The sequence below is a fragment of the Rheinheimera soli genome, assembly GCF_031457405.1.
In the GTDB taxonomy this organism is placed as follows: Bacteria; Pseudomonadota; Gammaproteobacteria; order Enterobacterales; family Alteromonadaceae; genus Pararheinheimera; species Pararheinheimera soli_A.
Map to the genome: position 1 here is coordinate 229,100 of NZ_JAVDWR010000004.1, position 55,013 is coordinate 284,112.

General features: G+C 46.2%; 60 protein-coding genes, 1 pseudogene and 1 riboswitch (2 of these 62 running past the window's edge). Of the genes and pseudogenes, 38 read left to right on the forward strand and 23 right to left on the reverse strand.

The window, feature by feature from the left end; all coding sequences use genetic code 11:
* On the forward strand, positions 1 to 806 hold the 3' portion of the coding sequence (locus J2W69_RS09095) for a rhomboid family intramembrane serine protease (protein ID WP_310277053.1). It extends 43 nt beyond the left edge of the window; 806 of the gene's 849 nt are visible here — the last part of the coding sequence; its start codon lies beyond the left edge, outside the window; its stop codon occupies positions 804 to 806.
* A 26-nt stretch (positions 807 to 832) separates the two neighbouring features.
* Here J2W69_RS09095 and J2W69_RS09100 read toward each other — a convergent pair whose 3' ends face one another.
* The 3 genes and pseudogenes from J2W69_RS09100 to J2W69_RS09110 all read right to left on the reverse strand — a co-directional run.
* Positions 833 to 1,243 carry a flagellar basal body-associated FliL family protein gene (locus J2W69_RS09100; protein ID WP_310277056.1) on the reverse strand — a complete coding sequence of 137 codons (411 nt, stop codon included), beginning with the start codon at positions 1,241 to 1,243 and terminating at the stop codon, positions 833 to 835.
* A 61-nt stretch (positions 1,244 to 1,304) separates the two neighbouring features.
* The gene (locus J2W69_RS09105) at positions 1,305 to 1,601 is read right to left on the reverse strand and encodes a hypothetical protein (RefSeq protein ID WP_405047880.1); all 297 of its coding nucleotides are present in this window, start codon (positions 1,599 to 1,601) and stop codon (positions 1,305 to 1,307) included.
* Positions 1,602 to 1,676: 75 nt separating this feature from the next.
* Positions 1,677 to 2,454: pseudogene (locus tag J2W69_RS09110) on the reverse strand (NAD(P)/FAD-dependent oxidoreductase); the annotation flags it as partial.
* Between the two features lie 117 nt (positions 2,455 to 2,571).
* Between J2W69_RS09110 and J2W69_RS09115 the strand changes: the two are divergent.
* Complete coding sequence (locus tag J2W69_RS09115) at positions 2,572 to 3,111, forward strand: chorismate--pyruvate lyase family protein (RefSeq protein ID WP_310277064.1); 540 nt, start codon at positions 2,572 to 2,574, stop codon at positions 3,109 to 3,111.
* The gene (gene ubiA / locus J2W69_RS09120; RefSeq protein ID WP_310277067.1) at positions 3,108 to 3,974 is read left to right on the forward strand and encodes a 4-hydroxybenzoate octaprenyltransferase; all 867 of its coding nucleotides are present in this window, start codon (positions 3,108 to 3,110) and stop codon (positions 3,972 to 3,974) included. The genes J2W69_RS09115 and ubiA overlap by 4 nt, the downstream gene beginning before the upstream one ends.
* On the opposite strand, the gene J2W69_RS09125 is transcribed toward ubiA, so the two are convergent.
* From J2W69_RS09125 to J2W69_RS09135, 3 genes are all read right to left on the reverse strand, one after another.
* On the reverse strand, positions 3,942 to 4,661 hold the full coding sequence (locus J2W69_RS09125; protein WP_310277070.1) for a PepSY domain-containing protein: 720 nt from the start codon (positions 4,659 to 4,661) through the stop codon (positions 3,942 to 3,944). The two genes, ubiA and J2W69_RS09125, sit on opposite strands and share 33 nt — an antisense overlap.
* A gap of 111 nt (positions 4,662 to 4,772) precedes the next feature.
* A complete protein-coding gene (locus tag J2W69_RS09130) occupies positions 4,773 to 5,276 on the reverse strand; it encodes a hypothetical protein (RefSeq protein WP_310277073.1) in 504 nt (167 codons plus the stop codon).
* Positions 5,277 to 5,296: 20 nt separating this feature from the next.
* Positions 5,297 to 5,968 (reverse strand): hemerythrin domain-containing protein, encoded by a 672-nt coding sequence (locus J2W69_RS09135; RefSeq protein ID WP_310277076.1) that lies wholly within the window; start codon positions 5,966 to 5,968, stop codon positions 5,297 to 5,299.
* 205 nt (positions 5,969 to 6,173) lie between these two features.
* Between J2W69_RS09135 and J2W69_RS09140 the strand changes: the two genes are divergently transcribed.
* Both J2W69_RS09140 and J2W69_RS09145 read left to right on the forward strand, forming a co-directional pair.
* Positions 6,174 to 6,662 (forward strand): hypothetical protein, encoded by a 489-nt coding sequence (locus tag J2W69_RS09140; protein ID WP_310277078.1) that lies wholly within the window; start codon positions 6,174 to 6,176, stop codon positions 6,660 to 6,662.
* Entirely contained in the window at positions 6,662 to 7,993 is a 1,332-nt protein-coding gene (locus J2W69_RS09145; RefSeq protein WP_310277081.1) for a GAF domain-containing protein, read from the forward strand. Before J2W69_RS09140 ends, J2W69_RS09145 begins: the two co-directional genes overlap by 1 nt.
* Before the next feature lie 6 nt (positions 7,994 to 7,999).
* Here the strand turns inward: J2W69_RS09145 and J2W69_RS09150 are convergent, their stop codons facing one another.
* Positions 8,000 to 8,626, reverse strand: coding sequence for a 2OG-Fe(II) oxygenase (locus J2W69_RS09150; protein WP_310277084.1), 627 nt, complete (start codon positions 8,624 to 8,626; stop codon positions 8,000 to 8,002).
* Between the two features lie 169 nt (positions 8,627 to 8,795).
* Between J2W69_RS09150 and J2W69_RS09155 the strand changes: the two genes are divergently transcribed.
* Together J2W69_RS09155 and J2W69_RS09160 are read left to right on the forward strand one after the other, a co-directional pair.
* On the forward strand, positions 8,796 to 9,740 hold the full coding sequence (locus J2W69_RS09155) for a hypothetical protein (protein WP_310277088.1): 945 nt from the start codon (positions 8,796 to 8,798) through the stop codon (positions 9,738 to 9,740).
* A gap of 100 nt (positions 9,741 to 9,840) precedes the next feature.
* On the forward strand, positions 9,841 to 10,083 hold the full coding sequence (locus tag J2W69_RS09160; RefSeq protein ID WP_310277091.1) for a hypothetical protein: 243 nt from the start codon (positions 9,841 to 9,843) through the stop codon (positions 10,081 to 10,083).
* Between the two features lie 132 nt (positions 10,084 to 10,215).
* Here the strand turns inward: J2W69_RS09160 and J2W69_RS09165 are convergent, their stop codons facing one another.
* The 4 genes from J2W69_RS09165 to J2W69_RS09180 form a co-directional block, all read right to left on the reverse strand.
* The gene (locus J2W69_RS09165) at positions 10,216 to 11,136 is read right to left on the reverse strand and encodes a hypothetical protein (RefSeq protein ID WP_310277093.1); all 921 of its coding nucleotides are present in this window, start codon (positions 11,134 to 11,136) and stop codon (positions 10,216 to 10,218) included.
* A complete protein-coding gene (locus J2W69_RS09170) occupies positions 11,133 to 11,780 on the reverse strand; it encodes a hypothetical protein (RefSeq protein ID WP_310277095.1) in 648 nt (215 codons plus the stop codon). The genes J2W69_RS09165 and J2W69_RS09170 overlap by 4 nt, the downstream gene beginning before the upstream one ends.
* Complete coding sequence (locus J2W69_RS09175) at positions 11,755 to 12,318, reverse strand: RNA polymerase sigma factor (protein WP_310277098.1); 564 nt, start codon at positions 12,316 to 12,318, stop codon at positions 11,755 to 11,757. The genes J2W69_RS09170 and J2W69_RS09175 overlap by 26 nt, the downstream gene beginning before the upstream one ends.
* A 158-nt stretch (positions 12,319 to 12,476) precedes the next feature.
* A complete protein-coding gene (locus J2W69_RS09180; RefSeq protein ID WP_310277100.1) occupies positions 12,477 to 13,220 on the reverse strand; it encodes a DUF2306 domain-containing protein in 744 nt (247 codons plus the stop codon).
* A 157-nt stretch (positions 13,221 to 13,377) separates the two neighbouring features.
* Here J2W69_RS09180 and J2W69_RS09185 point away from each other — a divergent pair, with 157 nt between their 5' ends.
* The 4 genes from J2W69_RS09185 (at position 13,378) to J2W69_RS09200 (ending at position 19,402) form a co-directional block, all read left to right on the forward strand.
* The gene (locus J2W69_RS09185; RefSeq protein WP_310277103.1) at positions 13,378 to 14,511 is read left to right on the forward strand and encodes a sensor histidine kinase; all 1,134 of its coding nucleotides are present in this window, start codon (positions 13,378 to 13,380) and stop codon (positions 14,509 to 14,511) included.
* Positions 14,508 to 15,152 carry a response regulator transcription factor gene (locus J2W69_RS09190; RefSeq protein ID WP_310277106.1) on the forward strand — a complete coding sequence of 215 codons (645 nt, stop codon included), beginning with the start codon at positions 14,508 to 14,510 and terminating at the stop codon, positions 15,150 to 15,152. Before J2W69_RS09185 ends, J2W69_RS09190 begins: the two co-directional genes overlap by 4 nt.
* A 160-nt stretch (positions 15,153 to 15,312) precedes the next feature.
* Positions 15,313 to 18,507 carry a PAS domain S-box protein gene (locus tag J2W69_RS09195; RefSeq protein ID WP_310277109.1) on the forward strand — a complete coding sequence of 1,065 codons (3,195 nt, stop codon included), beginning with the start codon at positions 15,313 to 15,315 and terminating at the stop codon, positions 18,505 to 18,507.
* A gap of 319 nt (positions 18,508 to 18,826) precedes the next feature.
* The gene (locus J2W69_RS09200) at positions 18,827 to 19,402 is read left to right on the forward strand and encodes a DUF3833 domain-containing protein (protein ID WP_310277112.1); all 576 of its coding nucleotides are present in this window, start codon (positions 18,827 to 18,829) and stop codon (positions 19,400 to 19,402) included.
* Here the strand turns inward: J2W69_RS09200 and J2W69_RS09205 are convergent.
* Positions 19,399 to 19,797, reverse strand: a complete 399-nt coding sequence (locus J2W69_RS09205) for a DUF2721 domain-containing protein (RefSeq protein WP_008899826.1) — start codon at positions 19,795 to 19,797, stop codon at positions 19,399 to 19,401. The two genes, J2W69_RS09200 and J2W69_RS09205, sit on opposite strands and share 4 nt — an antisense overlap.
* A gap of 163 nt (positions 19,798 to 19,960) precedes the next feature.
* On the opposite strand from J2W69_RS09205, the gene J2W69_RS09210 reads away from it, so the two are divergent.
* The 7 genes from J2W69_RS09210 to J2W69_RS09240 all read left to right on the forward strand — a co-directional run bounded on the left by J2W69_RS09210 (position 19,961) and on the right by J2W69_RS09240 (position 24,039).
* Positions 19,961 to 20,593 (forward strand): YjaG family protein, encoded by a 633-nt coding sequence (locus J2W69_RS09210; protein ID WP_310277115.1) that lies wholly within the window; start codon positions 19,961 to 19,963, stop codon positions 20,591 to 20,593.
* 107 nt (positions 20,594 to 20,700) lie between these two features.
* Positions 20,701 to 20,784: riboswitch (cyclic di-GMP riboswitch) on the forward strand.
* A gap of 170 nt (positions 20,785 to 20,954) precedes the next feature.
* Positions 20,955 to 21,323 (forward strand): DUF3718 domain-containing protein, encoded by a 369-nt coding sequence (locus J2W69_RS09215; RefSeq protein WP_310277117.1) that lies wholly within the window; start codon positions 20,955 to 20,957, stop codon positions 21,321 to 21,323.
* Positions 21,324 to 21,785: 462 nt separating this feature from the next.
* Positions 21,786 to 22,055, forward strand: coding sequence for a hypothetical protein (locus tag J2W69_RS09220; RefSeq protein ID WP_310277120.1), 270 nt, complete (start codon positions 21,786 to 21,788; stop codon positions 22,053 to 22,055).
* Positions 22,056 to 22,166: 111 nt separating this feature from the next.
* Complete coding sequence (locus J2W69_RS09225) at positions 22,167 to 22,628, forward strand: hypothetical protein (protein ID WP_310277123.1); 462 nt, start codon at positions 22,167 to 22,169, stop codon at positions 22,626 to 22,628.
* A 95-nt stretch (positions 22,629 to 22,723) separates the two neighbouring features.
* Entirely contained in the window at positions 22,724 to 23,074 is a 351-nt protein-coding gene (locus tag J2W69_RS09230; RefSeq protein WP_310277126.1) for a hypothetical protein, read from the forward strand.
* A gap of 112 nt (positions 23,075 to 23,186) precedes the next feature.
* Complete coding sequence (locus J2W69_RS09235; protein ID WP_310277129.1) at positions 23,187 to 23,567, forward strand: hypothetical protein; 381 nt, start codon at positions 23,187 to 23,189, stop codon at positions 23,565 to 23,567.
* Positions 23,568 to 23,658: 91 nt separating this feature from the next.
* Complete coding sequence (locus J2W69_RS09240) at positions 23,659 to 24,039, forward strand: hypothetical protein (protein ID WP_310277132.1); 381 nt, start codon at positions 23,659 to 23,661, stop codon at positions 24,037 to 24,039.
* A gap of 467 nt (positions 24,040 to 24,506) precedes the next feature.
* Here the strand turns inward: J2W69_RS09240 and J2W69_RS09245 are convergent, their stop codons facing one another.
* Complete coding sequence (locus J2W69_RS09245; RefSeq protein ID WP_189431781.1) at positions 24,507 to 24,806, reverse strand: type II toxin-antitoxin system RelE/ParE family toxin; 300 nt, start codon at positions 24,804 to 24,806, stop codon at positions 24,507 to 24,509.
* On the reverse strand, positions 24,803 to 25,045 hold the full coding sequence (locus J2W69_RS09250; protein WP_187027495.1) for a type II toxin-antitoxin system ParD family antitoxin: 243 nt from the start codon (positions 25,043 to 25,045) through the stop codon (positions 24,803 to 24,805). Before J2W69_RS09250 ends, J2W69_RS09245 begins: the two co-directional genes overlap by 4 nt.
* 171 nt (positions 25,046 to 25,216) lie before the next feature.
* Between J2W69_RS09250 and J2W69_RS09255 the strand changes: the two genes are divergently transcribed.
* The 8 genes from J2W69_RS09255 (at position 25,217) to J2W69_RS09290 (ending at position 29,736) form a co-directional block, all read left to right on the forward strand.
* The gene (locus J2W69_RS09255) at positions 25,217 to 25,648 is read left to right on the forward strand and encodes an acetyltransferase (protein ID WP_310277138.1); all 432 of its coding nucleotides are present in this window, start codon (positions 25,217 to 25,219) and stop codon (positions 25,646 to 25,648) included.
* Between the two features lie 197 nt (positions 25,649 to 25,845).
* Entirely contained in the window at positions 25,846 to 26,610 is a 765-nt protein-coding gene (locus J2W69_RS09260; RefSeq protein WP_310277141.1) for an SDR family oxidoreductase, read from the forward strand.
* An 11-nt stretch (positions 26,611 to 26,621) separates the two neighbouring features.
* Positions 26,622 to 27,464: a methylated-DNA--[protein]-cysteine S-methyltransferase gene (locus J2W69_RS09265; RefSeq protein WP_310277144.1), complete on the forward strand. Its 843-nt coding sequence runs from the start codon at positions 26,622 to 26,624 to the stop codon at positions 27,462 to 27,464.
* A gap of 83 nt (positions 27,465 to 27,547) precedes the next feature.
* A complete protein-coding gene (locus J2W69_RS09270; protein WP_310277147.1) occupies positions 27,548 to 27,721 on the forward strand; it encodes a hypothetical protein in 174 nt (57 codons plus the stop codon).
* Between the two features lie 8 nt (positions 27,722 to 27,729).
* A complete protein-coding gene (locus tag J2W69_RS09275) occupies positions 27,730 to 27,954 on the forward strand; it encodes an HTH-like domain-containing protein (protein WP_310277150.1) in 225 nt (74 codons plus the stop codon).
* Between the two features lie 115 nt (positions 27,955 to 28,069).
* Entirely contained in the window at positions 28,070 to 28,345 is a 276-nt protein-coding gene (locus J2W69_RS09280) for a hypothetical protein (protein ID WP_310277153.1), read from the forward strand.
* A gap of 265 nt (positions 28,346 to 28,610) precedes the next feature.
* A complete protein-coding gene (locus J2W69_RS09285) occupies positions 28,611 to 29,150 on the forward strand; it encodes a hypothetical protein (RefSeq protein ID WP_310277157.1) in 540 nt (179 codons plus the stop codon).
* Positions 29,151 to 29,223: 73 nt separating this feature from the next.
* Complete coding sequence (locus tag J2W69_RS09290) at positions 29,224 to 29,736, forward strand: hypothetical protein (protein ID WP_310277160.1); 513 nt, start codon at positions 29,224 to 29,226, stop codon at positions 29,734 to 29,736.
* A 193-nt stretch (positions 29,737 to 29,929) separates the two neighbouring features.
* Here J2W69_RS09290 and rsmD read toward each other — a convergent pair whose 3' ends face one another.
* Complete coding sequence (gene rsmD / locus J2W69_RS09295; protein WP_310277163.1) at positions 29,930 to 30,523, reverse strand: 16S rRNA (guanine(966)-N(2))-methyltransferase RsmD; 594 nt, start codon at positions 30,521 to 30,523, stop codon at positions 29,930 to 29,932.
* 84 nt (positions 30,524 to 30,607) lie between these two features.
* On the opposite strand from rsmD, the gene ftsY reads away from it, so the two are divergent.
* The 3 genes from ftsY to ftsX are packed head-to-tail and all read left to right on the forward strand — an operon-like array spanning position 30,608 to position 33,470.
* Positions 30,608 to 31,807, forward strand: coding sequence for a signal recognition particle-docking protein FtsY (gene ftsY / locus J2W69_RS09300; protein ID WP_310277166.1), 1,200 nt, complete (start codon positions 30,608 to 30,610; stop codon positions 31,805 to 31,807).
* A gap of 2 nt (positions 31,808 to 31,809) precedes the next feature.
* Complete coding sequence (gene ftsE / locus J2W69_RS09305; RefSeq protein WP_008899810.1) at positions 31,810 to 32,493, forward strand: cell division ATP-binding protein FtsE; 684 nt, start codon at positions 31,810 to 31,812, stop codon at positions 32,491 to 32,493.
* Entirely contained in the window at positions 32,490 to 33,470 is a 981-nt protein-coding gene (gene ftsX / locus J2W69_RS09310; protein ID WP_310277169.1) for a permease-like cell division protein FtsX, read from the forward strand. Before ftsE ends, ftsX begins: the two co-directional genes overlap by 4 nt.
* Before the next feature lie 65 nt (positions 33,471 to 33,535).
* Here ftsX and J2W69_RS09315 read toward each other — a convergent pair whose 3' ends face one another.
* Complete coding sequence (locus J2W69_RS09315) at positions 33,536 to 34,753, reverse strand: EAL and HDOD domain-containing protein (RefSeq protein ID WP_310277172.1); 1,218 nt, start codon at positions 34,751 to 34,753, stop codon at positions 33,536 to 33,538.
* A gap of 214 nt (positions 34,754 to 34,967) precedes the next feature.
* On the opposite strand from J2W69_RS09315, the gene rpoH reads away from it, so the two are divergent.
* The 4 genes from rpoH to J2W69_RS09335 all read left to right on the forward strand — a co-directional run bounded on the left by rpoH (position 34,968) and on the right by J2W69_RS09335 (position 40,949).
* Positions 34,968 to 35,822 (forward strand): RNA polymerase sigma factor RpoH, encoded by an 855-nt coding sequence (gene rpoH / locus J2W69_RS09320; RefSeq protein ID WP_008899807.1) that lies wholly within the window; start codon positions 34,968 to 34,970, stop codon positions 35,820 to 35,822.
* A 302-nt stretch (positions 35,823 to 36,124) separates the two neighbouring features.
* Positions 36,125 to 36,931 (forward strand): winged helix-turn-helix domain-containing protein, encoded by an 807-nt coding sequence (locus J2W69_RS09325; RefSeq protein WP_310277177.1) that lies wholly within the window; start codon positions 36,125 to 36,127, stop codon positions 36,929 to 36,931.
* Between the two features lie 164 nt (positions 36,932 to 37,095).
* Entirely contained in the window at positions 37,096 to 38,511 is a 1,416-nt protein-coding gene (locus tag J2W69_RS09330; protein ID WP_310277181.1) for a serine hydrolase domain-containing protein, read from the forward strand.
* 161 nt (positions 38,512 to 38,672) lie between these two features.
* On the forward strand, positions 38,673 to 40,949 hold the full coding sequence (locus J2W69_RS09335; protein ID WP_310277184.1) for a carbohydrate binding family 9 domain-containing protein: 2,277 nt from the start codon (positions 38,673 to 38,675) through the stop codon (positions 40,947 to 40,949).
* A gap of 46 nt (positions 40,950 to 40,995) precedes the next feature.
* On the opposite strand, the gene J2W69_RS09340 is transcribed toward J2W69_RS09335, so the two are convergent.
* Genes J2W69_RS09340 through gpmM form a run of 3 tightly spaced genes read right to left on the reverse strand, consistent with a single transcriptional unit; the run spans position 40,996 to position 44,737 of the window.
* On the reverse strand, positions 40,996 to 42,030 hold the full coding sequence (locus tag J2W69_RS09340) for a divergent polysaccharide deacetylase family protein (RefSeq protein WP_310277187.1): 1,035 nt from the start codon (positions 42,028 to 42,030) through the stop codon (positions 40,996 to 40,998).
* 2 nt (positions 42,031 to 42,032) lie between these two features.
* Positions 42,033 to 43,196 (reverse strand): murein hydrolase activator EnvC family protein, encoded by a 1,164-nt coding sequence (locus J2W69_RS09345; protein WP_310277190.1) that lies wholly within the window; start codon positions 43,194 to 43,196, stop codon positions 42,033 to 42,035.
* Complete coding sequence (gene gpmM, locus J2W69_RS09350; RefSeq protein ID WP_310277193.1) at positions 43,196 to 44,737, reverse strand: 2,3-bisphosphoglycerate-independent phosphoglycerate mutase; 1,542 nt, start codon at positions 44,735 to 44,737, stop codon at positions 43,196 to 43,198. Before gpmM ends, J2W69_RS09345 begins: the two co-directional genes overlap by 1 nt.
* A gap of 176 nt (positions 44,738 to 44,913) precedes the next feature.
* Between gpmM and J2W69_RS09355 the strand changes: the two genes are divergently transcribed.
* The 4 genes from J2W69_RS09355 to gpsA all read left to right on the forward strand — a co-directional run bounded on the left by J2W69_RS09355 (position 44,914) and on the right by gpsA (position 47,158).
* On the forward strand, positions 44,914 to 45,342 hold the full coding sequence (locus tag J2W69_RS09355) for a rhodanese-like domain-containing protein (RefSeq protein ID WP_310277197.1): 429 nt from the start codon (positions 44,914 to 44,916) through the stop codon (positions 45,340 to 45,342).
* A 19-nt stretch (positions 45,343 to 45,361) separates the two neighbouring features.
* Complete coding sequence (gene grxC, locus J2W69_RS09360) at positions 45,362 to 45,619, forward strand: glutaredoxin 3 (protein ID WP_008899802.1); 258 nt, start codon at positions 45,362 to 45,364, stop codon at positions 45,617 to 45,619.
* Positions 45,620 to 45,684: 65 nt separating this feature from the next.
* Entirely contained in the window at positions 45,685 to 46,158 is a 474-nt protein-coding gene (gene secB, locus J2W69_RS09365) for a protein-export chaperone SecB (RefSeq protein ID WP_008899801.1), read from the forward strand.
* A gap of 1 nt (position 46,159) precedes the next feature.
* Positions 46,160 to 47,158 carry an NAD(P)H-dependent glycerol-3-phosphate dehydrogenase gene (gpsA, locus tag J2W69_RS09370; protein ID WP_310277200.1) on the forward strand — a complete coding sequence of 333 codons (999 nt, stop codon included), beginning with the start codon at positions 46,160 to 46,162 and terminating at the stop codon, positions 47,156 to 47,158.
* Between the two features lie 284 nt (positions 47,159 to 47,442).
* Here the strand turns inward: gpsA and J2W69_RS09375 are convergent, their stop codons facing one another.
* Positions 47,443 to 51,327, reverse strand: a complete 3,885-nt coding sequence (locus J2W69_RS09375) for an EAL domain-containing protein (protein WP_310277203.1) — start codon at positions 51,325 to 51,327, stop codon at positions 47,443 to 47,445.
* Between the two features lie 94 nt (positions 51,328 to 51,421).
* Positions 51,422 to 51,889: a tRNA (uridine(34)/cytosine(34)/5-carboxymethylaminomethyluridine(34)-2'-O)-methyltransferase TrmL gene (gene trmL / locus J2W69_RS09380; RefSeq protein ID WP_008899591.1), complete on the reverse strand. Its 468-nt coding sequence runs from the start codon at positions 51,887 to 51,889 to the stop codon at positions 51,422 to 51,424.
* A gap of 84 nt (positions 51,890 to 51,973) precedes the next feature.
* Here trmL and J2W69_RS09385 point away from each other — a divergent pair, with 84 nt between their 5' ends.
* A complete protein-coding gene (locus J2W69_RS09385; protein ID WP_310277206.1) occupies positions 51,974 to 52,888 on the forward strand; it encodes a cation diffusion facilitator family transporter in 915 nt (304 codons plus the stop codon).
* A 22-nt stretch (positions 52,889 to 52,910) separates the two neighbouring features.
* Here the strand turns inward: J2W69_RS09385 and J2W69_RS09390 are convergent, their stop codons facing one another.
* Both J2W69_RS09390 and J2W69_RS09395 read right to left on the reverse strand, forming a co-directional pair.
* Positions 52,911 to 53,909 carry an alpha/beta fold hydrolase gene (locus J2W69_RS09390; protein WP_310277209.1) on the reverse strand — a complete coding sequence of 333 codons (999 nt, stop codon included), beginning with the start codon at positions 53,907 to 53,909 and terminating at the stop codon, positions 52,911 to 52,913.
* A protein-coding gene (locus J2W69_RS09395; RefSeq protein ID WP_310277212.1) for an ATP-binding protein crosses the window boundary here: on the reverse strand, positions 53,902 to 55,013 show its 3' portion. Its footprint extends 268 nt past the window's final position; 1,112 of the gene's 1,380 nt are visible here — the last part of the coding sequence; its start codon lies off the right edge, out of view — the gene reads right to left on this strand; the stop codon is at positions 53,902 to 53,904. Before J2W69_RS09395 ends, J2W69_RS09390 begins: the two co-directional genes overlap by 8 nt.

Consider the following 55,013-nt stretch of genomic DNA (forward strand, 5'->3'; position numbering starts at 1 on the left):
GTCTGGCTGATTATTGTAAAAGTCAGCAACTGGATGTCAGTGTGGTGGTGCATTCTGCTGAGCAGGCTGAGCTTTGGTGTGCACCTGAACATGCTGAACTGGTAGTTGCCGAGTTAGAACGCTTTTTGTTAAATCCTTATGCCGACCGCTATCAGGCTGCGGCATGGGACAGGGCAGAAGTCGTGGACTCAGGGACAGGTTCAGCTGGTTTATCCGGTTATTGGCAACAGTTATGGGCTAATGGTGGCTGGTTTTGCCATCTGGTCTGGTTGTCAGCCTTGCTGGTGTATGGCTGGCAACAAGTGGATCCCTGGTCCGCTTTGGCTGCCTTGCAATTAAAACCTGAATTGGGGCTTAGTCTGGAACAAGGCTGGCGTTGGTTTACGCCGGGCTGGTTGCATTTTTCCGGCTCTCATCTGGTGTTTAATCTGATCTGGGTCTGGTATCTGTTGGGGCCACTGGAGCTGAAGTCAGGCCGTGTGGTCGCTATTAGCCTGACCTTGTTGGTGTTGTTGTTTTCCAACCTTGCACAGTTTGTGATGGTTGGTGCTCACTTTGGCGGCATGTCAGGCCTGGTCTATGGCTTATTTGGTTTTTATTGGATCTGTGGCTGGTTAAAACCGAACTGGGGTTTGCAGATCAGCACTGGCTTAATAGGTTTTATGCTGATTTGGCTGGTGATTGGGTTTTTTGATCTGCTGTGGATTTCGATGGCAAACTGGGCACATTTAGCAGGCTTACTGACAGGCATGTTTTGTGCGGTTTTACTGGTAGCAGCAAACAAGGTTCTCACCGTACAGCGCTGAATGTACGGTGAGCCAGACACAAGTGCTTAGTGGTACAGATATTTAGTAAACAAAACGTCTTTTAAAATATCCTGACCTGTCTCTTTTTTCAGGGTATCGCGCAGCTGATTCAGAATTTTTAAGCGAATTTCTTCGCGCCCTGTTAATGAACGGATGGTGTCGCCATTTTCACGACCAAAAGCGAACACAATTTTATCCAGGATCAGTGGTTCGTGATGCTCTATCACATCCAGATACTTTTTATCCATAATCATCAACTCCATAGTCACCCGTACATAACCCAGATTTTCAGTAGTGGGAGTGATGTAGTTAGTGACTATATCCGGATCAAAACCAAAATAAGCATAATTGACTTTCATAGGTGCATTGGCCGCACTCTGAGCCCAGAGACTTTGACTTAACAATAAAAAAACAAAACAAGTCAGCGCTTTTTTCATCCGGTTTACTCTTTCATTTTTATCAAACATTCAAAAAAGGATCTTACCCGAAGGTCCGACGTTAAGCTATCAAAGCTGGCATTTCTTTTGCCAGCCGCAAACGTTGCGCCACCATTTTTCCGGTCAGAGCGAAACCAAGCAACTGACCTGATGGGCTCTGAAATCTTGCCAGCCAATCCATACCTTGCCCTTCATAGACCCAGTCGCCTTGTTGTTCTTTTGCAGCAGGCCAACTGACAACAGCCAAAGCTGGCGATTTAACTATCACCGGCATGACAGGAAATTGCACTGCTGTGATTGTGCCTGTCAGAGTCAGGGCTAAAGCTCTGGCAGATAAACTAATAGGCTGAATATACATCAGGTTATAGCCACAGATTTCTGCACAGTCGCCCAAAGCATAGATATCAGCGGCTGAAGTTGCCAGAGTCTGATCCACTTTTATACCTTTGCCGCAGTCTATCCCTGCGTGCATCGCAAGCTGCAGCTTTGGCTTTACCCACAGCAGATAAAATCAATTCTGTGGTCAGGTTGCGGCCATCAGTAAGCTGAAGGTGTAATTGCTGTTGGGCAAGCTGAGCATCTTTTATCGACGCTCCCCAATAAAATTCAACCCCTAATGCTGTTAACTGCTGCTGTAAAAGCTCACCCAGTGCAGGCGGCAGAAGTTGGGCTAAAGGCTGATGCTCCAGCGCTATCACTGACACCTGAAAACCTGCTGCAGCTAAATCATTAGCATATTCAATGCCAACTAAACCTGCGCCTAACACTGTAATTTTTTGTTTGTTCTGGCTTTGTTGCAAAAAATGTTGGTAGTCCGCTAAGTCATTCACTGACCAGACCAGGCCTTCAGTTGCAGCTGGCAGTAATAGTTTCACCGGGCTGGCTCCTGTGGCCAGCACCAGTTGCTGATACTGGATCAGTCCTTTGTTGGTCAGTACCTGATGCAGTTCCGGCTTAATTTGCTCTGCACTACAATAAGGCCATACCTCAATATGTAGCTCTGCTGCCATTTGGGCCGCGGTTTTCTGGACCAGGTCGCTGGCATTTTTTTGTTTGCTAAAGCCGTTGGATAACAAAGGTTTGGAGTAATAATCAGCGCTGTCGCTGCTGATCAGGCAGATGCTGCGATCCGGGTCTAGTTTACGCAGTTCTTTGGCAAGGCTATAACCAGCGTAACCTGCTCCGACAATTAAAGTGTGGTAATGAGTCATAACAAAAGATGATCAATAAAATAATAAGCTTATGGTAATCAATTCCTGCCACAAAGGCATTAAATCAGGTTAAATACCAATACGATGGCAAAATTGTTATGATGCGCGGCAACTTAGTTGCAGTTTAATTTTATGCACAGCACAGACAGTCTTTTTCAATTGAATGCAGAGTGGCAAAACGCCGGACAACTGCCATTTCCCGCCGCTTTTGAACCCTGGTTGTTATGTCAGGGTTCATTAACAGCACTACTGAAAAGTCATTGCCAGAGTTTCAGGCTGGAATTGGTGGCTGAGCATTGGCAAAGGCTGCCAGATTTTTTACAGCAACAATGGCAACAAGCTGTGGGTTTAAAACGCGATGTGATCCTTTGGTGTGATGGTAAACCCTGTGTCTATGCACAAAGCTGGTTACCTGAATCTACTCTGGAGCAGATGGAGCCTTTAGCTCGTTTGGGGGCACAGCCTTTGGGAGAGTATATTTTTCAGCATGTCAGTTTAGAACGTGGCGTGATTGAAGTGGCTTTACTTGAAAGCGGATTGGTATTGCCTGTAGTAGGTGAGCAAAAACAACTTTGGGCCAGACGTTCTGTCTTTTCAGTGCAACAGCAACCATTATTGGTGCAGGAAATCTTTTTACCCGGAGTGCTTGAGCTATGAGATGGCAGTTGCAATGGCAGCAGTGGCCTTATTACCGCCAGTTAATGCGTCTGGACAGGCCTATTGGTATTTATTTACTGCTGTGGCCGACCTGGTGGGCCTTGTGGCTGCTGTCGTCCGGTTTGCCTGATTTAACTTTGTTAGCCGTATTCAGCGCCGGTGTTGTACTGATGCGCTCTGCTGGTTGTGTGATTAATGATTACGCCGACCGCAATTTTGATGGTCATGTGGAACGCACCAAAGCCCGCCCCCTGGCTGCCGGACTGGTCAGTAGTGACGAAGCTTTACAGCTTTTTTTTGTACTGCTGCTGTGCAGCGCCAGCCTGCTGCTGTTTTTGGACTCCGCCACTGTGTTATTGGCTGTAGTGGCCGTTGCTCTGGCTATTCTTTATCCCTTTATGAAACGTTTTACCTATCTGCCCCAGTTTGTATTAGGTGCCGCTTATAGTTGGGGTATTCCTATGGCCGCTATGGCCACAACAGGATCTGTGCCTTTGTGGGTCTGGGCCTTGTATCTGGCAAATCTGCTGTGGACAGTGGCTTACGACACCTTTTACGCCATGGTGGATATAAAGGATGATCAGAGAATAGGGGTCAAATCCACAGCCTTATTATTTGGTCGTTATTGCCATCAGATTATTGCTGGCTTACAACTGCTGTTTTTAATGCTGATGGCCTGGGTAGGTCAACAAAATGGCCTTGGACTATTTTTTTATGCCGCTTTGGTTTTGGTATTGCTGAGTTTCATTCACCAGCACTGGCAAGCAAAAACTCAGGGCAGGGCAGGTTGTTTTCAGGCCTTTTTAAATAACCATTACAGTGGCTTGTTGTTATTTGCAGGTATTGGCTTGTCTTTGTTGTAAGTCGGCACGTTTTTTCCGCCGCCATGGCAATAACAAGGCACCTGACAGCGTAAAAAATAAGGCCGTGGCTGAAAAGATGATCAAAAGTGGATGATTAAAATTCTCTCTGTCCTCGTAATCCATAATGTGTAGCATCCAGACAAAATCAAACAATCGCCAGTGATTGGTCCGCACTGATAACAACTTGCCGCTGTACTCTTCCAGATAAAAACTACTGCCACTTTCATCAGCAAACTGCACCAGCCATAACGGTGTTGTCAAATGCCTGACCTCAAAAGGTGCCTGCTGTAGACGTTGGATCCGGGCTATTTCGGCGTTACCTTGATACTGTAACCTGACTAAGTCTTTGACCTGTGCTTCAGTCAGAGGCGCTACAGCTCCACCTGTTAAGGCTGAATAATACAGCTGCTCTTCATCTTTGCTGAATTGATACAAAGGGATTGCACCTTGCTGACTGAGCTTCAGTTGATGCTCCGGATGTTGTTCTGCCAGAGCCGCAGGGGAGATGGTCTGACTCCAGTCCGGTGCCACAAAGGTTTTGCGTAAATGTTCACCCCGCACTTCTGTAATGGGCAATACACTCATCACTAAACCACTGCCAAACCAACAGATCAGTTGCAGCCCTAACACCCAGCCCAGATAACGGTGAACCTTACGCCAGAAAGCTAAACGCAGCAAAAAATCCATAACAGAAAAAACCTTTTGAAATCAATTTAAAACTACTTTGCCAGAAGCAAAAAAAAACTGCGAGATAACCCGCAGTTTTTATGTGGCGAAAATGCATCCAAAGAGTTGTGGTCAGGGTTGAGGCGGAGGAGCAGGAAAGCTGATCACTGGTCCTTTGGCAGCTTGGCCTGGTGGCAAATAAGCGGGAGCAGGCTGACCTGCAGGGCCAAGGTGTTGGACAAAATGGTAAATGGCTTTTAAGTCATGCTCCTCCATATCCCGCAGTGTAAACCAGGGCATAGGGGGTCTGAATTGTGCAGTTTTAGCCATATTCAGCCATTGTTGTTCGGTCAGCTTAGCCATACTCAGGCGCAAATTACTGGGGTAGGTGGTACCCCATGGGCCTTGCCAGCCTAATTGATCACCCATCAACCACTGATCTTTAGGAATATTACCTGCGGTGAGAGCATAACCTGTGGTATGGCAGTCATTGCATCCTGCAATACGGGCTAAATATTCACCGCGTTTAATCAGTTGATTTAGCTCCGGCTCGACAGCTGAAGAAACGGCCTGAGTGTCTGAACTATTCAGACTCAACACAATAAACAAACCCAAAATAATGGGATGACTTTTCATAGGTAACTCCTGCTTTTTAACTACGAAGCACAAACAGTGCTGATAATAGTTTTGATGTATTTGTGAACTGTGCGTAGTTGAGAGGCATTAAGCTCCTGCTGCACTTCGTTGACTAAGGTACAAAAACTGGATTCCGGCATTTGTTTCTGAAGTGTCAGTAATACACTGAGTCGCTCGGTTTCTGTCAGAGCTGGCAGTATTAGCCGTAAAGTCTGGTACTGTTCTGTATCACTTTGGCTTTGTACTAATTGATTGTGAATGGCGTGCAACTGCTCATCGTTATGTTGTCGCCAAAGGTACTCCATCATCTGAGTTTCTTCTGTGTACATCTGCTGCAATTGTGTGGCACAAAACAGGGACAGCTGCAGATAAAGCTGGTGCAAAGCAGAAGCACTGATCACAGCAGGCATACTGTTGATGCGCTCAATCAGGTCGTTCAGCTCATGCAGTTTGTGTTCATACTGCAGATGCTCCTGCTGAGTGATGCTGAATACCGGAAGCAATGGCTGAATAAATTGTTTTTCATGATGATGATAACGACTAAAACACATCAGTAACTGCTGGATGGCTTCTAAACACTGCTGCATAGCGACAGGGTTAGCTTCGTCGAGTTGTCCCAGTTCTATTAATTGTTTAAATAGCGCCCGGCGCAAACCTTTGTGTATAAAAGTGTAAATGTTATATCTGTCCATAAGCTTTCATCTTCAGGGGCGCAATTTCTGCAAGCCTCTATGGTAAAGGTCTGGCGCTGTCGGACAGGCTAAATTACAACTAACATAATCTTAAATTAATCCTAAGCAATAGCGGGTTTACCTTTTGTGGGGATTTTGGCGTGTTGCCAGTTTTTGGGCTTTAACGTTATGCTGCGCCGTTCAGGCAAAAGTTGGAGTGAGGGCTATGTCCGCATCAATAATGTTTCCTCAGGACTTGCTGGATTTTATCCATCAGGGCTTGTCTATTACTGCAGCATCGCGGGATCATCGTTTTATTCCTTCAATAAGCAAAGCTCTGGCGTGTCGGGTATTGCCAGAAGCGCAGGAGGTCCGCATTTTTGTAAACGCTGTGCAGGCCAGCCACTTGCTTGCAGATGTGACCAGCTGTCAGCGTATTGCAGTCACTTATTGCTTGCCAAGTAGCCATAAAACTATTCAAATCAAAGGGTTTTCCGCGAAGCAACTGGAACCTCAAGCAGGGGATCTGGAGTTTACGCAAGGCTATGTTCAGGCTTTATCTCAGGATCTGGAAACTTTGGGTTATCACCCGGCAATTATTGCGCGTTATTTACATGTGGAACCTGAACAGCTGGCCGTGATTAGTTTCCGGCCTGACTCAATATTTGAACAAAGCCCGGGTGAAAAAGCCGGTGAGCCTATGGAGTTGTCTTGATGTTAAAGCTGGAACAGCTCAGAAACTGCTTTGAAGGCTATATTCCCTCCACCATAGCGACTTGTGACGCTGACGGCATCCCGAATGTCAGTTATGTATCGCAGGTGCATTATGTCGACAGTCAGCATATAGCCTTAACCTTTCAGTTTTTTAATAAAACCCGCCGCAATATTCTGGAAAACCCTCAGGCGACTGTGCTGATTGCCGATCCCCACACTGCAGCTAAATACCAGTTGGCCGTGTTGTATCGACGTACTGAAGAATCCGGCTCCTTGTTCGAAAGTATGAAAGCCAAGCTGGCGGGACTCGCTTCCGAATCAGGTATGCAGGACGTGTTTGTACTCAAAGGCGCGGATATTTATCAGGTGTTAAATATTGAGGCTCAGGATTGTGCTGGTCATGGCCTGATGCCAGCAGGGGATCCGCTGCTGATCCTGAAGCAATTGATGCAGCAACTGAGTCAGGCCCAGGACTTGGCTCAGTTGTTTCAACTGACAATGTCGGCTTTGCAGCAAGGTTTGAACATTGAGCATGCCATGTTACTGATTGCTGACGAGCCGGCGGCCAAACTTTATACGGTAGAAACTGTGGGCTACGCCAATTCAGGCATAGGCTCAGAAATCCCAGTCGGGTGTGGTGTGATAGGCACAGCTGCTTTATATAAAACTCCGATCCGGGTAGGGAACGCTGCGCTCGATTACAACTATCTGCAACTGTTGCATAAGTGTCCGGAGTCTTCGCTGCAGCCTTCACTGGAAACCTTGATTGCATACCCCGGCCTTGCTCAGCCTCAAAGCCAACTGGCTGTTCCGGTGTTACTCTGCCAACGTTTATTGGCTGTGTTGTATGTCGAAAGTGAACTACCACGTCGTTTTAGTTACGCAGATGAAGATGTGCTGACCTGCCTTACAATACAACTGGGTTTGCATATGGCGAGATTGCAACCGGCAGAACCTGAAACTGAGTTATGTTGCCCACAAACTCATGCTGAAGTGATACCGGAAGGAAATATGCTGGGTATCCGCTATTTTAGCCGTGACCACAGTGTATTTGTCGATCAGGATTACCTGATCAAAGGAGTGGCTGGTGCTATTTTGTGGCGTTTGCTCAGTTTGTATCAGCAGCAGGGCAGGGTATTATTTTCCAACAGAGAATTACGGCTGGATAAAACACTGAACCTGCCGGAAATTGATGACAATCTGGAAACCCGCTTATTGTTGTTACAACGTCGTTTAGCCGAACGCTGTGATTTTATTCAAATTCGTAAAACGGGTCGCGGCAGCTTTCAACTGGAAGTACACAGAGCCTTGCAGCTGATGTGTCAGGCCTGAGCTGGATTAAACTGCCGGATCGATCCTGCCCTGAATACTGCTGTTATGTCGAAACCAGCCAGCAATGCTGTAACGGGTGTCCGATGCAGGCAGTACTTCATGCGGGAAGCGGCAACTTTCAAACACCACCAGAGTGCCGGCTTTCGGCTGAACTTTGCTTAACAGTTGATCCTGTTCGTCATACAACACCAGCTCGCCGCCTTGTTCTACAGCATTCAGATAACAGACAGTGGAGAGCACTCTGTTAGAACGACCGATAAAAGCATCCAGATGTTTCTGATAAAAGTCGCCTTGCTGGTAACGGGCGTAATGCGCTTCAAAATCAATCAGGCCTAAAAAACAGCGTTGGTTCATATCCTGTTGCAGCTTTGCCATCAGCTGTAAATACTGATGCTGCACCGGATGGTCACCATCTAACCAGCAGGTTTGATCACGCCGTACCTGCTTGTCCAATTGGTGTTGGCCATGACGCCCAACTCCGGCGGCTGTTAGCTGCTGTTGTAATACGTCCTGATACAAAGCCTCGCATAAATCAGCAGGAATAGCCTGTTCCAGCACCACATAACCCTGTTGATAAAAAGGTGCGGCCAGTTGTTCCAGCCAGTCTGACAAAGTGGGCCATTGATAAGACATAAAAAAGATCCGCGGTGAAGGAGTGGCTTTGTAAGTCAAAAGCAGATCGGCTGTCAACTTCTGACCGACTGCTATTTTCACCCCAAAAAGGTTAAAGTTTAGCGCTGTTGATTTTTGGGGTAATTATGATAAATTTTTGTTTCGTATTTGATAGCGTGGAGTTTATTGAATGAGACCAGTAGTTTTAGCCGTTTTATCCGCAACGTTGATGGCAGGCGCTTTTAGTGCACATAGCAGTGATTTTGATTTCACTTTTGTACCCATAGAAATTGGTAATAGTGTTACTTTGAGCTGCGAGGGTGAGTGTGACAAATCAGCGGAGTTCAGCAGATTTGCTGCAAAATATAAGGGAAACTATAGTGATGACAAAATAGTACATTTTGTGCATTCAGCTAAAAACCGAGTTGCCTTCTCCTACTCAATGCAAGAAATATATTCCTCGTCCCAGAAATCAGCTTCTCCTGCGCCGGAGGATTTAATACACACGTTCGATGGTGGATTGGACTGTGGTCCTTCCTCCAATGAACCTTGGTGCGATCCTGGCTGGAGCACATTACCCGCCTGGGAAGGCTATTTGTTACAAGTGAATACGGCTATTTTAAATGCTGAATATCAATTTACTGTTTCTGCTGAATATTTAGCCAGTCAACAGCTTACAAATAAGATTCTTGTTGGATTACTTACTACCGTTCCTTCAGGTTTGGCTACTGGTGCTGTTGTCAACTGGGTCGCCAGGATGGGGGGAGAACTTGCAGCGGTTAAGTATGCAACTATGTCTATAGTAGGTACGACAATTTCGATTAACATTGATAGTTTCACTACTTTGGATTTAAAGGAAGGTGACATTATTAGGGTATCTCAGGGAAAAATTCAGAAAATTCGTAATGGTGTAGTTATTCATGAAAGGCACCTGATTGAACCCAATACCACCGGTAGTGCGCAAGTTGGTTTTGGCGGTGGAGGTGGAGAAGGCTATGGCACCGGGTATGGCAGTGGTGGTGGCTCATCTGGCTCATACTGTTTCTTCCGCTCTTGGGGTATGGTTATCACAGGCGGAGGCATAACTTTTTGGATCGATTACACGCCATGTCAGGCTGGTGTTTATGAACCTTGAGAATCCGTTGGTAGATTGATGGATGTTTGTACATTATTAAGTCCGAAGTTAGTGATAGTTTTGTAAACTGACTTTGGACTTCTTGATAAGGTTGTAAGAAATGAACTATGTACTTTTTGGCCTGTTTATGTTTTTTATAAGCTATCTCATTAAACCAGATGAAAAGGCTGGCTTGGAAGGTGCTAAAAATTCGGATGCGCGTGCCATTCTTTTTGCGTTTCCAACAGTCTTTACGTTAACCTCAATTTACCAAGATACAATGGATGATAAGAGTCTTTACTTTGTTTTGTCCTACCTCAGTGGCATAGTTTTGTATTACCTTTTTAAGCGAGTGAAGAAATGAATTTAGGGCGCATAAACCGCTAAGTTGTGGGGACTGAGAGTAAGCTGAATTCGTTGTATGTGTTTTTGATATAACACTTCAACCAGCAAAATCAAGCATTTTTTCTGGTTGAAGTGTCATAGGTATAGTCATTTAGTACTGGTAATAGCTGGCTTTTTTCAATAAAGCCGGTGCATCAATTTTTCCTGTTACACACTGATTGATATCGGCTTTTTTCGCCACCCAGTAGTGATCTTTGGCATTGTCACGGCCTGATAAGCTCAGCTGAAACGATACAAACTCTTGCTCCTTTAAATCACGCAAGCTGGCGCCGTAATCACATAAAGTGCTGCTGAATACCTGACCAACTTTTGCTACCAGTTCAGTCTGGCGTTGGGCTGCCAGTTTTTGTTGCTCGGCACGCTTTTTATTGTATTCCTGCTCCTGTACTGTCAGATTTTTTTGCAACACAGCCAGCTGGCTTTTCAGTTGCTCTGATTTTTTGTTAATTTCGGTCAGTTTCTTTTGCTGGTCCGAATCCAGCTTGCTGACTTTAGACGAGAATTCGATATCACGTCTTTCCCGCTCGTAATCACGTAAATCCCGTTCTATATCACGGCGCTCTTCCCGCAGATCGCGCAGTTTTTCGCTTTGATCCTGCTGCTGTTCGGCCATGGCTTCTGCGGCTTCCGCCATTTCTTCAATAGCTGCTTCATCAAAGCTAAAACTAAAGCTGCTGCCATTTCCTGATATGTTGATTGAATTCGCAACATTGGCTGCAACGGCCATCGCATGACCATGAGCTGCTGGTGCCGCAGGTGGTGCAGGAGGGGCCATAAAATGGCGCAGCCAGCCGTTGTGGCTGTCAACACGAAAAGCAACGCCATGGCCCATCAGATAGCTGTGTTGGATCCGACCTATGCTCGAATGCTCCTGACCACCCAGTGAGGTTTGCAGTATGTCCTGCATTATTTTCAGGTTTTGTCCAAGGCGGCCATTCACTTCGGCTGCTGTTAAGCCTGTACTTGCGATTATAAGGCCTGCCAACAAGGAGACTTTGCTCAATAGCTTCATGGTTTTGTTACTCCACTACGTTGTTGAATTGGGTTATAGACGGCGCTGGCATCCAGTCTGGCCTGACTTGGCTGATAGTTTTCCTGCCAGTAATGCCAATCGGACTGACGTTGCTGATTCAGGTACTCTACCAATTCCAGCATGTCGGTGCGTCTTTCTTTGGTTTGTTGTTCTGTTAAATAATCCTTCAGCAAAATCAGCTGTGACGCTTGTTGTTGCTGGGTGTTTTGTAACTGGGTCTGGATATAATCCAGCTGCTCTTTGCGGTAGCTGGCGAGTAAAGTGTCCAGTTGCTTTTGCTGTATCTGTTGCTCGCCACGCCAGCTTAATGTCAGGCCACTGTCCTGCATTTGCATCTCCAGTGGTGACAGGCTGATCACTAAAGCCAGAGCGGAAAAAGCCACACTCAACTTAGGCCACCAGCTATGGCTTGTTGTGGATCTTTGCCATTGCTGGGCATACATCGACATGCTGTCGATGTCTGGCACTGGGGCAAAAAAGGGTGCTTTGGCCTGACGCTGCAGCATCTGAGCTGTCTGGAAACGACTGTACCATTCACTGTTTTGGTCCAGTTGCTGTTCGCATTCGCTGGCCGTCATTTTTCCGGCCAGCCAGGCTTCAAAAATTTGCTGACTGTTCGACATCTGCTAACTCCAACTGCGTACGCAGTTTATCTAAGGCCGCATAAAATCTGGATTTAATGGTATTGCTCGACAGCGCCAGCTGATCGGCAATTTCATCAAAAGTAAATTGCTGATAAAACCGCAATTCCACTACTAATCGTTGCTCCGGCGGCAGGGAACGCAACTGCTGTTGTACCAGTCGCTGTGTATGCTGAGCATAAAGCTGTTGTTCAAAACCTGGTGCTTCATCGTCATAAAAATCATGATCTTCGGTAAACTCTGTGGTCGTTTTTCGCTTTCTGAGCATATCCATAGCTCTGTAGTTGGCTATACCAAACAACCAGCTTTTAAAGGAGCTTTCCCCCCGGTATTGCGCCAGATTACGGCAAAGCACTATCAATACATCCTGCAATAAATCGCGGGCGTCATCAGGCGAACCTAACAAACGCAGGCCAAAATAATACAGGGGCGCCTGATATCTCGACACCAATTGCTGCCAGGCTTTGGCATCGCCGCCTATGGCTTTTTCTATTAAGCTCTCGTCGCTGCGTTTAAACACTTTTGATCTGTGATGAAGTTGTATTGATGATAAGTCGTACAGGCATTGAAAATAGTTTGCCTGATTTGACAAAAAAGCAGGAATATTTTTGCAGTGTTTTTAAGTGATTAAATTAAAAGGGAATCTTTTAATCGATTTCCCTTTGGTTGTACTGATGATTATGCCTGGCTTCTTATTGGCTGCGATAAGCGGCGTTTAAACCAGATAGTGGCCGGGATACCTATCAGGCTGGGGATCAGCCATGGCAGCATCATCCAGTGGCCTGTTAATAACTCTTCAAATAAAGCACGGCCGCCAAAGGCAAAAAATGCGGTGTAGGCTGCAATACCAGAGCCAATCATGGCGGAGGCATGTTCTATTAACCAGCGGTTGTTTGTCACAGTTTTTGTATGCAGGTAAGTCAGTATGCTAAAGCTGGTCACTAGCGAAATACCGGCAAACACCATCACCAGCGGCATACCAAATTTAAAACCTTGCCAGCCACCATAAAAAGCTACTATGACCAATAACAAGACAGGCCCCTGATAGCTCCAATGTTTCAGTGGATCGCGGTTTTGTTTGCATAACAGAGTCCCTGTGGCATGACGTATAGTGACCCAGGTCAGCAGGCTAAGTAAAAACAAAAACAGGTTAAGCATCATAAAAAAGTTTAATTTTCGCTGCTGGATCTGGCCATCGACTATGAAACCTGCACCTTTAATTCCTATAGGATCAAACCACACCAGACAGGTCATCACCAGACCACTTAAAGCGACCACTTTCATAATATGGCCATAATAGCGGCCTGATTTACGGTGTAACTGGCTGCCTTTACGGCTCAACATAGGCAGCCAGAACAACAGCAGTGCAATGACACCTAAGGCAATATGTAGTTTTAACAACAGGCTATGGAACATCAGCATAATCATCTCCTTCAACAGATGCACTCAGATTAAAACTTCAGCTGTGCTATTACAGGTGCCATAAGTCAGGAGTTTTTACTGTGACTTTTGGCCTATTGAGCTGAAAGCAAAATCGGGCATACTGCAAAGCCAGAAGTGAAAGGTCAGTGAAGTGGTCATGAAACTAAAGTTTTCAATCGCATGGGATGTGTTGGCCGGGATGCTTACCTGGTTTTTAGTTTTTGCGCTGACTTTGTACCTGAGCTGGCCCCATGAACGGCTCTGGTCGTTATGGCCTTGGGTCATTCCATTGTTTCTGCTGAACGGTGCTTGTTTTTATTGCGTGACCCGCAGTGATGAGCGTTCTGGTGTTTTACCCCGTTTTGAATTGATCTGTTATATCCTGCAACTGCTGTTCGCTTTGGCCTTGAACTGGATCTTGCCTTTTGACTATCTGGCGATCCTGAGCATTATCTGGGTGTCGGTATTACCTTATCTGCTGCCAATGCGAACCGCTGTTTTTATTACTGTTGCTGTGCTGGGGCTTTGGTATGGCGTGGATTCCTATATAGAACAACGCTCTATGTGGATCACGGCTTTGCTATTTAGTAGCTTTCACTTTTTTGCTTTGTTGATGAAAAACCAGGCTCGCTCTGAGCAGCAGGCCAGACAAGAATTACAGCAAACCCATCAGCAATTACTGGCGACCCAGGATCTGTTGATGATGGCGTCTCAGCAGCAGGAGCGTAGCCGTATAGCCCGTGATTTGCATGATGTGTTGGGCCATCATTTAACGGCCTTAACCATTAATTTGCAGGTAGCGGGGCACTTAACTCAAGGCGAAGCCAAAACCAAAGTGGATCAATGCCATCAGATCGCCAGGTTATTGCTGTCGGATGTGCGTGAAGCAGTCAGCGCTTTGCGTGAACAGCAGCAGTTTTCTATTTATCAGGCGCTGGAGAAACTTTTGATCGCAGTGCCTGGGGTGAAAGTGCAGTGGGATTGCCCACAAAATGTTGAACTTGCCGATGTAAAAGTAGCGCAGCAGTTACTCTTGATAGTGCAGGAAGCGTTAACTAATACTCTAAGACACAGTCAGGCCACTGAGTTTTATTTAGCGGTGAAACCACAACATGGCTTTTTACAACTGACTATTTATGACAACGGCAAAGTTTCGCCTGACTGGAAAGCGGGCAATGGCTTAACAGGTATGCAGGAAAGGGTGGCCTCCTGCGCCGGAACTTTGGTCTGGCAAGTGAAAGACAACCACTTTTGTTTAGAAGTCACTTTACCTACAGGAATTCAGCCATGACCTTGCGTGTGTTGTTAGTGGACGATCAAATGCTGATCCGTCAGGGCATCAAAAGCCTGTTGCAGCTGTCAGGTCAGGTGGAAGTGGTTGCTGAAGCAGCGGATGGCTCTGTGGTGGTGGATCTGGTGCAAGTGCATCTGCCTGATGTCATTTTGCTGGACTTGTCTATGCCTAAAGTGGATGGATTAGCCACACTGGAGCAGCTGAAACAGCAGCAACTGACCACACCAGTGTTGATTTTGACCACCTTTGAAGAACATGATTTGGTGTTAAAAAGTATCCAGCTTGGCGCTAAAGGCTATTTACTGAAAGACGTGTCACTGGAAACTTTAGTGTCGGCCATTCAAACTCTGCAACAAGGTGGCACTTGTTTTCAAAGTACCATTACAGAACGTTTATTGTCAGGGTTAAGCCCTGTCAGTAATTTCCCTCGCCCTGCTGCTATTGAAGAATTATCCGAAAAAGAACTGCAAATTCTGCAACTGATGGCATCAGGTTATGCCAATAAAGAAATAGCCAGTGCGCTGTACAAATCTGAAGGCACTATTAAGAATCAGATTTCCAGCATTTTGGCTAAATTAGGGGTGCGTGACAGAACTCGTGCTGTGCTCCTGGCTTTAGAGTTAGGTTTGATCCACTAAAATGGCTAAGTAGCTGATTTAAGGTGCCGTAATCCCTATTATTACCGCTATACTGGAACTGTCGACAAAGTCAGATCCGGAGTTTTTTGTCTTTATGCGGTCAAAGCGCCCTTCACACAAAGGAATGTCCCTTCGGCTCTTTTTTACAGTGCCTGTTTTATTGCTATTTATACTGACTGCGGGTTTGGTCAGTCTGATTTCTTATCTGAACGGACAACAAGCTGCCCTGCACTATGGCCAGAAACTGGCGGACCAAATCAGCCTTCGCGTGAACTCTCATTTGCAGTATTTGCTGGCCGTGCCAAAAACCGTGTTGGACTCGACTCTGCAATCCATAGACAGCGGTATTCTGGATCTGCAGTCAGAGCAGGATCTGGCGCGTTTTCTGACAGTACAAATTCGCAGTGCGCCTTATTTAACTTATGTCTCAGCGGGTTTCGCCAATGGTCGGTATCTGGGCGTGAACAGAGATGTTGGTCATGGCCAGCTCACACTGATCAGTTCAATGAATCAGCAAGACTTAGTCCGGGTGCGTTATACCCTGCAGGAAGTGGGCTTGCCCGGAGCTGCTTTGGAGCAAGGCATCCCCTACGATGTCAGAACACGCAGCTGGTTTCAGTATGCAGTGCAACAAGGTAAACCAAGCTGGTATCCGATCTACAAATATCAGTCCTACGATGGCTTGGGTGTAGGGCTGGCTGCGCCTACTTATGATCAGAGTGGTCAGTTACAGGCTGTCATTGCCGCTGATATTAGCCTGAGTCATCTGGAACTGTATCTGCAAGCTCAGCCTGTGGAAGGAAACGGCATGATTTTTATCACGGATCTGCAAGGATACCTGATAGCCTCTTCGATTCAGGCGCCACTGGTTACCGAACGTGGGGCAATGATTACACAAGTAATGGCCAGCCAAAGCGAGCAACCTTTACTTCGGCAGGCAGCCGCAGCACTGAGCAGGCAAAAGCACAGTGCAGGGCAGCTGCAACTGGAGCTGGATGATCAACATTATTTACTGAACTTTACCGAATTCAGTGATCCACAAGGTTTAAAGTTGCGCATCGCAGTGGTTCTGCCGCAGCAGCCACTGATGAGTTTTGTCGATGAAAATTCTTTACAAGCTTTATGGTTAATCCTGTTGGCTGTGATAGTGGGGGCGCTGCTGATTTTTGTGTTAAGCCGTAAGCTGGTGCAACCTATTGAAGCTTTGCATCGGCGGGCTGACTTGCTGGCCAGTGGCGACAGAACAGATTTTGAGCTGTATCAGACCCCGGTTTTTGAACTGAATGGCCTGATCCAATCTTTTGATTTGATGGCGACCAAACTCAGCAACGCTTTTTCACAGCTTGAACATAAAGTCGAGCAGGGCACAGCCTCTTTGGATCGTTTGTCTTTGGTGGTCAGCCGAACCAGCAATGGCGTGATAGTAGCTAATGCCGAGGGGGTGATTGAATGGGTGAACCCGGCGTATGAACGTTTGTCTGGCTACAAAGCCAATTATTTACAGAACAAAGCCATCACTCAGGTATTAGCCAATCAAAAAGCCGATGCTTTGGTATTGCAACGTATTCATCAGGCTATTAGCGGCAGCTCAGGCTTTTCTGAGGAACTCTTGTGTTACAGCGCATCAGGCCAGGCCTGCTGGTTAAGCCTGGAATGTGATGCTGTGTTCAGCGAGCAAGGCCAACTGACGGGTTTTGTGTTGATTTGTCTGGATATCAGCAGCAGGAAAAAAGCGGAGTCTGCAGAAAAAGACAGTCAGGATCGTACCCTGCGTCAACGTAGTACTTTGGCTCAACTGGTGGTGGATGAAGCTGTTGCCAGCGGAGACAGCCTGGCTTTTGCTAAACATCTGGTGCGCTCAACCTCTTCGGCCATCCTCTGTAACAGAGTCAGTGTCTGGATGTTGTCGGAGCAAGGTGACGAGATGTTTTGTCTGGCCTTGCACCAAAACGAAGGTGAACAGCAATTAGGCCAGCTGTTGTTAAGGCGAGCGGATTACCCAAGGTATTTTTCTGCTGTTGCTTCACGAGGCTGGATTTGTGCCAATGATGCAATGAACGATCCTGCCACCAGTGAGTTTGCAGAACTTTATCTGAAACCTTTAGGCATCAGTTCTATGCTCGATGCCGGTATTATTATTGCTGGTAAAGTGGTTGGGATCTTATGTCTTGAGCATATAGGCCCGCAACGGCAATGGCATTCTGACGAGGAAGCTTTTGTCAGTGCTATTGCTGCCGTGATGGCGCAAACTTTGTCGGTGGCGCAGCGCAAAGACGCAGAACAAATCAGCAAAGAATACGCCCAGCATACTCAAACCATTTTAAATAACGTGGTGGATGGCATTATCACCATCGATGAAAATGGCCGTATTGCCAGTATGAACCCTGCAGCTCAGGATTTATTCCGCTGCAAGGCTGAAGACTTTTTAGGCCACTATGCCACTAATCTGTTACCCGCTGTATTGAGGCAAAATCAGGAATCCCAGCAGGCATATTTACCCACCCCAGGGGTAAAACCTTTGTTAGGCTGCAACCGCGAGCTGGATGGATTACGTGCTGATGGCAGTATTTTTGCGATGGAAATGGCCTTATCTGTGATCCGCAGACAAGGGCGACTGATTTACATCTGTACTGTGCGTGATATCACTGACCGCAAACGTATTGAGCGGCTGAAAAACGAATTTGTGTCTACTGTCAGTCATGAACTGCGTACGCCTTTAACTTCTATTACCGGAGCTTTAGGTTTGCTGCATGCAGGAGTGATGGGCGATATGCCGGAAAAAGTAAGCAGCCTGATCAGTATTGCCTATAAAAACTGCCAGCGTTTAACCTTGTTAATCAACGACTTGCTGGATATTGAAAAAATAGCAGCAGGAAAAATGCAGTTTGATTTGAAAACAGAACTGGTATTGCCACTGATTCAGCAGGCGCTGGATGCAAATAAAATGATGGCTCAGGATCGGCATATTCAGCTGAGTATCAAAGCGATAATGACAGAGGTTTGCATCAGAGTGGATGCCAAACGTTTTATTCAGGTGTTATCAAACTTTTTAAGTAACGCCATTAAGTTTTCACCTGCGGCAGCCACAGTGGTAGTGGAGTTAAGCCTGAATGAACAAATGGTGCGTATTGCCGTCATTGATCAGGGGCCAGGTGTGCCGGAAAAATTCCGCGACCGTATTTTTCAGCGTTTTTCACAGGCCGATGCTTCTGATACCAGACAAACCGGCGGCACTGGCCTGGGTTTAGCCATTTCAAAAGAGCTGGTGCATGGCATGAATGGACTTATTGGTTTTGAATCTGTGGAAGGCCAGGGGGCCACTTTTTATTGTTGTTTTGCTTTAGCCCAGGACTGAGCCAGATTGGTGTTCACCCCGTATAGCTTCTTTATATCAGGGCGTGTTGACGTTTCAGGGTTATTTTTGCAGCAGTCTGGCCGGTTTTTATGCAAGGCAGCGCGAGTGCAGTGTAGTTATTCTACATAAACGAGTGCTAACGCAGCAGAAAGGCCGGCCAGGCGCTGCCCTTCGGGTTCGTCTGGCGGCGCCTTGCTCCTTGTCACTCGTCACTCATTTAGAATAACTAAACTTCGCTCCTCGTTTCGCGATCAAAGCGTCGCCAGAACGAACAAAATTTAATCTCGAAACGTCAACACGCCCTAGTAAAGGAGTTTTTATGATGCGTTTTATTGCTTTGCTTGCCCCGCTGCTGCTTTGGGGTTGCAGCCATCAGGTGCAGGACTATCAGCAGCAAACCCCAACCTTTCATTTGCCTGACTATTTCAGTGGCTCACTGAATGCCTACGGTGTAGTAAAAAACTGGCAAGGTAAACAAAGTGTGCGTTTTTCGGCAGAGCTTTGTGGCCAGTGGCAAGGCAATGAAGGCACCTTATTTGAATTGTTTCACTTCAGCGATGGCCGGGTAGAACAACGGATTTGGCAATTAGCAGTAGATAAAGATGGAAAAGTCACAGGTTCAGCTGCTGACGTCACAGGTCAGGCGACAGGCCAACAAGCTGGCAATACCTTGTACTGGGAATATGTATTGCAAATCCCGGATGGAGACGGGGTGATTGAAGTAAAAGTGGAAGACTGGTTGTATCTGGTGACGCCACAACAACTGATGAACCAGTCGACTTTGTATAAATTTGGCCTGCCGGTTGGTGAGATTATTTTATCTATCCAGCAACAGGACATAACAGCCAGCTGCAATGCCTTAGAGCAACAACTGGCAGAACTAAGAGCAGGTTAAGCCTGCTCTTGTTCCATACTTTCCAGTTCTATTTTTATCGCGTTGCAGGAAATCTGAATTTCATACAAAGACACCAGTAAACTCAACATCAAACTGGTGAGGCTGGCACCAAAAGCAATCTGGCCAGCCAATCCCCACTGCATAAACAGAAAAAACATCGACAGAGTACAAAGTACAAAACTAATCACGCCCCAGCGCTGCATAGAACGAATTAAAAACATACGTTGCCGTAAGTTTTCTATCTGACGTTTCGCCATATCCCGTACTTGCCCGCCTTCACGGGTATTGAGTTGACGAATAAGCTGAGCCAGCACTAAAAACCTGTTGGTGTACGCCAGTAATAACAAAGAAATGGCTGGAAATAACAAAGCGGGAGTCGTCATGGTCATCAACATAAAGTCACCTGTGTTCAGAGTAGAGAAAGACTGACTAAGATTCTGATCATATTCGCATTAGTGCCATGCTGATAGTACACTGGACAAAAATAACAGAGTTTTCTGAGCGCAGTCTGTTGTGTATGATGCGCAGCCAGAACCGCCAGACCAAAATGGATTAAACATGAAACAAAAAGCAAACAACTTTCAGAACATGCGTGAGCTGGGGTTTTATCAGCAAGCCGCCATAGCTGCAACCTTGCTGGAACGTATGCTGCCCAATTATCAGCTGTTTAGTGAAGTGACGGGTTTTGGTGATGCCAAGTTGTGTCGCGACATTCTGAATCTGGTGTGGGAATGGCTTTTTGTAAAGAAGGTTAAAATTAACTTTGAGCGTTTGTGCGAAGAGTTAGAGCTGGCAACGCCGGATCAAAGCCAGTTTGATATGTTTGGTGTTTACCCTGCTATTGATACCGCCACAGCTTTGGACTCTATGCTGAACGGTATTTTGTCACAGGATCCAACTGAGTTTGTTAACGTGGCTAAAATTTCACAGGCCTCAGTGGCCCGTTTAATTGAATATCAGGCTGAAGAGATCGATATCACCACTGAAGCTGAACTGAAAAAGTGGGTGCGGGATCACGAGCTGATGGAATATGAAATGGACTGTCTGTCTGAGCTGATCGAATTAGTCACACCATTAAAGGACGGTTTCCAGCGTGAGCAGGTGCAAATGCTGAAAGCCTGGGTACGTGAACAAGGATTAAGCAATCTGGGGATGGAGCTTGTTGCTGAAACTCAAAATTCAGACGGCTAAAAGTCTTGCTGTCTGAATGAATTGTTCTTTTAGAGTCAATACTTTAACTTTATCAAAAAGCCTTAAAATTCTTCTTGCATAAAAATCAGTCACTGCTTAGAATGCGCGCGCTCGAAAGGCAAGTCTCCCGAAAGGGAGTACACGCAAAGCTGCAGATCTAAGGGGAAACCTATGATGGCTGGGCTGCCGTAGTCTGATGATTACGTAGGACGCATCTACACCAGTTTTCTGGTATCAAAGCTCCTCCTTTCGTGTTCGCTGATAAATAACAGCAAAAATGCTGTTGTTGAAGTTTCAGCCTGTTTACACAGACCAATCAGCCTGATCTTATGATCAGTGTTAGCCAACACCGGAGCTTATTATGAAATTTAAATTTGTTGCTTTAATCGCCATCGCTGCTGCTCAATTTGTTGCACCAACAGCCTCTGCTAACGATCAGATGGTTCAGTCTATCTGTGCTTATGTGGCCGATGACAACAAAAACAATCTGCGTAAAGCTTTATCAGACAATCGTTTACGTTTGAAAAACGTGTATGACGGTATTACGTGTGACGGCTTGCCTTTAGTTCGTCATGCCATCAAGCACAATGCAGCTGACACAGCTGAATTTATCATCAAGCAGTTACCAGGCAGCCAGGTTGCAGCATCAGGTGATTTAGAGTGGGCAGCAAGCAATGGTTTTGCAGCTTCTCCAATACTGGACGCCATCAAAGCCCGTAGCGCAAGCTAATCGAATTTTGTATAAAAAGAAGGCGCCTGATGGCGCCTTTTTTTTCACTTCTAAATCCGCGCGCTAAGTACTAAGGGTCATATGTACTGGCTTCTAGATGATCTGAAACTGTTAGCATTATGCCAACGGCCAACTTTCGCTGCACATCTGGACGAATATACAGTGTTATTTGCTTCCACCATAAAACAGGCACGCTTTGAGTACATCAATAGGCACATTTATCTGTTGCTGAAGAAGGAAAAACACTCTAATTTAGATACTTAGCGTGGACCACTCTAAAAATAACAGGCAAGAAAAAAGTAATAATGTGCCAGCACGCTTTTGGTCACAGCTAGCAGTAGTTGATTGTAATTAATGGCTTTTTATCAATAAGTTAACGCTGGTTGGCCATCTGGTAAAACCAGACAAAGCGTGCCGGCACAATATACAAATGTTAGCTAGAAAAAGAGGTCTTCTGCCTACATGAGTGACAATGAAATACGACCAATATTCAGATTGTTGACACTAGCCCTTTCTATTGCGGCTTGGTATGCAGTTATTATCTTTGTCCATGGTGAGGTTACGTCGTTTAATTCAGCGGTTGTTCCTTTCAACTGGTATGTATTTTTCGTCACCGTTTTGGCTACAATTTTATTTTTTATTGCAGCGGTGGCGTTCACTTTTACAACGGTATTTGGTTATATGCCTAGAATGCTTTTTAGAGTTTTAACAGGCAAAACCATTAAAAATTAGTATGTTGAAGAGCGTTGCTAACAATCGCCATCATAAACGCGCCCGTTGGGCGCTCGACTCGCAACAAGTTGCTCGCGTTTGTGGCGGGCGTTATACATTAAGTAGGTTCTAATGAAGGCTTTATTGTTCATTTTCTTTACTTTGCTGAGCTTAGTCGCAAATGCTTGTGATAAAGGCCTTTCAAAAGAACAAGCTTTTGCTATTCAGGCAGATTATGAAGGTCTAGACCGTAAGCTGAAATACTATCAGATATACATACCGACTAAACGTGAAAAAATGTTTGTAAGCTCTATAAATGCTCAACTCGCGTCAACTTTCGATATGGGATTAGACCTCCATGAATACGCTGAGTATGAAGGTGATTATTACACTGTGCACTTAGGGATTAATCCTTTATCCGAGAGTGAAGTTATTATAAATGTTAGCTATAACTCGCCTTATAAAGACCGAAGCGCGATTGCTTTTTGCGGCAATTTTAAAAAATATAAGCTCTCGGAATTACTGAATGTTGCACCTCCAGCCAAAAGGCCTGAGATGCCGCCACCACCTCCACCGGAAAGTGACGATGTATAACAAGCGCAGTCACAATCGGCCACTGCGTGGCCTGGACCTCAACCGCTGCGCGGGTTTCGGCCTGTGCTGCGGGCGTTAGCAGGTTAAGGTGCTTCGTGAAATATTTTGTCATTTTAGTATCTTGCATAATCATTTTCAGTCTTTGGCCTTCATGGAGTGATGGACCGTACGAGGTTTACTGGATTGATGGGAAAAAAAGCCTTGGCTACAGCTTGGGAGATGGCGCATACATCCGGCGGATAGAAAACCCGAGAGAAATCCAAGTCAATGAAAAGTACATATCTTTGTACGCGTGCCCTGAAGATTCTTGCGGTTTTTATTACATTGATAAGAGCAAAGATCATCAATATGCTGAGGCAGCAGAATTTGTTTTTGGGCCATACACAAAAAGTAAGTTTATGGAATTACAACAAACCATGTTACTTCCCATGTTAAAAATAGATTGAATTAAATGCTAACAATCAAATTTTATCGCCAGCAAAAAGCGCTGGCTGCGACGTCAACCCGCTGCGCGGCTTTCCGCGCTAAATTTGGGCGTTAGCATAACGAAAGGATTGTATGCATTCACCCTACGAAGATGATCAAAATAGACAACCTGATTTTGTTGTTGAATATGAAATTGATCTTTGTGATGAAATGAAAAATGCCAAACCACATCAAGGTATGCGTACAGACTTTTTGTATGATGGCGATGACCCTCAGCTAGACGGCGTTTATATGATTTGGCCTGAGTTGGTCGACGAAAACGGCCAAGTGATCGAAGATAAAACTCTAGGAAGCGCACCACATAAAGGTAGAGCGAATATGTGGATTCTGTCTGAAGAAATGCGTGAGTTTCATCGTAAACGTATAAAGGTTGGCACGAAAGGATATTGGGTTCGTGGCCCATTTAAAGTAGCAAATGTAACTGTAATCAAACTCGGTGCATTGTCATGCTAACAAGTTGCTTAATTTCGTTCCGGCAACAAACAGCGTGGCCTCAACTGGACTGCCTACGCTACGCTGCGGCAGCCCATTAGCAAGGCGTTAGGTGGGTAAGTTGATCTTCTCTCGGTTTGAACGTAACTCTGTTGATGAGATGAAAAACATTCTTATCTCAGACAGCACATTAAGTGCTGAAGATAAACGAAATCTTGAAAAAATGATTGCTCGATTGAATGCTAAAAAATCACCATACTTGAGTGACAACGAAATAATTCAGTTCCAATCACAAAAAACAGATTTAAAAAAAACACGAATTTTGGTTTCATTTATTTGGCCTATATCAATCATTGCTATTTTGTATTTCGGTGTTCTGCCTGGTCGTAATGGAGGCATTTATTTGGCTGAAGAGCCAGGTTGGTTTTTCGTCGGCATACTTGTATGGATATCTGTAGGTTTTTATTATTGGTTTAGTAGCGATGACACCTAACAAGCGCCAGCACAACGCGCCGATGGCGCTGGACTCGCAACAAGTTGCTCGCCTGTGTGGAGGTCGTTAAATGGCTCTCGTAAAGTTGGAGATGTTGAGTTTGTGGGAATTGCTAAGTAAAAATAGTTTTCTAGGTGCATTGGTGTCAGGTCTGCTTATTCTCATCGTTGGGTGGATAGTCAGCTGGTGTGTTAAGAAATACCGTGCAGAGCGAGTGTACAACATCTTGAAAAATGGTTTGTCTGAAAAGAATAAGAGTTTCCTGCCAACTGCCTTTCTATCCTCGAGGTCCGGTTATACACAGGCTCAAATAGAGGCGCTTTGCAGCTTCCATAAAAATATCACTCGGAATGAAAAGGACCTTGAATCATGGCGCATAAAATAACCAAGATGCCATTTAACAAGGTTCGGCATTCGGGGCATGTGGCCCCTGCGACGCTCACAAGTTCGCGCGCATGCGCACGGCGTTATGCGCCAAGTATCGGGTTAACATCCATACTCTTATGAAGAATACGGATGATTTTAATTTGTTGACTGCCTATCTGTTGATAAAAAATGACGTGGCTACCTTGAGGGAATTTACGATATCCGTTTCTGATTTCATCGCATGTTTTACCGATGTCGGGGTTTTCAGCTAAAAGCCAAAATGAATCATCAAATTGTTTTAAATAGATATTTCGTTGCTCTTTTCCCCAGCGACGCTGGGTAAATAATGCGATATCTCGTAAATCTGTTTTAGCAGCAACAGTGAGATTAAATGGCTTCATCGAGAGTTTTCACTATCAAGTTCATTGATAAAGCTATCGAGGTCATACTCGGCGTCACCGCTTTGTTCGCCTTCGACAAGTAGTTGACGGAGTGAATTTAGTTTGGTTTCTTGGTTTTCGAGTAAGCGTAGCGCTGAGCGAATGACTTCACTCGCTGAGCCGTAACGCCCACTTTGGATCTGGCTTGTAATAAAGCCCTCAAAGTGTTCTCCAAGAGTGATGCTTGTGTTCTTGGCCATGTGCAGTTCTCCGGATACCAAAAGATACCTAATTATGGTATCAAGTGAGATTGGGAGCAAGGCGCATAACAATCAAATTTTATCGCCAGCAAAAACGCTGGCTGCGACGTCAACCCGCTGCGCGGCTTTTCGCGGTAAAATTGGGCGTTAAATTTTCAATCGGGTTTAGTGATGAATATTGAGATCGTAGAAAAAGCAGATCACCTTAAGCTGATAGAAGTCTGGGAAGCGTCGGTCAGAGCAACGCATGATTTTCTGGCTGAGGATGATCTACAAGAGTTAAAGCCATTAATTCTTGAACAGTATTTCGACGCCGTTGACTTAAGGTGCGCTAAAAATACGCATGGTGAAATTCAAGGTTTTTGCGGAGTCCATGACGGTAATATTGAGATGTTGTTCATCTCCCCTGATGCTCGAGGAAAAGGTATTGGTGCTTTATTGTCAGCTCATGCTATCAAGGAGCAGGGCGCATCAAAGGTCGATGTAAATGAGCAAAACGAGCAGGCACTGGGCTTTTATCAGCATATTGGCTTTAAAGTGATAGGCCGCTCACCAGTTGATGGTCAGGGTAAGCCATATCCACTGTTGCATATGGCGCTATAAAAATTTAACAAGGCCAGGCATGGCGACGTCTTTTCTGTTGCGGCTTCGCCTTCACTACAAAGCCGCGCGTGCTGGCGGCGTTATAGCGCAATTGAAATACAGCAAGATTCGGGTCGGCAGTAGTCGTTCGGCCTCCTAATATAGCATCTGTTCGGGCATATGCCCTTTTACAGTAAGCAGATCCTAGAGGAATAACGATGACTATACTTGCCAACAAAGTTGCTATTATTACCGGCGCTAGCACCGGAATTGGTTACGCAACTGCGAAGCTTTTTGCGAGAGAAGGTGCTGCCGTCGTGGTGGCTGCAAGGCGACAGAAGGAACTTGATGACCTTGTGGACTTAATCAACACGGAAGGCGGGCAGGCACTGGCACTAGCCGGTGATGTTGGCGAAGAAGCGTTTGCTAAAGCTTTGGTAGATAAGGCGGTAAGCCACTTTGGTGGCCTGGATATCGCTTTTAACAATGCTGCCATTCTGGGTGCTATGGGCCCTGTCCCGGAGATGTCGCTCACGGACTGGAATCAAGTTATTGCGACCAACTTAACCAGCGCATTTTTGGGCGCAAAGTACCAACTGCCTGCTATGGCTGCCCGAAAAGGAGGTTCGTTAATTTTCACCTCTACCTTCGTTGGTTACACCGCAGGTATGCCAGGCATGGCAGCCTACGCCGCCAGTAAGGCGGGACTTATTGGGCTGACTCAAGTGCTGGCGTCAGAGCATGGGCCTCAGAATATCCGGGTTAATGCCCTTTTGCCTGGCGGTACTGATACGCCGGCAGGACGTGAGTTTGCCAATACGCCAGAAGCATTGGCATTTGTGCATAATCTGCATGCTCTTAAGCGTATGGCGACGCCAGATGAAATTGCCCGGTCTGTATTGTACCTTGCCTCCGATGCGTCCAGCTTCACCACGGGGTCTGCGATGCTGGTCGATGGCGGTGTATCTATAAATCGTGTTTGAGAGGCAGTCCGATGTCAGACTATGACCGAATCGCAAGCGCTATGGCCTATTTAGTCGATAGGGCGGCTTATCAGCCCAGCCTTGAAGAGATAGCCGCCCATGTGCATCTGAGCCCGTATCACTTTCAAAGGCTGTTTTGTCGCTGGGCAGGTACTACGCCGAAGCGCTTTTTACAGGTTCTGACATTGGAGCGGGGCAAAGGATTGCTGGATAATTCCCGCTCCTTGCTTGATGTCTCACATGAACTTGGGCTAAGCGGTAGCTCAAGGTTGCATGATCACTTTGTGCAACTGGAAGCAGTCACACCCGGCGAGTATAAAAGTCGTGGTAAGCATGTTTATATCGAGTACGGTGTACACGCTACCCCGTTCGGACCTATGTTTGTTGCGGTAACCCAGCGGGGTGTTTGCCGGGCAGAGTTCATGGACTTCAACAGCCTGGAAGAGTTGCTGGATAGTTTGCATAACGCTTGGCCGCTCAGCTCGATCAGGGAAAGCCTGGCATCTACGCGACACGCTATTGATGCCTTTTTTAGCAGTGACAAAGCTTCCGGGCAAGGTCCGCTGTCGCTCGATGTGACAGGGACAAATTTCCAGATCGCCGTGTGGCGTGCTTTGTTGAAAATACCACCGGGCTCTGTGGCCAGCTATGCCGAAGTAGCCAGATCACTCGGCGCCCCCAGGTCTGCAAGGGCTGTTGGTAACGCTATTGGAGCAAATCCAGTTGCTTTACTGATCCCCTGCCACCGGGTTATACAGCAGAGTGGTGCATTGGGGGGGTACCGCTGGGGACCAACCAAGAAGCTTATGGTGCAAACCTGGGAAAAAATGCATGATGAGCCGGTTGTGCTATAACAATGCCATGCAACAGACGCCCGTACCTTGCGCGGCTGATGGCGGGCGTTAGGCTCTCGCAATCAAAAAGTAAGGATTAACTCATGCAACTGGAAGAAGCAAAAAAGTTAAGGGAAACTTGGGGGGATAAGCCTTGCGATCACCCAAACCTTAGCAAAGAGTACCATTTAGGCGCTGCCACTGGTGATTATACGTGTACTCAATGTGGAAAGGCCGGCTGGGGTAGAGATTGGAACAATCAAACTAAAGATAGCTGAGGTTTAAGATGGACTTACTTCACTTAGGCAAAGAACTTAAGGATATGTATCTAAGTTCTAATTATGGCGAAGCTGTCGCAATGATTCATGTGTTCGGCATCAAATATGCCAAAGAAATAAAGAACTCGGGTGTTTCAATGAAAAAAATTGCCCAAACCGCTGGAATTAAAGAGTCATATGCCACAGAGATTAGTAAAGGTGTAAAACTCTCTAAATTCGTTGTCATTAAGTAGCAGCCTAACAAGCAAATTTATCGTCAGCAAAAAGCGCTGACTGCGACGTCAACCCGCTGCGCGGCTTTCCGCGCTAAATTTGGGCGTTATTGGCGATTGAAAGGAGGGTGTCAGTTTGTCTAAAGAACGTTCATCCGTGGAATTCAAAATTTTTCTGATTGGCACGATATTAGTTCTTGCTCTTGGTATCTATTCAATATGGAGCAGTATTCCAGTTTCAGGCTCTGAAAAAGTAGAATCTTTAAGTCATGTGCCAATATGGGAAATGCCTTGGTTTATGAATTTAATAAAACTAGTCGTCACTTGTTTGGTGCTGCAAGTGTATTTTCTGGCAATAGCTAGACCTGCTTTAAAAGCTATTCTTCATGGTTCTAAAGATGATGCACAATAACAAGTTACTTAATTTCGCTCCGGCCACAAACAGCGTGGCCTTCGCTGCGCTGCGGTAGCCAATTAGCAATGCGTTGAGGCTGTAGAAAAACCTCTGAGCCAGAAAACTATCGTGCGCTACGTTAAAATTTTTTGTTGTGCAATGGTCAAAACTATCCAGATTTTAGTGTAGAAGCGCGTTTTTAAAGTGAAATTTGGCTAATTTTTACATTGAATTTTAAGTTTAGGGTTTTTCTACACCCTCGTTAGCTGGCATAGGAGATTACATGCCGTACACCATCGAAGAACATAAGCATCGTTATGCTGCTTGGGCTGCAAGCAGAGCCGCTAGCACAAAAACATGTCGGTTTACCGTTCTGCAAGGCAAAAACATAATTGAGGCCATTGGTCTCAACCGCTTGATAGCGAATCCAGATTTGCTTCCACTTCCTGCCCATATAGATTCAAAGCATCGTGAATGGCGAGAAGCAGCAATTCTCGCAGCAAAAGCCAAAGATCTCACCGGTTTCAGTCATGGGGTCGCAGCCAAATTAATTAACGTTTACCTCAAAGGTGCTTTTGTTTGCGGTGGACACGAGAATCACCCAAATGTGGCGGCACTCCATCCACCAATTGATAGCCTGATCCTAGATGAACTACACGCCAGAAATGTTGGTGAACAGGGCGAGCAATGGGCAGCAGCAAGAAAACGACGGTGGTCAAAATTCACATCTGAAGAGTACGAATCTGTAATTTCTGCAATAAAAATCACAATGGGCGGCTCTGATCTTTGGAAAATCGAAGCTTATTGGCGAGGCTATCAGTGATGCCAGCTAACATTGCGCTCAAGCGGAACGGTCGCTATCGAGCCCGCCCCTTAGTTTTACGTTAAGGTGCTCAATGAGTTCGTTTATCGATAACGCACTGGTAAAACTTGATGAGGCTGCTTTTTATCTTGCCCTGATGGACAAGTTAGAACTTGAACGAGCTTCATTCACTGATACCCGTAAGCCAGAAATTGAGTTCAGTTATCTTTTGAGTGCACTTTTGAATGCTTGCTACAGCTGTACTGAGCACTTAATTAGAAATAGGGTAAATCACGATTTAATTAAGAGTTTTAAGGATAGTCACCCAAACTTTTACAAGTCAGGCCCTAATGGAGGTTGGAGAACTCAAGCTGTGCATTTCAGACCAGTAAATCCCGAACATGACGGCTATATACCTCCGCCTGGCAATAACGTAATTTTAAGGTTTAGAGAAAAAGCTAAACCTCATAAACCGGGCGAGCCTGTAACACTATCATTCGGCGCTGGTTCGTTCTACTTTACTGATACTGGGCCTCAGAATTCGATTTGCAACTTATGTTCACAACACCTTTCATATATTCGAAAGCTTATAGAGGACTGCAAATAATGTACGCCGCACTTAACAATCGCCATCAAAAACGCGCCCGTTGGGCGCTCGACTCGTAACAAGTCGCTCGCGTTTATGGCGGGCGTTAATGCCTGCTTTTCGCTCATAGCACTCTGTCACAGAAGTGATAAAGTTCTGCCACTATCTATTGTCAGATGGAATGTCGATGAATCCTGTTCAAACATGTTCCATGTCAGGCTTGCCAGAGGCGGTAAGCGAGTTGCCCTGCCACTTTTTCTTTTAGTAATACCCAGTCTGGCGGCAGTTGATCCAGCGCCAGTTCTTTTTCTGTTTCCAGATAAATCAAAGCGCCAGGCTTAAGCCAACCTTGTTCGACTAAAGACTGACAGCAGGGCACGGCCATATTCTGGCGAAAAGGTGGGTCAATAAAAACCAAATCAAATTGGCGTTGTGCTGGTTTTTGTAACCAGAGCAAGGTATCTGTTTGTAGTACCTCGGCTTGTGTGCTGCCCAGACTGATCAGATGTTGCTTCAGCAAGCTGGCCGCTTTGGCTTCTTTTTCCAGCAAGACTACAAAATCGGCATAGCGTGATAAGGCTTCTAAACCTAAACTGCCGCTGCCAGCAAAACAATCCAGCACAGTACTTCCAGCCACATCCTGCATGAGCCAGTTGAACAATGTTTCTTTTACTCTGTCTGAAGTGGGTCTTAAGCCTGCAGCATCTAACACAGGTAAACGCCGGCCTTTCCATTTGCCACTAATCAGTCTGACAAAACCCGGCCCCTGATGTGTTGCCGCTGCGCTGCGGCCCTTTGCTGTTTTCATGGAGTATTTTTGTCCTGCATCTTAAAGATGGTACTATATGGGCCAATTTTACCTTAGTTTTCGGATCTTCTGGCAGCGACCTTTATGACAAAGCAAAATAAACTCTTCTCCTGGCTTGGTTTTGGTAAAAAAACAGAGGCTGCGCCTGTTGAAAATGCAGCAGAACAGCAGATCCAGCCAACAGAACCACAGGCTGACACTGACGTTGTTCAGGTCACTGAAACAACTGAAGTCACAGAAATCATTGCGCCTGTTGAAGCGGCAGATGTGGTGGAAGTGAAAGCTGAAGTGGTTCAGGCCGATGCTTTAACCTCAGTAGCTATAGCTGCTGTGACTGAATTACAGCCCCAACCTGCTGAACGTCCTGGCTTTTTTGCCCGCTTAAAACAAGGCTTAACAAAAACCAGCCAAAATTTAGGCAATGGCTTAGCCAGCCTGTTTACAGGTAAAAAAATTGACGATGATTTATACGAAGAGCTGGAAACTCAGCTGTTAATGGCCGACGTAGGTGTGGATACCAGCCAGAAACTGATTAAACAGCTGGTGCAGCACGCCAATCGGAAACAGTTAAAAGACGCTGATGCCTTGTATGACAAACTGCAACAGGAAATGGCGCTGCTGTTAGATGAAGTGGAGCAACCATTGCAATTAAAAGGCGCTGATGGTCCTTTTGTTATTCTGATGGTGGGTGTCAATGGCGTAGGTAAAACCACCACTATTGGCAAGATGGCGCAGCAGTTTAAGCAACAAGGCAAGTCGGTGATGTTAGCTGCTGGCGATACCTTCAGAGCTGCAGCTGTGGAGCAATTGCAAGTCTGGGGTGAGCGTAATGCGATTCCTGTGATAGCCCAGCACAGCGGTGCTGATAGCGCTTCGGTGATTTTTGATGCTTATCAGGCGGCTAAAGCCCGGGGTGTGGATGTATTAATTGCAGATACTGCGGGTCGCTTACAAAACAAAGCGCATTTAATGGAAGAGCTGAAAAAAATTGTCCGTGTGATGAAAAAAATTGATGTGAATGCGCCGCATGAAGTGATGCTGACGCTGGACGCCGGCACTGGCCAGAATGCCTTAAGTCAGGCGCGATTATTTAAAGAAGCTGTAGATATTAGTGGTATCAGCTTAACTAAGCTGGATGGCACAGCCAAAGGTGGAGTTATTTTTGCCATCGCCGATCAGTTTAAATTACCTATTCGTTATATTGGTGTCGGTGAAGGCATAGATGACTTGCGGGTGTTCGACAGTAAAGATTTTATTAAGGCATTGTTTGCCAGGGATCTCTGATTATGTTGCGTTTTGAGCAAGTCACAAAAAGTTATAGCGGTGGTTTTGTCGCTTTGGACAGGGTGAGTTTTCATCTGGAAAAAGGCGAAATGGCTTTTTTAACAGGGCATTCTGGCGCAGGTAAAAGTACCTTATTAAAACTGATCAGCCTGATTGAACGCCCAACCACAGGCAAAGTCTTTATTAATGGCGTGGATTTAAGCCGGGTCAACAGAGGCCAGGTGCCTTATGTTCGCCGTGATATAGGCATGATTTTCCAGAACCATAAACTGCTGATGAACCACAGTGTGTTTGATAATGTGGCTTTGCCTTTAGTGATTGAAGGCTTTAGCGGCAAAGACATGACCAAACGAGTGCACGCGGCTTTGGATAAAGTAGGGCTACTGGATAAAGTGCGTTGTCTGCCTCACACCTTATCTGGTGGTGAACAGCAACGGGTTGGTATAGCCCGTGCTGTAGTGAATCGTCCGCCATTATTATTAGCCGATGAACCCACAGGCAACCTGGACCCTGATTTATCCAAAGATATTATGAATGTGTTTGAAGCTTTTAATCAGGTGGGTGTGTCTGTGCTGATTGCCAGCCATGATTTAAGTTTATTGGCCCGGATGCGTTACCGTACCCTGACGCTGAAAAATGGCCGTATGATCAACGATGGCTTAACGTCCTATGGAGCCGATGAATGAGTATTTTATTTCAGGGCCGTGCCACAGGTGCCACTGCAGTAAAACAAAGTCTGTGGAACAGATTTGTGATGTTTTGGGTGCATCATATTCGTCAGGCATTAACCAGCTTAGGCGAAATCTGGTTAACCCCGGCTTCTTCATTATTAACAGTGGCCGTATTGGGGGTGAGTTTAACTTTACCTGTCACTTTGCATCTGATGGTGAAAAACCTGCAGCAGGTCAGCAGCAGTATTGATCAGGCGGCTCAAATCAGTTTGTTTTTAAAAGCCGACACCAATGAAACTCAAATTGCTGAGCTGATTGCATTATTGCAGGCCAACCCAGAAGTCGCAGATGTGCAGTTTATTGATAAAGGCCAGGCTTTGGCTGAATTTACCGCTGAGTCGGGTTTTGGTGATGCCTTTAGTTATATCGAAGACAATCCTTTACCTCATGTAATGCTTGTCAGTCCAAAAAACACCTCAAGCGTCGCTGCTTCAGCCTTACTCGAGACCTTAAAACAAGAACGTTATGTGGAGCTGGCAAAACTGGATATCGGCTGGTTAGAACGGCTGGACGCTATTGTCAGTTTAGTGCGACAGGTGGCTATGGCTGTGGCTTTATTGCTGATGGTGGCTGTGCTTCTGGTGGTGGGAAATACCATCCGGCTGATGATCCTGAATAAAAAAGATGAAATTGAAGTGATGAAACTGGTCGGTGCCACCAACAGTTATATTCAGCGTCCTTTTTTGTACACAGGTATTTGGTTAGGTTTTTTTGGCGGTATTCTGACCTTTTTAATCGAAGAAGTGCTGCTCTGGTGGTTAAAGCACGCTATTGCCGGTGTGACTCAATTGTATGAAAGTAGTTTTACCATACAGCCGATGAGTCTGGCTGAACTGGGTTATTTACTGCTGGTTGCCATCAGTTTAGGTTTTTTTGGCTCTTTGCTGGCCGTGCGGCGTAATATCAGTCAAATAGAAGCCACTGGTCTTTAAAGCAGATCAAACCTGACGGCCATAAGCTATTCTGGCCGTCGGGTGAAACACTCTGCAAGGTATTATCAGTGCTGTACCTTCAGTAAGCGTTGACCCCATTCCACCGCCTCAAAGTACACCAGATTCAAGTCAACGTTCTGCGGCACCATGCGGGATGAAAGTTCAGTTTGTTGTTGCCATAAGCCCTGTTCAAAGGTGCGTTCAACTGTCAGATAATCGGCCAGTACTCCTTTGTTTTCCAACAATGCGGCTTTAATTTCCGGCAGCAAAGGTAATTGAGCCAACAAATCTTCCAGCGGTTGTTCCAGCAAGGCATCCACCAGAGAAAATAAACCTGTTAAAAATGCAGCAGGTGGGTTTTCTTTATCCCCCCTGATATTGGCCAGGCGATCACAAAAACGCGCGCGGATCAGCGACATCACTAACAATTCGTCGGATTGGCCTTCGGCCAGATTCGCCAATGCGAGCAGGGAAATAAACTTCTTCAGTTCAGCTTCACCCATATACACCATGGCGTGTTTTAAGGAGCCAATGCTTTGGCTGCGGGCAAAGTTTGCGCTGTTAATAAACCGCAGCAATTTATAGGACATATCTAAATCACGTTCAACAATAGCGGCAAGACCATCAAAATCCAGCCGTTCCTTGCTGGATTCACTGATCAGAGCCAGCAGGTTCAGTTTATTGCTGCCTAGTTGTTTATGTTTCAGCATTTCTGGCCGGGCAAAAAAGTAGCCCTGATATAAATCAAAACCCAGTGTTTTGAGCTGTTCATATTCATCTGCCGTTTCTACTTTCTCCGCCAGTAAGGTCACAGGATATTTAGCAATACGTCGCAGGTACTTACTGATCTGCAATATATTAAACATCTGTACATCCACCTTAATAATGCTGACATAAGGTAAAAATACGTCCCACTTGGTATCAAAGTCATGATCGTCTAATGCAAGGCGATAGCCCATTTTATGCAGCTCTTTACAGGCAGTCAGCAGTTCATCGCTGATAGGCACTGTTTCCAGTATTTCTATCACCATGCTGTTAGGGTCAATGGAAGTCGGGAAGTGGTGGATTAAAGTGTCGGCTGAAAAATTAATAAAAGCTTGTTTGCCGCCAGTGATTTTTTCCACCCCAAGTAACAAGTGATGCTGGGTAATAAGTTTAGAGGTGGCTTCATCGGCATTAATACCAGGAAAACAGTTGTCTACACCATCCCGAAATAACAGTTCGTAGCCTGTTACTGCTTTTTGGCGGTCGAAAATAGGCTGGCGCGCGACATAACAGTACATAGATGTGGCCTTCAGTTGTTTTTGTTTTTATCACTCAGACTGATCGCAAGTTCTAAATTTATCATATAAGAAAAAACAGCCTTTATATATGAATTGATATTATTAAAAAACAGGGCTTATACAATTCGGATCTTAAAAGATGAAAATTTCTTTTAGCACTCTCGGTTAAAGAGTGCTAAGATTTGACCCAATCAAGCAAGTAAGGGGAAATTACATGACTCAGGCTTCACAAATGATGACTCTGACAGTGGCTGGAAGTGGCAGCCTTGAAGCTTACACTCATGCGGTAAGTACCATCCCTATGCTCACAGCAGAAGAAGAACGTTCTTTAGCTGAAAAATTACAGCAAGACGGTGATTTAGAATCGGCCCGTGTGCTGATTATGTCTCACCTGCGTTTTGTAGTGCATATTGCCCGCAGCTATTCAGGTTACGGTTTGCCTATCAGCGACCTGATCCAGGAAGGCAATATAGGCCTGATGAAAGCAGTGAAACGTTTTGACCCTTCAGTGGGTGTACGTTTAGTCTCTTTTGCTGTGCACTGGATCAAAGCGGAAATTCATGAATTTGTTCTGAAAAACTGGCGTATTGTCAAAGTGGCAACGACAAAAGCACAACGTAAGTTGTTCTTTAATCTGCGTAAAGCCAAAAAGCATTTAGGCTGGTTCAGTAAAGAAGAAGTGCAAAACGTAGCAGATTCTTTAGGTGTTCCTGTACACGAAGTGATGGAAATGGAATCCCGTATGAGCAACTACGATATGCCTTTTGATGCATCTGATGATGAAGACGAAAGCAATTACACTGCTCCGGTATTTTATTTACAGGACAAAGAGTCTGATTTAGCCAACCGTATTGAAGAAGATCAATGGGACAATGCAGCAGTGGATCGACTGCAAGCCGCAGTCAGCACCTTGGATGACCGCAGCCAGGACATTATCCGTGCCCGTTGGTTAGATGATCAGAAACTGACCTTACAGGAGTTAGCGGACCGTTATCAGGTGTCTGCTGAACGTGTACGTCAGCTGGAAAAAAATGCGATGAAAAAACTGCAGGCTGCAATGGCTGCTTAAAGCGTTTTTTTATAGTAAAAAGCCCTGACTGGTCAGGGCTTTTGCGTTTCTGAGGGCAGAGCTCTGGAGCCAGAAACTGACAGTAATGATCATCATGGCGACTCAACCGGTCGGAGTTAAACTTAAAAGACGCTGACTTGAAAAGCGCAGCCTCCGGGTCATATTCTTACCATTCTTTCTGTTGCAGCCTAATTGAACGGTAGCTTAAACTTCTGACCATAAAGCTACTGAACGAGACTGAAACAGTGCTCATTTTTGACAAAATAAATCATACCGTTAGATTGAACCATGCAATATTGAAGTTGCAGCCACTGTCTTTTCGCTTGCTGGAAACTCTTGCCGGGTCGCCAGAAGATGTGATCCCGGTCGAAACCTTAATCGAGTCTGTTTGGGGGGCCGTCACCGTCAGTCCGGATACCCTCAAACAAAGAGTATTTATATTGCGTAAGGCAATCGAAGAGTCTGAATTGACTGGAATATCTATTCAGGCGGTGCGTAGTGAAGGTTATCGGCTACTGATTGAACCACAACCTCATCTTGTGGTCAGCCAACGACCACGCTTTGGCTGGCGGGCTGTAGTAGCTGGTGCTGCTGGCATCTTACTGATATTAACCTTGTGGCTTATGGTTTCACATCAATCAGCCCTCTTTAAAAATAACCGGGTGGTACTGTTGTCAAATGTGCCTATTCAGAAGATGCCTGCGGCGGCAGCGCATACCTTTGAGGCATGGCGCAATTTAATAACTGCCAGTCAGCCGCCACGAAATTTTCAGCTGATTTTTTCTGATCTGCAAAAAGATACCGCGATGTCAGTGCAAGCCAGAAAAAACCGTGCAGCGCTGATCAGTCTTTTTGAAGTCGTTCAGTTGCATGATAGCGTGGTGGTAAGGCTCAGTATCATTGAAGGCTCTACTGCCACAGTGTTGCGCAGTGAGCTGCTAAGTACAACTGACGATAGCTCACAGATGACTATGCTGCAGCAAGTTGCCAGCATTGAGGCTTTGATTGGTTCTGGTGCATTAAGCTTACAAAATGCGCAACGGGAAAATGCGGAGGATCCTATATGGAAGGAGTTGAAGCACCTGGCGCAGCATAACAATCCCCAATAACCTCCGGCATAACCAAGCTTAACCCGGCATAACCCTTCTTAACTGGGCCTTTACCCCGCCTTATGTTGTAGTTCCTGACGATTAAAACAACAGGAATTTACTTCATGACATATGTATTTAGCAAAAAAATAGTAAGCCTAATCTGCCTGATTGGGCCTGTAATAATGGCACCATGGGTCTGTGCAGAAGAATTGCTTCAGCCCCAATCCACAACTCCTTATCAGCAACAGGCCGAACTTTTACTACAAAGTCTGGTGGATGTTACTGAAGTACCTGCTTTTTCGATGGCGATTGTGCATCGCGGCGAATTAGTTGCGGCTGTTGCTGTGGGACATGCCGATCGGGAAAAACAACAGCCTGCCACGCCAGCGCATTTATTTCGTCTGGCGAGTGTGTCAAAAGTTGTTGGCGCTTCCATGCTGGCTGAGTTAGTCATGGACAACAAACTCGATCCTGATAAAGCGCTGGGCCACTATTACCCGGAGTTAAGCAAGCAATATCATGCAATCACAATGCGGCAGCTATTAGCGCACACTTCCGGAATGCCGCATTATCAGCCTATTGATGGATTCATTGAAAAAAACCACTACACAACAGCTACAGCCGCGCTGGCAACACTGAAAGATCGATCTTTGCTTAGCCTTCCGGGAACTGCATATGAGTATTCAACTCATGGTTATACTTTGGCTGGCGCCATTTTCGAAAAAATTACAGGTCAAACATTGCAGCAGAGCCTGCCACAATATATGAAAAGCTTCACTGGTAAGCCCACACCACTGATTGAAAACATCCACGCCTTACATCCACTGAGCGCCAGTCTTTATGAACGAAGCGGGGATCAGGTCAACAACATTATGTTTGATGATCACTCCTTTAGCGTATTTGGGGCCGGCCTATCTGCGACTGCAACTGATTTGGCTTACTTTGGTGCTCAGGTGCTGAACAAAAGCCGAAGTTCAGATAGTTATCAACGTCTGTTGTTTACGGCAGTGACAACCAGTGATGGCCGACCGACGGGTGACGCCAAAGGGCAGGTTGGATTTGGCTGGCGTATCGGTAAATCAGAACAAGGCAAAACTATTTACCACCATGCCGGCACAACGCCAGGAGCGCGTTCAGTGTTGCTACTCTATCCGGAACAGGATTTAAGTATTGTGTTTTTATCCAATAGCCGTTGGATCTCATCCATTGAGAAAACGGCAAATACGCTGGTTGAATTGTATTTGTCCGGTGCTGAGTCGGTAGTGCTGCCAACAACTCAGAGCTACACCCTTAATTACAAGGCGGAGACGTTTACAGGAAGTATTCGCTGTGCTGATGCCTTATGCACCTTAATGAATGATAAAAGCCAGTTGTCGGAATGGCTGAAAAAATTTAATCCTACTTCACAGCACTCTGCAAACTGGCCTATCTATGCTTTTCGTTCGGCAAACGACAAACGTTTAATTATGGTGACCAAAGTGGGGTTTATCGATTTAACCGGTACTCTTGATGCCAGTGACTATCAGGGGGACGCAGGAACAGACCGTAAAATTTCTTTAACACTGCATGAGGTATTGAAAGCCGCTCCAGCACTATGACTCATGGGCGGCGTCACAAGAGCCGCCCAGACTTCAGAACTGAACAGCTCGTCCAATTCCAAAGTAACGACCTATCAATGTGCATCGTCATTATGCGAAAAGTGCTGATGATTTTGCCCTGTTGGTGGTCACTCTACTCATTAAATGAGGTTCATTTGCAGATGACTAAATTTCGTCTTTGTATGCTGGTGCTTGGAAGTTTGTGGTTTTCAGCGGCTCAGGCTGCTGAAATAATTATCCCCAAAATTCCTACTGTTGCAGAAGGTGGCATAGTGATCGATGCCGATTTGTCTGAGCCCGCCTGGCAAGATGCGACACAGGTTGATATTGCCTACGATACCTGGCCAGCGGAAAATACCCCGGCTCCAGTAAAAACGACGGCCTATGTGATGGAAGACGGAGAGTTTTTTTATATTTCTTTTATTGCCGAAGATCCGGACCCAACACAAATTCGTGCCTTTTATCGTGACCGCGACAAAATCAGCGATGACGATAGAGTCGGCATCAGACTTGATACCTATAACGACAGTAAACTGGCCTATAAGTTTTATATCAATGCATTTGGAGTGCAAGCCGATGCCATTGAAAATGAAATTACCAGGACGGAAAGTGCTGCCTGGGATGGTATCTGGCACAGTGCTGGTATGGTAACAGCGACTGGCTATCAGGTAGAAGTGGCTATTCCACTGCGGATGCTGAACTTTAATGACAGATTAGTCAGCCAAACATGGAAGTTGGAGCTGCTTCGGTTTTACCCGCGAGACGTACGTCATCGCTTATCCAGCAACAAAATTGAGCGTGCCAATCCATGCTGGATTTGCCAGATGTCTCAGGCGACCGGTTTTGCCGGCGCCACACAAAGTAATCATTTTACCCTGGTGCCAGCGCTGGTGATGGGCGCCAGTCAGCAGCGTACTGTGACATCAAATACTAAAGAGGATTGGCAGACGGACAACAATCTTGAACCGAGCCTGGATGTGAAATGGGGGATCACCCCGAATATCAGTTTAAACGCCACCTTAAACCCTGATTACTCACAGGTCGAAGCCGATGAAGCTCAGGTGTCGGTGAACGATACCTTTGCGTTGTTTTTTACTGAGAAACGGGCGTTTTTTCTTGATAACGCTGACTATTTTTCATCACCAATGGATTTGGTTTATACCCGGAATCTGTCATCACCGGATCTTGGTGCCAAACTAACGGGCCGTCACGAGCAGCAGTCGTTTGCCTTTTTTGCAGCCAATGATAAAAGTACGACCTTTATTGTGCCGGGCAACATCAGTTCCGGCATCGCCTTCTTAGATCAGAAAAGTGAAAATGCGGTGCTGCGCTATCGCAATGATATTACGCCGCAATTGTCCTTAGGCGGGATCAGCACTATGCGCCAATCTGACTATTACCATAACTTCGTCTATGGTCTGGATATGAAATATCAGTGGAATGATCAGAATAAACTGATAGCCCAGGTATTGCATAGTGACAGTCAGTATCCTGCGGAACTTGCGGCGCAGCTTAGCGGAGAAGCTGCACTGCGGGTATCGGAAAAAGGCGTCAGCGATAGTGCACAGTACCTTGATTATCAACACGAAAATCGCAATTGGAGCTGGTACAGCGCTTATCTGGGGATGGGTGAAAACTTCCGCGCCGATATGGGCTATCAGCCACAGACCGATTTTAATAAGCATATGCATGGCGGCAGTTACCAGTGGTTTTCTGATTCGCTCTGGTGGAACCGACTGCGACTCCGGGGCGACTGGGACATTACGCATAACAGCGATAGCGAGTTGTTGGAAAAAGAAGCTGAGATGGAAATCCAGTTATGGGGCGCAGCACAATCTTATAGTTTTTTAGGCTTAACGCAGCGCGATCGTGTAGGTAGCAGGCTGGATGGCAGCGTTTTACGGATTGATGGCAATAGCCAGTTGTTTACGGAGCGTCTTTTTAATATTGGTGCTGAAATACAGCCATACCCAGGTCTTTTTCTGGGATTTGAAAGCGAAGCAGGGAAAAAACTGGATTTTCGTAATAACCGGATCGGTGATGGCTTCGAGCTTTCACCTGAACTAAGGTGGAATATCGACGCGCATTTTCAGGTTCAGGCACGGCACATATATCGCACTCTTGATGCTGATTCAGTGGAAGTGTTTACCGCTAATCTGACAGATCTGCGGCTTAGTTATCAGTTTTCAGTACGTAGCTTTTTACGCCTGGCACTTATTTATTCGGACATCAAACAAAACCCATGGAATAACAGCGGTGACGTTATTGTGCGTTCCAAAACACTGGGTTCACAGCTTTTGTACTCCTATAAATTAAACCCACAAACCTTATTTTTTGCTGGCTATAGCGACAATGCATTTAGCGATGACGACATACAGGATTTAACCCCCACTGAACGCTCGATCTTTATGAAATTCAGTTACGCATGGATGTTGTAATTCTGCATTGACTTAAAAAACACATTTTTACGTTTCTGAAGGCCAGTTATAAGCTGCCACCTAACTGATAAAACGGCAGAGACCGGGCTGGTTTTTTAACTGGCTCCGGTAATTCCCAGGGGTTTTGCATCAGTGGCTGAGTAGGTTTAATCCAGGGCAGAGTCATAGGGTTCAGCAGGGCAGGTATATCCCATTGCAGCTGGTACATGGTGATAATAGCAGCAGGATCTTCAATGGCTGGGGTAAATACTGCCGCAGTTGTTGTATTCATAGGTTTCTTCTCTGTTTTTGCAACACGCAATGGCTGAACCGGATCCTGTTCTGGCAAGGATAAAGGCACATCTGCAGTTTGAGCCGCAGTGATAATTGCATAGTCGGAGGGTAACAAGCTGGAGAGTTTCACGACCTCAATGCCCTGGGCTGCTAAATCAGGTAAGTGTTTTTTCAGATAGGCATAAGTTTCAGGATAAGGATGGCCTATAGCTATGGCCTGTTGCTGTTGTTTTGCCAGCTTGATCATCAAATTAAATTGTTTATCCAAAGCTTGGTAAGAACGGTCGTTATCCAGAAAAACATGACGGGTTAACAGCGGGATTTGGTGTTTTTTGGCGTAAACACCAGCCTGACTGCGAGCTGTGGTTTTACTGTCGAGGAAAAACAGCTGACGTTTAGCCACATAAGCCAAAGTCCAGTCCATCACATTGGCTTGTTCGGTGAAATAGCCGCCCATATGATTATTGATACCAATAGCATAAGGCACATCGGCAAAAGCGGCCTGAAGTTTGTGCTCTATTTGCGAACGGCTCATGGTCACTTTGAGTGCATTTTTACTTAAGTCAGCCCGGCGTGCAGACTCCATCGGCATATGCAAAATCACATCACGGCGCTGCTGATAGGCTGCTTTTGCTACCGCATTACTGTGCGTGGTATGGGGAATAACGGCAAAGGTTAAATCATAAGGTAATTCCAGCAGCTTGTAGTCAAGCTTGTGGTAACCAATGTCGTCAATCACTATAGCCACTTTGGCGGCGATAGAAGGTAAGCTGCAAAGCGCAAAAGCTAAGCTGATCCAATACTTCATAACTAAGATCCTGCGCGTTTTTGTAACCAGGTAATAGGGTTAATGGCTGAGCCTTTTTGCCGGATCTCAAAATACAATCCAGCCTGCGCCTGACCACCACTGGCACCTACTAAAGCCACTGCATCACTGGCGTTAACAGACTCGCCAGGCTTTTTTAATAAGGTTTGATTGTGACCATACAAACTCATGACACCATTGCCATGGTCCAGCACTATCACCCAGCCATAACCTTTCAGCCAGTCCGCATAAATCACTTGCCCGTCTGCCACAGCTTTAACTTTTGAACCTTCAGCCGCTGCTATTAAAATGCCTCTGGAACTGACGCCAGCCAGGCGTTTTTCACCATAACCCTGCAAAATATCACCTTGTACTGGCCATGGCAGTTTGCCTTTGGTTTTTGGTAAGTTGATGCGTTTTTTCGCCGCTATGGCAGCAGCTTTCAGTTTGCCTAAGGTGTTTTGCAGGCTTTGTTCGTTTTGTTTCAGGTAGTTCAGCTGTTGCTCTTGATCCGTTAAAAAGCTTTTCAGCTTTTTGACTGAAGCCAGCTGACTGCTTTTTGCTTCGGTCAGCTCCTGCTTTTGTTGCTCCAGTTGAGCTTGCAGTTGCTGCTGTTGCTGCGCCTTAGTTTGCAAATCCAGCTCTACTTGTTTCAGTTCTTCAGCTGTTTGCTCTATTTGTTGTAGCTGCTGCATCCGCGCCTGATTCAGATACTGATAATAAGTTAATATCCGCTCCAGCTTAGTGCTGTCTTGCTGGTTCAGCAGCATCTTGGTGTAATCATGCTGGCCTGTGACAAAAGCCCCTTTGAGCTGCTGTGCAAGCAATGACTTTTGTAATTCGAAACTTTGTTGCAGTTGTTGCTGCTGCAGTTGCAACTGCTGTTGCTGCTTGTGCAGTTCGGCCAGCTCTGTGTTGCTCTGACGTAGTTGTCGCGCCAGCCGGGCTAAGGATTGATCCGCAGTTTTCAACAAATCCTGAGCTTTGGTAAAAGCCTTTTGTTGCTGCTTCAGCTCTTTTTCAGTTTGCTGAATTTGGCCTTTGAGTTGCGACAGCTCCTGCTGCACCTCTTTTTGATCCTGAGCCAACAAAGGGGCCGAGGCTAAACAGAGCAGCAGAGCTAAGCTCTGCTGCATCCTTACTCTGTAGTTGACGAGTCTTACTGGCATTAATTTAACTTCATCAGAATTTTGCCTGTCATCTCGGCAGGAATTGGCATACCCATTAAATGCAGCATGGTAGGGGCTATATCACTTAAAATACCACCCGGAGTCACTGCAGCATTGCGACCTACATAAATTAGTGGCACAGGACCGCTGGTATGGGCTGTATGGGCCTGACCTGATTCCAGATCCTGCATTTGTTCGGCATTGCCATGGTCGGCTGTAATTAAACATTCGCCGCCCACTTGCTGTAATGCTTCGACCACACGGCCAATGCAGTGATCCACTGCTTCTACCGCTTTAATAGCTGCAGATAAAATGCCAGTGTGGCCGACCATATCGCCATTTGGATAGTTACAAATGATCACATCATACTCGCCGCTGTGAATAGCACCGACCAGCTGGTTGGTCAGTTCGGTGGAATTCATTTCAGGCTGCAAATCATAGGTGGCGACATTAGGGGAAGGCACCAGAATACGTTGTTCACCTTCAAATACATCTTCACGGCCGCCACTGAAAAAGAAGGTCACATGAGCGTATTTTTCAGTTTCGGAAATACGTAACTGGGTTTTATGATGTTTCGCCAGCCATTCACCCAAAACGTTATCCAGACTTTCAGGTGGATAAGCACAAGGGGCTTTAATATCAGCAGCGTATTCAGTCAACATCACAAAGCTGGACAGTTGAGGCTGGTATTCACGGGCAAAACCTGTGAAGTCGGCATCAATAAAAGCACGGCTGAACTGACGGGCGCGATCGGCACGGAAATTCATAAAAACAAGACTGTCGCCATCTTGCATTTTAACCAGGTTACCGGCTGGGTTTTTAATGGCGGTCGCTTTGACAAACTCGTCATTTTCATCCCGGCTGTAGGCAGCTTTTAATGCGTCCACTGCTGTAGTTGCAGTAAATAAAGCTTTGCCCTGAGTTAATAAGTCATAAGCAGCTTGCACGCGGTCCCAGCGTTTATCCCGGTCCATCGCAAAATAACGGCCAATCACAGAAGCAACCTGACCCACACCTATGGCTTTAAAGTGATCTTCCACCCTTTGCAATGAAGCTTCTGCGCTGCGTGGTGGGGTATCACGGCCATCTAAAAAGGCATGCAGGTATATTTCAGTCGCACCTTGCTGTTTGGCTAAGTCAATCATCGCAATGATGTGATCTTCATGGCTATGCACACCACCTGGCGATAACAAACCCATCAGATGCACAGCTTTGCCCTGGCGTACTGCACTCTGAGTAGCTTCCACCAGCACAGGGTTAGTGAAAAAGTCACCATCAGTAATAGCTTTAGTGATACGGGTAAAATCCTGATAGACCACACGGCCTGAGCCTAAATTGACATGACCTACTTCAGAGTTGCCCATCTGCCCATCTGGCAAGCCGACATCCAGACCAGAGCCTGAAATCAGCGAATGAGGATACTCTGCCCATAATTTGTCCATAACCGGAGTATTGGCTTGTAAAATGGCGTTGGATTCACGTTCTTCTCTGTATCCCCATCCATCCAATATCAGTAAGACTAACGGCTTTTTCGGCTGCATACTCATGGCTCCGTGCTATATCATTTAAAGATTCTTTGATGGCCTATCTTACCTTGTTTTTCCTGTGAAAACAGTGACGAAATAGTACGGATAGGGCTTCAATGCTGCATTCTTTTATCAAACTAGGTATACTCGGCCGCAAAGTTTTGCTCCTGAAATGAAACAGAATGGTGTTTATGCAGCAATATATTGATTTTTTAAGCAATCATCCGTACCTGACCGCCGCTTGGGTGGCGTTATTTTTAGCCTTGCTGGTCAGCTGGATTAAATCTTTAACCTCTTCAGTCAAACAAGTAACTCCGACTCAGCTGACGTTGATGGTAAACAGAGAAGATGCAACAGTGATCGATATCCGCGCTGAAGCCGACTTCAAAAAGGGCCATATTACCGGCGCCCGTCATCTGACAACCGAACAAATTAACACTCAAGCCACCGGCGGCCTTGAAAACAAAAAAGACGCACCCATCATAGTAGTCTGTCAGGCAGGTATGTCTGCACAAGGCGCAGCTGCTACCTTGTCGAAACAGGGCTTCACCAAAGTTTTTGTTTTGCAGGGCGGTATGGGTACCTGGACAGGTGCGAACCTGCCTCTGGTTAAAAAGTAAAACGTAAGTCGGAGCTTTGATGGCACAAGTCACTATTTACACTAAGGCCTATTGTCCTTATTGTGTTCGCGCTAAGGCATTATTAGGCCAAAAAGGCGTGCAGTTTGACGAGATTAAAATCGACGAACAGCCAGAATTGCGTCCAGCCATGATTGAGCGTGCCAATGGGCGCACCACAGTACCGCAAATTTTTATCGGCGATACTCATGTAGGTGGTTGTGACGATCTTTTTGCACTGGAAAATGCCGGTACTTTAAATTCGATGCTCGCTGCATAACTGCGGCTGGCTTTCTGTCGATTACTAAACTCGATCATTAAACATAATTAAAACTAGGATTTATCATGGCCGAACAACAAGTTGCTGAACAATTTGCCATCCAGCGTATTTACGTCAAAGACATTTCTTATGAGTCACCTAATGCTCCGGCAATATTTCGTAAAGAGTGGCAACCAGCTATTCAATTAGATTTAGATACCCGCAGCGAGAAGTTAGACGACAATACTTTTGAAGTGGTGTTATCTCTGACTGTTACAGCTCGCATTGAAGAAGAAGTGGCGTTTTTATGTGAAGTGCAACAGGCTGGTATTTTCAGTGTGCCTGTACTGGAAGATGCGCAAATGGCTCATATGTTAGCTTCTTTCTGCCCGAACATTCTGTTCCCTTATGCCCGTGAAGCTGTGTCTAATCTGGTAAACCGCGGTACTTTCCCGCAACTGAATCTGGCACCTGTGAATTTTGATGCCTTATTTGCTCAATATGTACAAAAACGTCAGGCTGAAGCTCAGGCCCAGCAAGGCGTAGAACTACAGTCTTAAGATGAAGGCTGCAATTGCTGTGTTAGGGGCGGGCTCTTACGGGACCGCCCTTGCTATTTCACTGGCCCGCAATGGCAACCCAACTTTGTTGTGGGGTCGCAATGTGGATGATATCCGTGTGATGGCAGAACAACGAATGAATCAGCGCTATTTACCTGATATTCGTTTACCTGATTCTTTAGCTGTCACAGATGATCTGGCTTATGCAGTTGCTTCATGCCGGGATATTTTATTGTCTGTGCCAAGCCATGCTTTTGCCGACACCTTAAGACAAATCAAACCTTTTTTGCAGCACAATGCCCGTGTGGCCTGGGCTACTAAAGGTCTGGAGCCTGAAACAGGTCGGTTATTGCAGGATGTTGCCAAAGAGATTTTGGGTGAACAGGTGTCTTTAGCTGTACTCTCAGGCCCAACTTTTGCTAAAGAACTGGCCAAAGGTTTACCTACAGCCATTTCCTTGTCTTCCACCGATCCTGAATTCATTTCCTCACTCTCCGACTTATTGCATTGCACTAAAACTTTCAGGGTGTACACCAATCCTGATTTTATTGGGGTGCAACTGGGTGGAGCTGTGAAAAACGTCATCGCTATTGGTGCTGGTATGGCCGACGGTATTGGTTTTGGTGCTAATGCACGTACAGCCTTAATTACCCGTGGTTTAACAGAAATGTGCCGTTTAGGTTGTGCCTTAGGTGCAAAAAAAGAAACCTTTATGGGCATGGCCGGTTTAGGTGATTTAGTTTTAACCTGTACAGACAACCAATCCCGCAACAGAAGGTTTGGCTTGTTATTAGGTGAAGGCAAAGGCGTAGAAGAAGCCATGACGGCCATAGGCCAGGTGGTGGAAGGTTATCGTAATGCCAAAGAAGTCTTTAATCTGGCGCAACGTGTAGGTGTAGAAATGCCTATTACCGAGCAAATTTATCAGGTGTTGTATCAGGGCAAAGATGCCAGGTTAGCGGCGATGGATCTACTAGGCCGCGAAAAGCGCGACGAATAGTTTAGCCGTCGTACTTGAAGCTGTAGCTTTGTTGGCTGCGTGCTTTCGCCCCAGTCACATAGGTAAACTATGCTCCTGGGGTCTCAATCTCTTGCCGCCGCGCTGCAACTCCAATTACTTAGGCTAAAATCCCCGTCGTATTTGGCGCTGCCCCTACAATTTATTGATTTTAATTAGAGTTATTGTAGGGGCGACCTTTATGGTCGCCCGCAGTTTTTACTCAATTTTATTAACCGTCGTATTTGGCGCCGCAGCGTTCGGGCGGGGCAATCCCAGCCCTACAATTAGCTTTCTTTTTTCGGTTCTTTATCCAGCAGCAAAGCAATCTGTTCAGGTTGTACAGGTGGGCTGAATAAGTATCCCTGCACCACCTGGCACCCCATCACATGCAGCAAATAGGCCTGCATTTCAGTTTCTACACCTTCTGCTACTACGGCTATTTTCAGATAACTGGCCAGGCGGATTATAGTGGAAGTGATATTGCGATCCTGCTCTGAACTATCCATGTCTTTGATAAAAGCCCGGTCAATTTTTAAGGTGTCGATAGGGAAACGCTTCAGGTAGCCCAGAGAGGAATAACCAGTACCAAAATCATCCAGCGCCAGCGTAAAACCAAGGGCTTTCAGCTGATGCATCACCTCAAGGCAATGATCAGCATCCCGCATCATCGCAGTTTCGGTGATTTCCAGTTCCAGTAAACTGGCGTCCAGTTGGTAATGCTGCAGTTCCTGCTGTAAAAAATCTAATAAATCTGGCTGTTGCAGTTGTTGTACCGACAGGTTCACTGCAACACGACCCCGCATCCGGCCTTGTTGTTGCCACTGACGGATCTGAGCACAAACCTGACTGAATACCAGGCGGTCCAGCTGAATAATAACGCCATTTTCTTCAGCGATAGGGATAAACATCAGAGGAGACACCATACCCCGGCTTGGATTGTGCCAGCGACATAAAGCTTCATAACCCACTATGGTATTGGTGCTGACATTGTATTTGGGCTGGTACACCACTTTAAATTCGCCCTGACTGATGCCACGCCATAAGTCACTTTCCAACGCCAGATATTCAGGAGTGCGCTGCAACATTTTGTCGTTAAAAAACTGGGCGTTATTGCGGCCCATTTGTTTGGCATGGTGTAAGGCTGTATCCGCACTTCGCAACAAAATATCTGACGAGCGGCCATCGTCGGGGTACACCGCTATACCAATACTGGCGGTCAGGGTGATTTCCAGATCACCCAATAACAGCGGCTGCCTGATGTGCAACAACAATTGTAAACTCAGCCGGTTCAGCAACAGATCAAACTGTTCAACACTAAAATGGGAAGGGACCAGAACAGCAAATTCATCAACGCCCAGTTTTGCCAGAATATAGCCTGCCGGTAGTTGTTTTTGCAGGCGTTCCGACACCATTTGCAGCAGCATATTGCCGCTGTCGTGGCCTAAGGAATCGTTAATTTTGGCAAAACGATCCAGATCAACCAGCAGCACAGCAAAGTGCGGAAAACGACTGCTGCAACTAAAAAATGCTCTGTCCAGATGTTCCAGAAACAAGGCACGGTTAGGCAGTTGGGTCAGAGGATCTCTGGTACTGAGTTTACGTAGCTCACGTTCATTCAGCTTACGATTGGTGACATCCGAGAAGATCGCCAGATAAAGTTTGGGTTCCAGCGCACCTTTACCAGACAACAAAGTAATAGCTAACGACAAAGCAAAGCTGTCGCCATTGGCTTTTTTACTCCAGACTTCACCCCGCCAGAAGCTGAATTGTTGTAACTGCTGCACTATGGTTTTCAGCAGTTCAGTCTGATGCCCTTGTGCTGTATACAGCTGTAAGGTTTTACCTTCCATTTGAGCTGGCGCAAAGCCAGTGATTTGACAAAAGGCCTGGTTTACTTTTTCTATACGTAATTGCTCATCGCCTAACCAGACTGCATCCTGTGTATTGTCGAACAAGGAGCTTATCATCAGTTGCTGTTCCATCGCCTGATGCAAACGATTCTGATGTTTTTTGTAACGCCATAACAGCAAAGCCAGCATCAGGACTGAAGCAAATAACATGAACCAGAGCCAGCTTTGCTGGATCCACCAGTAGCGGTTAAATTGCAGTTGGTAGTCACCCACCCGTTGCCAGCTCAAGCCATCCTGACTGGCTTCGATAGACAACAGATAGGCAGCACTGTTATCCAGTCGCAATTTGAACTGGCGTTGAGGGTAGGTCAGCATCACAGGCTGGGCGTTATCCAGACTATAACGGAAGTAATTCCATTGCTTACCTGCTGTAGGGTAATGGCTTACACGAAACTGTAGCTGTGGGCCCCAACTGTCCAGTTGCAACAAATGGTCCTGCTGTTTTAGGCGCTGGCCATTTTCTGCAATGAATTCAAGACGCAAAGGGTTCGCTATAAAGCTGCTTTTTTGTTGAGCCAGTGGCAGTTGGTAATGACCTATGGAGCTGTTGATATGCAGTTGCTGATCCACTAACTGAACCTGAAAGGGATTCAGCTGTTCTGCCTGATTCAGTTGCCATTGCAGCAGAGACTTATCGGTCAGATCCAATAAACTCAGCCGTTGTCTGGACCAAAGCCAAACCTGCTGGTCCTGCTTTAGCATATGCTGTTGCTGCCAGGGCACCTGCCATTGATTTTGTTGTACCAGGGTCAGCTTAGAATTGTTTTGTTGAGCTTCATAGTGGTACAGCTGATCCGGCGTCAACAGCCATAACTGTTGTTGCTCCGGTACTATATCCAGTATTTGCCTTGCATCCAGACAGGGTGAAGAAGCGCAGGGGCTGATGTCGTAAGTGCGCAACTGCTGTTCAGCCAGTTGGTATGAATACAGCCTGTTGCTACCGGAGAGCCAGAGTTGTCCGGATTGATAACGTACTAAAAACCAGCTGGCCTGGTCGGTCAGTAAAGTGGAGCCAACCGAAGACTGATCCCATTGCCAAAGTCCCTGATGTGTCAGATACCAGAATTGTTCATCTGCCAGAGTCAGATCCAATACGGGCTCTTGTTCCACTGACACCCAATTGACTGTGCTGTCGTTATAACGCCAGATTTGCTGATCAACCCAAACAAAATACTGTTGCTGATACCAGAATTTTTTCACTTGTTCCAAAGCAAAAGGAAAAACCAGCACTGGCTTGTTGTTTTGTTCTGGTGTTACCTGAGTTAATTGCTGTTGTTCCAGTTTCCAGCCTTGGCCTTTGTGATCCAAGATTACAGACTTACCTCTGGCTTGCACTTCTAAAGCTGAAGATTGCGCCAGAGCTAAAGCGCCGCCCGGGTCGGCAAGCCAGATATTCTGGTGCCTGTCGGCAAAGAGTTGAACCCAGGGTTGAGCCAGTTGCTGTGTTTGCCAGCTTTGGCTGTCGTGCTGATAGAGGTAAAGCTTTTGGGCCGATAGCAGCCAGACCTGGCCCAATGGATCAACTTCAAAGGCTGTGGCATAAAAGTGCTCTGGAGTCTTTACCAATTGCAGCTGTTGCTCTTTTAATTGATAAAGTGTTTGATTTTTCGACAGCAGCCATAGCTGTTGGTCCGGACCTAAAGCTAAATCGGTTTGCTGGGGTAAATTCACCGGATAATGTTGCCAGCTCTGATTGACTAAATCATAGCGGGCTAATTTTGCATCTTTGGACCATAACCATAAGTAGCCGCCATCACTGACGCCCTGAGCCCAGCCTGCAGCCGTACTGCTACTACGCCACAATAACTGAGCATCAGTGGATTCGGCCGACCACTGCCAGATTTCCTGTTCTGTTAAGATCAATGGGGTGGATCTGCCGGATAAAAACAGCGCTTTAATTGGGGCTTTGCTTTGCCAAATCTGGCGAAACTCTCCACTTTGCTGTTCAAACAACCAGAGCTGATCAACACTGGCCAGCCACAATTTATGCTGATCCAGCGTCAGCAACTGCACCAAAGCCTGAGTTTGTAATTCGGCAGGTAAAGTGTAAGACCTGTGATCATGACCATCAAAACGGTGCAGTTGGGTACTGGTGCTCCACCACAACAGCCCTGATTTATCCTGAGTAAAAAGTTCTATGGCCAAATGCTGCGACTGACGGGAGTGCACCACAGGTTGCACTTGCAAATAAGCGTGCAGACCAGCACTGCTGCAAGCAAGCCAAAGCGCCAGACATAATTTGAGGCAACGCAGCAGCATCTGAATTCATTCCCTGGATAATTTTTTATTAAAAATACTGATAAATCAGCAGGCTGAGTATCACTATAGCTCTAGGATTCAGAGCTTGGCAAACTCAGGCTCTGGCGCCCGCATAACCCAGCTGACGCCATGATTCATAAACAAATACTGATACCGCATTGGACAGGTTCATGGAGCGGCTGTCTGGCGTCATTGGAATACGTAACCACTGCTCTTTTGGTAAAGTGGCCAGCAGATCCGCAGGTAAACCCCGGCTCTCTGGGCCAAATACCAAGGCATCTCCTAACTGGTACTGTGCATCACTATGGTGATTACTGCCTTTGGTGGTGCAGGCAAAAACCCGTCCTGGCTGAACTTCCGCTAAAAAGGCAGCAAAATTCGCATGACGTTTCACATCCGCAAATTCGTGGTAGTCCAGGCCAGCTCTTTTTATGCGTTTATCGTCCCAGGCAAAACCCAGTGGTTCAATTAAATGCAGGCGAAAGCCTGTATTGGCACAAAGGCGGATAATGTTGCCGGTATTTGGCGGGATTTCAGGTTCGTATAACACTATGTCTAACATGATAATTTCCAGTATCTGAAGCCCGGTGAGTGTATCAAAATTGGCGTACAATGCCTATGGATGCAGATGATGAAAGAGGCCGGCATGAGCAGCTTGAATACACAAAAGAACCAAAGCACAGATTATCGGCTTTGGGTTAAGCGTTCTGGTTATCTGACCCTGACCATCGCATTCACTATCTTAGTGCTGAAGTTATGGGCTGTAATAGTCACCAACTCCAGTTCTGTGCTGGCGTCTTTTACCGACGCATCACTGGATTTATTGGTGTCGGTATTAAATTTTTCAGTATTGAGTTACGCACTGCGTCCTGCGGATCAGAACCATAGTTTTGGTCATGGTAAAGCCGAAGCAGTGATGGCCTTATTGCAGGCGGCTTTTTTAGCCGGAGCCGCTTTGCTGCTATTTACTCAAACGGTGAGCCGCTTTCATCAAAGCGGCATGGTGCAGCAACTGGCGTTTGGTATGTGGATCACTGTGCTTTGTGCGGGCTTAACTTTGACTTTAGTGCTGATCCAGCGCTGGATTATCCGCCGTACAGGTTCTTTGGCGGTAAAAGCTGATTTATTGCATTACCGCAGTGATTTACTGATGAACCTGTTGGTGCTGGTGGCTTTGTTTTTGACCAGTCAGAGTTTTTTATGGGTAGATAATCTGGTGGCCACACTGATTTGTGGTTATTTACTCTACAGCGCTGCAGTGCTGGCGAAAGAAGCCTTGCAGCATTTATTGGATGAGCAACTGCCTGCTGAACAATTGCAGCGTATCAAAGACACAGTATTGGCCCAAACCGAAGTGCTGGCGGTTGAACAACTAAAAACCCGCCAGGCCGGGCCTGCGGTATTTATTCAACTGCGGCTGGTATTGCAGGATGATTTATCTTTGCTGGCCGCTCACGCCATAGTGGATAGGGCCGAGCAACAACTAATGGCTTTGTATAAACAAGCGGAAGTCATTATTCATGCCGAGCCTTATTCAGAATCGCAGATGAAGCGAAAGTGATTATTCAGGCTAAGCGTTATATTCAGAGTCCGAGCTGAAGAAAAAACCTATTTAGCGCTCTGAACAATGGGTTACGTAGTGCATCGCTTTCAAAAATAATTTCGTGCAAGGCGCCTTCAATTTTCACTAACTCACAATACTGCTCCTGATGTTTATCCTGATAACTTTGATGCCTCTTGTTATCCACCACAGGGTCTGCTGTGGCCTGAATAAGCAGCTGTGGTAAAGACAAAGCCGGAGCTTGTTGTAGTTCTTCAATCGCAAGCAGAGCCTGTGCCAGCCAACGGCAGGATACTCCGCCTAATTGCAGTTGTGGCTGCTCAAGATACAGTTGGCGAAACTGCTGATAGCGCACCTGGCTGTGCGTCAGATGATTGCCGGTAAAAGCCTTGTCTTTATAGCGGGATTGCCCCGGAAAATACCAGTTTTGCTTACTGCACAGCCTGTTTAGTCTTGCCATCAGGCGGGCAAAAGGCTCAGCTATTGCTTTTGGTAAAGGATGACTTTGAATACCAAACATAGGGGAGCAATACACAGCACCGATAAGCCCATGCTGTGCATACTGCTGCAGATAACGGCATAAAATGGCGCTGCCCATTGAGTGAGCCAACCCCAGCAGCGGAGCCTGTTGTTGCGGCAGGATATGGCACTGTAACCAGAGTGCAAAATCCTGCACATAATGCTGGAAGTCCGCCACGTCACCTAAATGCCGATCCGGATTGAGTCTGTCAGACAAACCCTGACCTCTGTGATCAATCAGATGCACAGTAAAACCGGCCTGATATAAATCAAAACAGAATTCCCGATACTTCTGACAGGCTTCAATCCGGCCTGGTGATAGCACTATTTCAGCTCTGGGCTTTGGATGGCGAAAACTGCTGTAACAAAGCCGGGTTTGATCAAAACTCAAAAAAGACTGATGCTGGCCTTGCTGCCAGAATTGCTGCAAAACAGGCAATGCTGATGCCAGTTGCTCTTCGCTAAAACGGGCTGACAGAGGGGGAAAGCTGGATTCAGGCAAGGGGTCGTCCTTCGTTGCTCAAAGGTAACAGAATGCGGATCACTAAACCGCCGGTTTCAGGCACTGTGGCGCCAATGCTGCCCTGATGTTGCCTTATGGCAGAAGCTGCAATAGCCAAACCAAGGCCTGTGCCATTCTGGTGTTCACGCACTGCGGACACCCGGTAAAAAGGTGCAAAAATTTGCGATAAGCTCTCTGCCGGCACGCCCGGCCCCTGATCCTGGATCAGTAACTCCAGCTGCTGTTCGTGCTGCTTTAATGTGCATAAAATCAGGCTTTCTGCCGGGCTGTATTTAATGGCATTACGCAGTACGTTTTCAATGGCACGGCCCAATAAACGTTGATCGGCATCCAACCAGCACTCTTCAGGCGCATTCAGATGTACCTGCTGTTGTTTAGCATCGGCTTCGAGCTGATTCAGTTCAATAATGGCATAAAGTAACTCAGTCAGATCCAGCCGTTGTTTTTCCAGTGGGTATTGACCTGCGTCCAGCCGGCTGAAGGTTAACAATTCATCCAGCAGTTGATCGAGTAATTTCAGTTCCATTTCAATACGTTGCAACTGAGGATGATCCCCTTGTCGTTGCTGCAATGCCAGCGCCAGTTGCGAGCGGGTAAGCGGAGATCGAAGCTCATGCGACACATCCCGCAATAAACGCTGCTGGTTATGGATCAGGTTTTCTATCTGAGCGGCCATGGTATTAAAACCCCGGCCTAAATCGCCCAGTTCATCTTTACGGGCAGCCAGTGCTGTGACTCTGTTGTCCAGCTCACCTTGGGCAAACTTTAAATGACTGCTGCTCAGTTCACGCAAAGGCCGGGTGATAGACAAGGCCAGAATTAAACTGGCAACGGCAGAAACAGCCAGCAGTAAGATCAATAAAAAACCTTCAGGTAATGAATGAAGCTGCCACCAGGCTTGTTCAGGCCGTTGTTTTAACTGAAATAAGGCGATATTTTTATCCGAAGCGACAATAAGCAGCGGGCCCATCACAAAGGTGTTTTTATACACCAGCATACGGGGTCTGTTCAGCTGCGACAGCTCTGTCAACCAGTTTGGGTCAAAGTTCTTAGGTAACGCGTCCGAATTTAGTAGCTGATTAT

Excerpts from the sequence above, each read along its gene's own strand:
- J2W69_RS09100 (WP_310277056.1), bottom strand. The coding sequence starts at position 1,243 with ATGAAAAAAGCGCTGACTTGTTTTGTTTTTTTATTGTTAAGTCAAAGT.
- J2W69_RS09105 (WP_405047880.1), bottom strand. The coding sequence starts at position 1,601 with ATGTATATTCAGCCTATTAGTTTATCTGCCAGAGCTTTAGCCCTGACT.
- ubiA (WP_310277067.1), top strand. The coding sequence starts at position 3,108 with ATGAGATGGCAGTTGCAATGGCAGCAGTGGCCTTATTACCGCCAGTTA.
- J2W69_RS09125 (WP_310277070.1), bottom strand. The coding sequence starts at position 4,661 with ATGGATTTTTTGCTGCGTTTAGCTTTCTGGCGTAAGGTTCACCGTTAT.
- J2W69_RS09130 (WP_310277073.1), bottom strand. The coding sequence starts at position 5,276 with ATGAAAAGTCATCCCATTATTTTGGGTTTGTTTATTGTGTTGAGTCTG.
- J2W69_RS09135 (WP_310277076.1), bottom strand. The coding sequence starts at position 5,968 with ATGGACAGATATAACATTTACACTTTTATACACAAAGGTTTGCGCCGG.
- J2W69_RS09140 (WP_310277078.1), top strand. The coding sequence starts at position 6,174 with ATGTCCGCATCAATAATGTTTCCTCAGGACTTGCTGGATTTTATCCAT.
- J2W69_RS09145 (WP_310277081.1), top strand. The coding sequence starts at position 6,662 with ATGTTAAAGCTGGAACAGCTCAGAAACTGCTTTGAAGGCTATATTCCC.
- J2W69_RS09150 (WP_310277084.1), bottom strand. The coding sequence starts at position 8,626 with ATGTCTTATCAATGGCCCACTTTGTCAGACTGGCTGGAACAACTGGCC.
- J2W69_RS09155 (WP_310277088.1), top strand. The coding sequence starts at position 8,796 with ATGAGACCAGTAGTTTTAGCCGTTTTATCCGCAACGTTGATGGCAGGC.
- J2W69_RS09160 (WP_310277091.1), top strand. The coding sequence starts at position 9,841 with ATGAACTATGTACTTTTTGGCCTGTTTATGTTTTTTATAAGCTATCTC.
- J2W69_RS09165 (WP_310277093.1), bottom strand. The coding sequence starts at position 11,136 with ATGAAGCTATTGAGCAAAGTCTCCTTGTTGGCAGGCCTTATAATCGCA.
- J2W69_RS09170 (WP_310277095.1), bottom strand. The coding sequence starts at position 11,780 with ATGTCGAACAGTCAGCAAATTTTTGAAGCCTGGCTGGCCGGAAAAATG.
- J2W69_RS09180 (WP_310277100.1), bottom strand. The coding sequence starts at position 13,220 with ATGCTGATGTTCCATAGCCTGTTGTTAAAACTACATATTGCCTTAGGT.
- J2W69_RS09185 (WP_310277103.1), top strand. The coding sequence starts at position 13,378 with ATGAAACTAAAGTTTTCAATCGCATGGGATGTGTTGGCCGGGATGCTT.
- J2W69_RS09190 (WP_310277106.1), top strand. The coding sequence starts at position 14,508 with ATGACCTTGCGTGTGTTGTTAGTGGACGATCAAATGCTGATCCGTCAG.
- J2W69_RS09200 (WP_310277112.1), top strand. The coding sequence starts at position 18,827 with ATGATGCGTTTTATTGCTTTGCTTGCCCCGCTGCTGCTTTGGGGTTGC.
- J2W69_RS09205 (WP_008899826.1), bottom strand. The coding sequence starts at position 19,797 with ATGTTGATGACCATGACGACTCCCGCTTTGTTATTTCCAGCCATTTCT.
- J2W69_RS09210 (WP_310277115.1), top strand. The coding sequence starts at position 19,961 with ATGAAACAAAAAGCAAACAACTTTCAGAACATGCGTGAGCTGGGGTTT.
- J2W69_RS09215 (WP_310277117.1), top strand. The coding sequence starts at position 20,955 with ATGAAATTTAAATTTGTTGCTTTAATCGCCATCGCTGCTGCTCAATTT.
- J2W69_RS09220 (WP_310277120.1), top strand. The coding sequence starts at position 21,786 with ATGAGTGACAATGAAATACGACCAATATTCAGATTGTTGACACTAGCC.
- J2W69_RS09225 (WP_310277123.1), top strand. The coding sequence starts at position 22,167 with ATGAAGGCTTTATTGTTCATTTTCTTTACTTTGCTGAGCTTAGTCGCA.
- J2W69_RS09235 (WP_310277129.1), top strand. The coding sequence starts at position 23,187 with ATGCATTCACCCTACGAAGATGATCAAAATAGACAACCTGATTTTGTT.
- J2W69_RS09245 (WP_189431781.1), bottom strand. The coding sequence starts at position 24,806 with ATGAAGCCATTTAATCTCACTGTTGCTGCTAAAACAGATTTACGAGAT.
- J2W69_RS09250 (WP_187027495.1), bottom strand. The coding sequence starts at position 25,045 with ATGGCCAAGAACACAAGCATCACTCTTGGAGAACACTTTGAGGGCTTT.
- J2W69_RS09255 (WP_310277138.1), top strand. The coding sequence starts at position 25,217 with ATGAATATTGAGATCGTAGAAAAAGCAGATCACCTTAAGCTGATAGAA.
- J2W69_RS09260 (WP_310277141.1), top strand. The coding sequence starts at position 25,846 with ATGACTATACTTGCCAACAAAGTTGCTATTATTACCGGCGCTAGCACC.
- J2W69_RS09265 (WP_310277144.1), top strand. The coding sequence starts at position 26,622 with ATGTCAGACTATGACCGAATCGCAAGCGCTATGGCCTATTTAGTCGAT.
- J2W69_RS09270 (WP_310277147.1), top strand. The coding sequence starts at position 27,548 with ATGCAACTGGAAGAAGCAAAAAAGTTAAGGGAAACTTGGGGGGATAAG.
- J2W69_RS09275 (WP_310277150.1), top strand. The coding sequence starts at position 27,730 with ATGGACTTACTTCACTTAGGCAAAGAACTTAAGGATATGTATCTAAGT.
- J2W69_RS09285 (WP_310277157.1), top strand. The coding sequence starts at position 28,611 with ATGCCGTACACCATCGAAGAACATAAGCATCGTTATGCTGCTTGGGCT.
- J2W69_RS09290 (WP_310277160.1), top strand. The coding sequence starts at position 29,224 with ATGAGTTCGTTTATCGATAACGCACTGGTAAAACTTGATGAGGCTGCT.
- rsmD (WP_310277163.1), bottom strand. The coding sequence starts at position 30,523 with ATGAAAACAGCAAAGGGCCGCAGCGCAGCGGCAACACATCAGGGGCCG.
- ftsY (WP_310277166.1), top strand. The coding sequence starts at position 30,608 with ATGACAAAGCAAAATAAACTCTTCTCCTGGCTTGGTTTTGGTAAAAAA.
- ftsE (WP_008899810.1), top strand. The coding sequence starts at position 31,810 with ATGTTGCGTTTTGAGCAAGTCACAAAAAGTTATAGCGGTGGTTTTGTC.
- ftsX (WP_310277169.1), top strand. The coding sequence starts at position 32,490 with ATGAGTATTTTATTTCAGGGCCGTGCCACAGGTGCCACTGCAGTAAAA.
- J2W69_RS09315 (WP_310277172.1), bottom strand. The coding sequence starts at position 34,753 with ATGTACTGTTATGTCGCGCGCCAGCCTATTTTCGACCGCCAAAAAGCA.
- rpoH (WP_008899807.1), top strand. The coding sequence starts at position 34,968 with ATGACTCAGGCTTCACAAATGATGACTCTGACAGTGGCTGGAAGTGGC.
- J2W69_RS09330 (WP_310277181.1), top strand. The coding sequence starts at position 37,096 with ATGGCACCATGGGTCTGTGCAGAAGAATTGCTTCAGCCCCAATCCACA.
- J2W69_RS09335 (WP_310277184.1), top strand. The coding sequence starts at position 38,673 with ATGACTAAATTTCGTCTTTGTATGCTGGTGCTTGGAAGTTTGTGGTTT.
- J2W69_RS09340 (WP_310277187.1), bottom strand. The coding sequence starts at position 42,030 with ATGAAGTATTGGATCAGCTTAGCTTTTGCGCTTTGCAGCTTACCTTCT.
- J2W69_RS09345 (WP_310277190.1), bottom strand. The coding sequence starts at position 43,196 with ATGCCAGTAAGACTCGTCAACTACAGAGTAAGGATGCAGCAGAGCTTA.
- gpmM (WP_310277193.1), bottom strand. The coding sequence starts at position 44,737 with ATGCAGCCGAAAAAGCCGTTAGTCTTACTGATATTGGATGGATGGGGA.
- J2W69_RS09355 (WP_310277197.1), top strand. The coding sequence starts at position 44,914 with ATGCAGCAATATATTGATTTTTTAAGCAATCATCCGTACCTGACCGCC.
- grxC (WP_008899802.1), top strand. The coding sequence starts at position 45,362 with ATGGCACAAGTCACTATTTACACTAAGGCCTATTGTCCTTATTGTGTT.
- secB (WP_008899801.1), top strand. The coding sequence starts at position 45,685 with ATGGCCGAACAACAAGTTGCTGAACAATTTGCCATCCAGCGTATTTAC.
- gpsA (WP_310277200.1), top strand. The coding sequence starts at position 46,160 with ATGAAGGCTGCAATTGCTGTGTTAGGGGCGGGCTCTTACGGGACCGCC.
- J2W69_RS09375 (WP_310277203.1), bottom strand. The coding sequence starts at position 51,327 with ATGCTGCTGCGTTGCCTCAAATTATGTCTGGCGCTTTGGCTTGCTTGC.
- trmL (WP_008899591.1), bottom strand. The coding sequence starts at position 51,889 with ATGTTAGACATAGTGTTATACGAACCTGAAATCCCGCCAAATACCGGC.
- J2W69_RS09385 (WP_310277206.1), top strand. The coding sequence starts at position 51,974 with ATGAGCAGCTTGAATACACAAAAGAACCAAAGCACAGATTATCGGCTT.